Raw genomic sequence first — 55583 nt, 5'->3', positions numbered from 1 at the left:
GTACTGCAGCAGCACCTCACCGAGCAACCACAGCGCGACCACGCCGAACGCGATGTAGAGGACCGTCCAGCCCATGTACGCCCCTCTCCCAGTGGCCGTTACGCAGTGTGTCGTAAATATGTGCGGCCGGTCTAGGCCCGCGGTGGGTGGTGCAGGCCCAGGTTCTCGTAGATTTCCAGCGTCGCCGTGGAGTTGTTCAGCGTGATGAAGTGCAGTCCGGGGACGCCCTCGTCCAGCAGCCGCGCGCAGAACTCCGTGGCGAACTCGATGCCAATGGAGCGTACAGCCGCCGGATCGTCCTTGGCTGTGAGGATCCGCTCTTTCAGCTCCGGCGGGAACGAGGCGTTGCTGAGCTTCGGCAACCTCTCCAGCATCTTCACACTGGTCACCGGCATGACCTCGGGGATGACCGGGGTCTCGCAGCCCGCCGCGGCGACCCGGTCGCGCAGCCTCAGGTAGGACTCGGCCTGGAAGAACATCTGCGTGATCGCGTAGTCGGCGCCGGCCCGGCACTTGTCCACGAAGTGCTTCACGTCCGCATCCCAGTCGGCAGAGCGCGGATGCATCTCCGGGAAGGCCGCGACGCCGACGCAGAAGTCGCCCGACTCCTTGATGAGCCGGACCAGTTCGGCCGCGTAGGTCAGTCCCTCCGGGTGCGCGATCCAGTCGGCCGTCGGATCGCCGGGCGGGTCGCCGCGCACGGCCAGCATGTTGCGGATCCCGGCGTCGGCGTACTGGCCGATGATGTTCCGCAGCTCGGCGACGGAGTGGTCGACGGCGGTGAGGTGGGCCACGGGGGTCAGCGTGGTGTCGGCGACGATCTGCTGGGTCTCCCGGACCGTGCCCGCCCGTGTGGAACCGCCGGCGCCGTAGGTCACGGAGACGAAGTCCGGGGCCACCGCCTCCACGCGGCGCAGCGCGCTCCACAGGTTCTTCTCGCCCTTGGGCGTCTTCGGCGCCGAGAACTCGAACGAGTACGTCGTCTTGCCGGTGGCGAGGATGTCACGCACCGTGCGGGCGCGGTCAGTCCTCGTGCTTGCGGTTCCGAGGGCCATACGGGCAGGTTAGCCAGGGGGCGGCGGTCACCCAACCGGATGCGGGATATTTGTCCGCATTGTCGATTTGTTGTCCACCCCTTGGACACATGCCTCCGGCATCCGCCTACGGCTGCCGCAGCCGCTTCGCGAACTCGGCCGCGGCCGCGCCCGGATCCTCGGCGGCGGTGATCGCGCGGACGACGACGACCCGCCGGGCGCCCGCCTCCAGCACCTCGTCCAGGTTGCCGAGGTCGATGCCGCCGATGGCGAACCAGGGGCGGTCGGTGCCCAGCGACGCGGTGTGGCGGACCAGGCCGAGGCCGGGGGCGTGACGGCCGGGCTTGGTGGGGGTGGGCCAGCACGGGCCGGTGCAGAAGTAGTCCACGCCGTCCTGGACGGCCGCCGCGGAGGCCTCGGACTCGGCGTGCGTGGAGCGCCCGACGAGGACGTCGTCGCCGAGGATCGCGCGGGCGGCGGGCACCGGGAGGTCGCCCTGGCCGAGGTGCAGCACGTCGGCGCCGGCGGCGTGCGCGACGTCCGCGCGGTCGTTGACCGCGAGCAGCTTGCCGTGCCGGGCGCACGCGTCGGCGAGGACCGCCAGGTGCTCCAGCTCCTCGGCGGCCTCCATGCCCTTGTCGCGCAGCTGCACGATGTCGACGCCGCCGGCCAGTACGGCGTCCAGGAACTCGGGCAGGTCGCCCTGGCTCCGGCGGGCGTCCGTGCACAGGTAGAGCCGGGCGTCGGCGAGGCGGGCGCGGGCGGTTGTCGGAGCGGTGTCGGGCATGCGGGTGTCCCCCCGGGTCGGTGGATGGTGTGGACGGCGCGGGCCGCACGGCCTTGCGCGTACGGGCCGCGGACGGTGGCGGCCGCGCGGCCCGTACGCCGGGCGGTGGGTCGGGTCAGACGGCGAGCGCCTGGGCGCGGCGCTTCACCTCCGTGCCGCGATTCTCACTCAGCGCCTGTGCCGGGGTGCCCGGCAGGGTCGGGTCGGGGGTGAAGAGCCACTCCAGCATCTCCTCCGGCGTGAAGCCGTCGTCCCGCAGCAGCGTCAGGGTCCCGACCAGGCCCTTGACGACCTTGTCCTCGTCGATGAAGGCCGCCGGAATGTGCAGCGCGCGGTTCTCACCCCGGCGTACGGCGATGAGCTGGCCTTCCTTGATCAGCTGGCGTACGCGGGTCACCTCGACACCGAGCATCTCGGCGATGTCGGGAACGGTGAGCCAGGCAGGCACGAGAGCATCGGTCTTTGCGTCAATCTCGGTCACGTCTCCAGCCTGCCATCTGGCACTGACAGGAGGAAGCCGGACCCGTCCGGACCGGTGTCAGGCCGTCGCCCCCTTGAGCGGCCTCGCCGGGTCGGCCAACAGCACCGGGTCCATCGTCGTGCCCGCCCGGATCAGCCGCTTTCCCTGCGCCAGGTCGCGGGGGCGGCCCACCGCGAGCAGCGCCACCAGCCGGTTCTCGCGCAGCCAGCAGACCGTCCAGGCCGGGCCCGTGCGGTCCCCGCGCCACAGGACCGTGTCGGCGGCCGTGTGGTGACCGGCGTACTGGACGAAGCGGCCGAACTGCTCGGACCAGAAGTACGGCACCGGGTCGTACGCCGCCGGGGTCTCGCCCGCGGGGGCGCCGACGATGTCGGCGGCGACGGTGCGCGGGCCCTGGAGGGCGTTGTCCCAGTGGTGCACCAGCAGCCGCTCGCCATAGCGGGCTGAGGGGAAGGAGGCGCAGTCGCCGACCGCGTGCACGTCCGGCGCCGAGGTGCGCAGGAGGTCGTCGGCGAGGACCTCGCCGTGCGTGCCGAGGGCGATCCCGGAGCCGGCGAGCCACGCGGTGGAGGGGCGGGCGCCGATGCCGACGACGACCGCGTCGGCGGCCAGCCGGGCGCCGTCGTCGAGCAGGACCCGGAGGGGCTCCCCCGGGCCGCCGGGCTCGACGCGCTCCACGCGCGCGTGCGTGCGCAGCGCGGCGCCCGCTTCGACGTACCAGGCGGTCATCGGCGCGGCCACCTCGGCGGGCAGCGCGTCGGCGAGCGGCCGGTCGGCGGCCTCCACCACGGTCACCGCGCAGCCGGCCTCACGCGCGGCGGTGGCGAACTCGGCGCCGATCCAGCCGGCGCCGACGACGACGATGTCGTGGCGGCGGGCGAGCACGGGGCGCAGCCGTTCGGCGTCGTCCAGGGTGCGCAGCAGGTGCACGCCCGGCACGCCGTCGGTGCCGGGGAGCCGGACCGGTTCGGCGCCGGTCGCGAGGACGAGGGCGTCGTACGGCTCGGGGCCCTCGGAGGTGTCGAGGAGGTGCTGTTCGGGGCGGACGCCCAGGGCCTCGCAGCCGAGCCGCAGGGTGATGCCGAGCGCCTCGAAGTCGACGTCGAAGGCGGAGCCCTCGGCCGTGCCGAGCAGCACGGCCTTGGACAGCGGAGGCCGGTCGTAGGGCTGGTGGGGCTCGGCGCCGATCAGTGTCAGGGTGCCGGTGAAGCCCTGTTCCCGCAGGGCGACGGCGGTCTGCACGCCCGCCATGCCGGCACCCACCACGACCACGCGGCGCGCGTCGTCCGCCGCCGGTTCCGGTCCCCGCTCCCGCGTCTGCTCGCTCACCTGATCACCTTAGCCACCTGACAATTTGTCAGTCAGCGGTCGTGCGCCGTGACCTGCTCCACAACGCTCGTGCCGCGGCCGGGGCGCGACTCCCACTCCCAGCTCTCCTCCAGGCGCACCCGGCCGTCCGGCAGCTCCACCACGGTCGACACGCAGTGCCCGGACGCCGTGCTGCCGTCGGTCCTGAGCTGCACGTACCGGAAGTCGAGCCGGTCCCCCGCGCGGGTACCCACCAGGTGGCCGCGGACGACGTCGCCGCCCGCGTAGTCGGCCCAGACGGCGCCGTCCCGCTCGTGGTAGGTGAACCGGGTGCGGGTGCCCACCTGGCCGGGCGCCTGGTCGGCGACGGGGGCGAGGACGAGACCGTCGAGTGAACGGGGCACGGGCGGAGGCTCCCTTACGAGTGCGTGGCGCTGCGGGCTAGGCTGGCCAACGTAAAGCACTCGCGGGAGCCCGGACGCACCGGGCTGAGAGGGAGGCTGGCGGCCTCCGACCGTACGAACCTGATCCGGGTCATGCCGGCGAAGGGAGGGGCTGGACGCCCATGCCGTCCGCATCACACAGCTCGTCACGCACCGTGCCGTCGCACACCGTGTCGTCACCCGCCGTGTCCCGTACGCCCGACGTCCTCGTGGTGGGCGGTGGCGTCATCGGTCTGGTCACCGCCTGGCGGGCCGCCCAGCGCGGGCTCGTCACGGCCCTCGTCGACCCCGAGCCCGGTGGCGGGGCGGCGCAGGTGGCGGCCGGGATGCTGGCCGCCGTCACGGAGCTGCACTACGGCGAGCAGACGCTGCTCTCGCTGAACCTCGCCTCGGCCCGCCGCTACCCGGAGTTCGCGGCCGAGCTGACCGACGTCACCGGCCATGACCTGGGGTACCGCCGCTGCGGCACCCTCGCCGTGGCGCTGGACGCCGACGACCGGGCCCACCTGCGCGAACTGCACGCGCTCCAGCAGCGCTCCGGCCTGGAGTCCGAGTGGCTCTCGGGGCGTGAGTGCCGGCGCCTGGAGCCGATGCTCGCGCCGGGCGTGCGCGGGGGCCTGCGAGTGGACGGCGACCACCAGATCGATCCCCGGCGCCTCACCCACGCGCTCGTGGCCGCGTGTGAACGGGCGGGCGTGGTCTTCCACCGGGTGTGGGCCGACCGGCTCACCGTCGGGCCCGGGGAGCGGGCCACCGGGGTCGCCGCCGCCGACGGCACCGCGCTGGAGGCCGGGCAGGTGGTGCTGGCCGGGGGCAGCCTGAGCGGACGCCTCGCGGGCGTGCCGGACGCCGTGCTGCCGCCGGTGCGGCCGGTGAAGGGGCAGGTGCTGCGGCTGACGATGCCGCGGACGCACGGGCCGCTGCTGAACCGCACGGTGCGCGCGGTGGTGCGCGGCAACCACGTCTACCTGGTGCCACGGGAGAGCGGCGAGCTGGTCGTCGGCGCCACCAGCGAGGAGATGGGCTGGGACACCACGGTGACCGCGGGCGGCGTCTACGAGCTGCTGCGCGACGCCCACGAGCTGGTCCCCGGCATCACCGAGCTGCCCCTGACGGAGACCCGCGCGGGCCTGCGCCCCACCTCCCCCGACAACGCCCCGCTGCTCGGGCCGACCGGCCTGGACGGGCTGCTGCTGGCCACCGGCCACCACCGCAACGGCGTCCTGCTCACGCCCGTCACCGGCGACGCCATGGCGCACGCCCTGGCCACCGGGGAGCTGCCGGACGAGGCCCGCCCCTTCACCCCCCGGCGCTTCGACGCCGCCCCCGCACTCTCGGAGCAGTCCGCATGAACATCTCCGTCAACGGCGAGCCGCGCGAGGTGGCTCCCGGTACGGCCCTGGACGCCCTGGTGGGCACGCTCACCACCGCGCCGTCCGGAGTGGCCGCCGCCCTGAACGAGACCGTGGTCCCGCGCGCGCGGTGGTCCGCCACCACCCTGGCCGACGGCGACCGCGTCGAGATCCTCACCGCTGTGCAAGGAGGCTGAACCATGGCCGACGATCCCTTTGTCCTCGACGGCACGTCGTACGCGTCCCGTCTGATCATGGGTACCGGCGGGGCGCCCAGCCTGGACGTGCTGGAGCGCGCGCTGGTGGCCTCCGGGACGGAGCTGACCACGGTCGCGATGCGGCGCGTGAACGCGTCGGTGCACGGGTCCGTGCTGTCGGTGCTGGAGAAGCTCGGCATCCGCGTGCTGCCCAACACGGCCGGCTGCTACACCGCCGGGGAGGCGGTGCTCACCGCCCGGCTCGCGCGCGAGGCGCTGGGCACGGACCTGGTCAAGCTGGAGGTCATCGCCGACGAGCGCACGCTGCTGCCGGACCCGATCGAACTGCTGGAGGCGGCGGAGACGCTGGTCGACGACGGGTTCACGGTGCTGCCGTACACGAACGACGACCCCGTTCTCGCGCGGAAGCTGGAGGACGTGGGGTGCGCGGCGATCATGCCGCTCGGTTCGCCGATCGGGTCGGGGCTCGGGATCCGAAACCCGCACAACTTCGAGCTGATCGTGGAGCGCGCGGGGGTGCCGGTGATTCTGGACGCGGGGGCCGGTACGGCGTCGGACGTGGCGCTGGCGATGGAGCTGGGGTGCGCGGGTGTGATGCTGGCCTCAGCGGTCACGCGGGCGCAGGAGCCGGTGCTGATGGCGGCGGGGATGCGGGCCGCGGTGGAGGCGGGGCGGTTGGCCCGGCGGGCCGGGCGGATTCCTCGGCGGCACTTCGCTTCGGCGTCGTCTCCCGCGGAGGGCTTGGCGGTGCTGGATCCGGAGCGGCCCGCTTTTCAGTGAGCCCGCGCCGTAGGACCTTTCCCTCCCACGCACTCGTCCTCGGTTCACCCGGTGCGTGTCACGTCCGTCACAGGTGCGCTGCAGTACCGCCCCGGTGGCGGGCGGCGAGCGCGGGGTGGCGGTCGTGGCTCGTACACTCGCCTGCGTGGACACGACCCTTCAGGACCCTCTCGTCGGGCAGGTGCTCGACGGCCGGTACCGCGTCGAGGCGCGCATCGCGGTCGGCGGGATGGCCACGGTCTACCGGGCCGTGGACACCCGCCTGGACCGCGTGCTCGCGCTGAAGGTGATGCACCCGGCGCTCGCGACCGACGCCGGCTTCGTCGAGCGGTTCATCCGCGAGGCCAAGTCGGTGGCCCGCCTCGACCACCCCAATGTCGTCCAGGTCTTCGACCAGGGGACCGACGGGGCGTACGTCTACCTGGCCATGGAGTACGTCCCGGGCTGCACCGTGCGCGACGTGCTGCGCGAGCGCGGTGCGCTCCGGCCGCGTGCCGCGCTGGACATCCTGGAGCCGGTGCTGGCCGCGCTCGGCGCCGCGCACCGGGCGGGTTTCGTGCACCGGGACATGAAGCCGGAGAACGTGCTGATCGGGGACGACGGCCGGGTCAAGGTCGCCGACTTCGGCCTGGTCCGCTCCGTGGACACCGTCACCAGCACCACCGGCGCCGTCCTCGGCACCGTCTCCTACCTGGCGCCCGAGCAGGTCGAGCACGGCGCCGCCGACCCCAGGGTCGACGTGTACGCCTGCGGCGTGGTGCTCTACGAGATGCTGACCGGCGGCAAGCCGCACGAGGGGGACTCGGCCGCGGTGGTGCTCTACAAGCACCTCCACGAGGACGTGCCGCCGCCGTCCTCCGCGGTGCCGGGGATGGCGTACGAGCTGGACGAGCTGGTCGCCTCGGCCACCTCGCGCAACCCGGAGATCCGCCCGCACGACGCCGTCGCGCTGCTCGCGCGGGCCCGTGAGGCGCGGGCGGCGCTGACCGCCGGGCAGCTGGACGCGGTGCCGCCGCAGGCGCTCGGCACGGAACACGACAACGCCGAGGACCGCACGAGTGTCATTCCGCGCTCGCTCACCGTGCCCCGGCCGCTGCCGGTCAACGAGGACGAGTACGGCGCCGCCGACGACGGCGTGCAGCACACCAGCCGGCTGGCGTCTCCCCCGCCGGACCCGCCCCGGCGCCGCCGCCCGGGAGTGCGGCGCGGCCCGCTGGCGATCGTGCTGGCCGTGCTGCTGGTGCTCGGCCTGGGCACCGGCATCTGGTACATCAATTCCGGCCAGTTCACGAAGGTGCCGCCGCTGCTCTCGAAGACCGAGGCGGAGGCCCGCGACCGGCTGGAGGACACCGGACTGGACGTCGGCAAGGTGCGGCACGCGCACAGCGACACCGTGGACCGCGGCCGGATCATCAGCACCGACCCCGGCGTGGGCTCCCGGATCCGCAAGAACGACTCCGTGTCCTTCACGGTCTCCGACGGCCCCGACACCGTGAAGCTGCCGGACCTGGAGGGCTACAAGCTGGACCGGGCCCGCACCGTGCTGAAGGACGAGGGGCTGGAGCCGGGCATGGTGACCCGCGCGTTCAGCGACGAGGTGCCCAAGGGCTTCGTGATCTCCACCAAGCCCGCCTCGGGCACCACGGTGCGCGGCGGCTCGGCGGTCGCGCTCGTGGTCAGCAAGGGCAGCCCGGTGGACGTCCCGGACGTCGCGGGCGTCGGCCTGGAGGACGCGCGGAGCCAACTGACGGAGGCCGGCCTCAAGGTGAAGGTCGACGAGACGCGGGTGAACTCCGAGTACGACAGCGGCCAGGTCGCCCGGCAGACCCCGGAGCCGGGCAGCCGCGCCGCCGAGGGCGACACCGTGACGCTCACGGTGTCCAAGGGCCCCCGGCAGATCGAGGTCCCGGACGTGGTCGGCGACAGCGTGGACGACGCCAAGCGGAAGCTGACGGAGGCCGGCTTCCGGGTGGACGAGGACCGCGGGCTGCTCGGGCTGTTCGGCGACACGGTGAAGAAGCAGTCCGTGGACGCCGGGGACACGGCGGCCGAGGGCTCCACCGTCACGATCACCATCCGATGACCGAGGGCAGGAGCGGCACGCCCGCACTCCCCCGCAACCCGGTCGGCGGTCACGTCCCCGTGGCCGGCGGACTGCACTCCGTGGGGCTGTCCTACGCTCGCGAGCTGAAGGCGGAGACCGTGCAGGTCTTCGTCGCCAACCCGCGCGGCTGGGCCACGCCGGCCGGCAACCCGAAGCAGGACGAGGCGTTCCGGGAGACCTGCGCGGCCGAGTCGATCCCGGCGTACGTGCACGCCCCGTACCTGATCAACTTCGGCTCGCACACCGAGGCGACGGCGGAGCGGTCGGTGGAGTCCATGCGGCACTCGCTGCGGCGCGGGCGGGCCATCGGGGCGCTCGGCGTGGTCGTGCACACGGGCAGCGCGACGGGCGGACGGGACAGGTCGGTGGCACTCAAGCAGGTGCGGGAGTACCTGCTGCCGCTGCTCGACGAGCTGACCCACGACGACGATCCGTTCCTCCTGCTGGAGTCGACCGCCGGGCAGGGCGCCTCGCTGTGCTCGCGGACCTGGGACTTCGGCCCGTACTTCGAGGCGCTGGACTCCCATCCGAAGCTGGGCGTGTGCCTGGACACCTGCCACGTCTTCGCGGCGGGGCACGACCTGACCGGCCCGTCCGGCATGCACCAGACCCTGGACCTGCTGGTGGACACGGTCGGCGCGGGCCGGCTGAAGCTGATCCACGCCAACGACTCCAAGGACGTGGCGGGCGCCCACAAGGACCGGCACGAGAACATCGGCGCCGGGCACATCGGCGAGGACCCGTTCCGGGCGCTCATGACCCGCCCCGCGACCGAGGGCGTGCCGCTGATCATCGAGACGCCGGGCGGCAAGGAGGGGCACGCGGCGGACGTGGAGCGGCTGAAGAAGCTGCGCGACGGCTGATCCGCGTCCGGCGGCGGGCTCAGAGCTCGGGGCCGTCCCCGGGCTCCTCCTGATAGGAGTAGCGCTGCTCGCGCCACGGGTCGCCGATGTTGTGGTAACCGCGTTCCTCCCAGAAGCCGCGCCGGTCGGCTGTCATGTACTCGATGCCGCGGACCCACTTGGGGCCCTTCCAGGCGTACAGGTGGGGGACGATCAGCCGCAGCGGAAACCCGTGCTCGGCGGTGAGCAGCTCGCCGTCCTTGTGGGTGGCGAAGAGGGCGCGCCCGTCGGCGAAGTCGGCCAGCCGGAGGTTGGAGCTGAAGCCGTACTCGGCCCAGACCATCACGTGGGTGACGGCCGGGGCGGGCGGCGCGAGCTCCAGGATCGTGGCGGCGGGCACCCCGCCCCACTCGGCGCCGAGCATGCTGAACTTCGTGACGCAGTGCAGGTCGGCGACGACCGTGGTGTACGGCAGCGCGGTGAACTCCTCGTGGGTCCAGCCGCGCTTGTCACCGTCGGCGGTGGCGCCGAAGACCCGGAACTCCCAGCGCTCGGGACGGAACTTGGGGACCGGTCCGTAGTGCGTGACCGGCCAGCCGCGCTGGAGGCGCTGTCCTGGTGGGAGCTCGAACGAGGACGCCCCTTCCGAACCGTCTTCCCCCATTTCGTTTCCCACCGGCTGACCCATGTCTCCATCCTGACAGACCCGGACCGATGCCCTTGACCCACCCCACTTACATTCGGGCATAGAGGAAGAACGTTAACAAAATCGACTAAGCCTGTACTTACTTACTAAGTCAACACTTACTGGACGATCTTCGATGCCGGTGCAATCATGCGGCGCAACAGGCCAGTTCCCGTTTTAAGGAGCGTCAAGCGATGCAGGGCGACCCCGAGGTCATCGAGTTCCTGAATGAGCAGCTGACCGCCGAGCTCACGGCGATCAACCAGTACTTCCTGCACGCGAAGCTGCAGGACCACAAGGGCTGGACCAAGCTCGCGAAGTACACGCGCGCGGAGTCCTTCGACGAGATGCGCCACGCGGAGGTGCTCACCGACCGCATCCTGCTCCTGGACGGCCTGCCGAACTACCAGCGGCTCTTCCACGTGCGGGTCGGCCAGAGCGTGACCGAGATGTTCCAGGCCGACCGGGAGATCGAGATCGAGGCGATCGACCGGTTGCGCCGCGGCATCGAGGTGATGCGGGCCAAGCACGACGTGACGTCGGCCAACGTGTTCGAGGCGATCCTCGCCGACGAGGAGCACCACATCGACTACCTGGAGACCCAGCTCGACCTGATCGAGAAGCTGGGCGAGTCGCTGTACCTGTCGACGGTGATCGAGCAGTCCCAGCCCGACCCGTCCGGCCCCGGCTCGCTCTAGCAGCGCGGCCTACGGCCGGCTAGGCGGCTTCCGGCAGCTCGGCGAGTGCCGGTTCACCCTGGTCGGCCAGGCTCCGGCGGGGGCAGGCACCGCGCCCGAGCAGCGCCTGGATGCGCCGTACGCAGCCGCCGCAGTCGGTGCCGGCCTTGCAGGCGGACGCGATCTGCCGGGGCGTGCACGCACCGGCGCCCGCGTGGCTCTTCACCTGTTCCTCGGTGACACCGAAGCAGCTGCAGACGAACACGCGGTTCACCTCCCGGGCGGGGTACAAGGTCGTGCCGTACCGACGACCGGAGGGCCCGACTGATCGGTGAGGCAAACCTAACCTTACCCATCAGGCCAGGCCGGCAAAAGTGGAGGGGGCGCGGATCCCATGTGACCCGCGCCCCATTCCACCGCCCGTAAGGGGCGCAGCCTCACTGGTCCCGGTACATCTCCGCCACCAGGAACGCCAGGTCGAGCGACTGGCTGCGGTTGAGCCGGGGGTCGCAGGCCGTCTCGTAGCGCTGGTGCAGGTCGTCGACGAAGATCTCGTCGCCGCCGCCCACGCACTCGGTGACGTCGTCGCCGGTCAGCTCCACGTGGATACCGCCCGGGTGGGTGCCGAGCGCCTTGTGGACCTCGAAGAAGCCCTTGACCTCGTCGAGCACGTCGTCGAAGCGGCGCGTCTTGTGCCCGGAGGCCGCCTCGTAGGTGTTGCCGTGCATCGGGTCAGTGATCCAGGCCACGGTCGCGCCCGAGGCGGTGACCTTGTCCACCAGCTCGGGGAGCCGGTCGCGGATCTTGTCGGCGCCCATGCGGACGATGAAGGTCAGCCGGCCCGGCTCACGCTCCGGGTCGAGACGCTCGATGTACTGGAGCGCCTCCTCGGCCGTCGTCGTGGGGCCGAGCTTGATGCCGATCGGGTTGCGGATCCGCGAGGCGAACTCGATGTGCGCGTGGTCCAGCTGCCGGGTGCGCTCGCCGATCCACACCATGTGCCCGGAGACGTCGTACAGCTGCCCCGTGCGGGAGTCGACCCGGGTGAGGGCCGACTCGTAGTCGAGCAGCAGCGCCTCGTGCGAGGAGAAGAACTCGACGGTCTTGAACTCCTCCGGGTCGGTGCCGCAGGCCCGCATGAAGTTCAGCGCGCTGTCGATCTCCCGGGCCAGCTGCTCGTAGCGCTGCCCGGACGGGGAGGACTTCACGAAGTCCTGGTTCCAGGCGTGCACCTGGCGCAGGTCGGCGTAGCCGCCGGTGGTGAAGGCGCGCACCAGGTTCAGCGTGGAGGCCGAGGCCTGGTACATGCGCTTGAGGCGCTCGGGGTCCGGGATCCGGGCCTCTTCGGTGAAGTCGAAGCCGTTGACCGAGTCGCCGCGGTAGGTCGGCAGGGTCACGCCGTCGCGGGTCTCGGTCGGCTTGGAACGCGGCTTGGAGTACTGGCCGGCGATCCGGCCGACCTTCACCACGGGCACGGACGCGGCGTACGTGAGCACGGCGCCCATCTGGAGCAGTGTCTTCAGCTTGTTGCGGATGTGGTCCGCGGACACGCCGTCGAAGGCCTCGGCGCAGTCGCCGCCCTGGAGGAGGAACGCCTCTCCCTTGGCGACGGCCGCCATCCGGGCGCGCAGCTGGTCGCACTCGCCCGCGAAGACGAGCGGCGGATACGACTCGAGGTCCGCGATCACTGCGCGCAGAGCCTCGGCGTCGGGGTAGTCGGGCTGCTGCGCCGCGGGCAGGTCTCGCCAGGTGTTGCCAGCGCTCGGGCTGGTCTTAGCGTTCACGGTCACGGCGCCAAGACTACGGGGTCGAAGGGCGCTCCCGGCCCCATGCCCAGGGAGTGAGACACGCCGCACGCTCCGCGGACACCGGGCCATGGGGTACTCTTCCGCCCATGTTCACGCACTCGACCCAGAACTGGTGGTGGACCGCTCATCCGGCGGCCCGCTGACTGCGCGTGACGTAAGACTTCGCGAAGGCCGCCCGAGGGGCGGCCTTCGGTGTTTCCGCGACCGGGGTCCGTTCCTCTCTCCGACGAACCGAGAAGGACACGGACCCATGACACCGCTCGACGGCCTCCTGGCCGGCTCCCGCCCGTTCGCCCTGCTCCGCCGCCGCGCCCCGGGCCACGACCACGACACCGTGGAACTGCTGCTCGGCCCGGTGACCGAGCGCGACAGACTCGCCGACCTGCCCGACGAGGGGCTGGCGCTCGTCCCGTTCCGGCAGATCCGCGAGCGCGGCTTCGACGTCCGCGACGACGGCACACCGCTGCTCGTGCTGGCCCCCGAGGAGCGCTACGACATCCCGCTCGCCGAGGTCCTGGACCGGCTCCCCGCGCACGAGGTCCACGTCGAGGGCGGCGGTTTCGACGTCGGCGACGAGGAGTACGCGGAGATCGTCGGGCGTGTGCTGGAGGAGGAGATCGGGGCCGGCGAGGGCGCCAACTTCGTGATCCGGCGGACGTACGGGGGCCGGATCGCGGGGTTCGGGCGGGCCGACGCGCTGGCGCTGTTCCGGCGGCTGCTGGAGGGCGAGCGGGGCGCGTACTGGACGTTCGTCGTGCACACCGGGGACCGGACGCTGGTGGGTGCCAGCCCCGAAGTGCACGTGCGGATGTCCGGCGGCACGGTCGTCATGAACCCGATCAGCGGGACGTACCGCTACCCCGCCGGGGGACCGACACCCGAGCACCTGCTCCGCTTCCTCGCCGACGGCAAGGAGATCGAGGAGCTGTCGATGGTGGTCGACGAGGAGCTGAAGATGATGTGCACCGTCGGCGACATGGGCGGTGTGGTCGTCGGGCCGCGGCTGAAGGAGATGGCGCACCTCGCGCACACCGAGTACGAGCTGCGCGGCCGTTCCTCGCTGGACGCGCGGGAGGTGCTGAAGGAGACGATGTTCGCGGCGACGGTCACCGGCTCGCCGGTGCAGAACGCCTGCCGGGTGATCGAGCGGTACGAGTCCTTCGGGCGGGACGGTGTGGGGCGCGGCTACTACGCGGGGGCGCTGGCGCTGCTGGGGCGGGACTCCGGCGGCGCCCAGACCCTCGACTCCCCCATCCTGATCCGTACCGCCGACATCGACGCCGACGGGCGGCTGCGGGTGCCGGTCGGCGCCACGCTGGTGCGCGGCTCGGACCCGGCGGGCGAGGTCGCGGAGACCCACGCCAAGGCGGCCGGGGTCCTGGCGGCGCTCGGCGTACGCCCGTCCCGGCCGCGTGCTGAGGCGGGCGGGCCGAGGCTGGCCGACGACCCCCGGGTGCGGGCGGCGCTGGACGGGCGCCGGGCCTCGCTGGCCCCGTTCTGGCTGCGGATGCAGGAACCGGCCGACACGCTCACGGGGCACGCCCTGGTCGTCGACGGCGAGGACACCTTCACGGCGATGCTCGCCCACCTGCTCCGCTCCTCGGGGCTCGCGGTGAGCGTACGGCGGTACGACGAGCCGGGGCTGCGCGAGGCGGTGCTCGGGCACGAGGGGCCGGTGGTCCTGGGGCCGGGGCCCGGTGACCCGTCGGATGCCGACGATCCGAAGATGCGCTTCCTGCGCGCCCTGGCCGCCGAGGTGATCCGGGGCCACCGGCACGGTGTCCTCGGGGTCTGCCTCGGGCACGAGCTGATCGCGGCGGAGCTGGGTCTCGACATCGTCCGCAAGGAGGTGCCCTACCAGGGGGCGCAGACGGAGATCGACCTCTTCGGGCGGCGCGAGACGGTCGGCTTCTACAACAGCTTCACCGCGCACTGCGACGAAGCGACGGCCGCCGAGCTGGCCGCGCACGGCATCGAGGTGAGCCGCTCGGCGGGCGGTGAGGTGCACGCGCTGCGCGGGCCGGGCTTCGCCGGGGTCCAGTTCCACCCCGAGTCGGTGCTGACGCTGAACGGCGCCGCGATCGTGCGGGAGCTGGCCGGTCAGCTGCGCGGGACCAGCACGTTCTCCGAGCGGCGGCCCTCCCGGTAGTCGAGGACGTTGCGCGCCGTCGCGTCGACGATCTGGCCGACGGCGTCCTCGGTGTAGTACGCCTGGTGCGAGGTGACCAGGACGTTCGGGAAGGTGACGAGGCGGGCCAGGGTGTCGTCCTCGACGGGTTCCAGCGACTTGTCGAGGAAGAACAGGCCCGCCTCCGCCTCGTAGACGTCCAGGCCCACGCCCGCGAGGCGGCCCGCGCGCAGCTCGCCGACGAGCGCGGCGGTGTCGATCAGGCCGCCGCGGCTGGAGTTGACCAGGATGGCGTCGTCGCGCATCGCCTTGAGGGCGGCCGCGTCGATCAGGTGCCGGGTCTCGGCCATCAGCGGGACGTGCAGGGTGATCAGGTCGGACCGGGTGAGCAGCTCGTCCTTCGGGACGTAGCGCATGCCGAGTTCCGCGCAGGCGGGGTTCTCGGCGACGTCCCAGCCGAGCAGGCGCATGCCGAATCCGTGGGCGATCCGGGCGAAGGCCTCGCCGATCTTGCCGGTGCCGATGACACCGGCGGTGCGGCCGTGCATGTCCCGGCCCATCAGGCCGTGCAGGCGGAAGTCGAAGTCGCGGGTGCGGGTGGAGGCACGGACGATCCGGCGGTTGACGGCCATGGCCAGCGCCCAGGCGAATTCGGCGACCGAGTACGGCGAGTAGTACGACACCCTCGCCACGGTCAGGCCGAGCCGCTCGGCGGTGTCCAGGTCGATGTTGTTGAAGCCGGTGGAGCGCTGGGCCACCATCCGGGTGCCGCCGGCCGCGAGGATCTCCAGGACGCCCTCGCCGAGGTCGGCGTTGACGGAGGTCGAGATGATCTCGTGGCCGGCGGCGATGGGGGCGGTGTCCTCGTTGAGGAAGACGTCCAGGCAGCGGACCTCCTCGGCGTCGCGGAAGGCCCGCTCGATCAGGGGCTGCTCGTCGGCCTGGACGCCGAAGGCCAGGATCTCCATGACCGCTCCCCTTCCGGTGGACTCCGGGCCGAATATACGACTCGCTGCCCGGAGCCGCCGGTCGGCCGGTGGTCCCTCGGCCGGTCAGCCGAAGAAGACGCCCACCTCCTCGTACAGCTTCGGGTCGACGGTCTTCAGGCGGACCGTGGCGTCGGCGATCGGGACGCGGACGATGTCCGTGCCGCGCAGGGCGACCATCTTGCCGAAGTCGCCGTCGCGCACGCAGTCGATGGCGTGCAGGCCGAAACGGGTGGCGAGCCAGCGGTCGAAGGCGCTGGGCGTGCCGCCGCGCTGGACGTGGCCGAGGACGGTGGTGCGGGCCTCGTTGCCGGTGCGCTTCTCGATCTGCTTGGCCAGCCATTCGCCGACTCCGGACAGCCGGACGTGTCCGTAGGAGTCGAGCGACTCGTCCTTGAGCACCATGTCGCCGTCGCGCGGCATGGCGCCCTCGGCGACGACCACGATCGGCGCGTAGGACGCCCGGAACCGGGAGGTCACCCAGGCGCACACCTGCTCGACGTCGAAGCGCTGCTCGGGGATGAGGATGACGTTGGCGCCGCCGGCCAGGCCCGAGTGCAGGGCGATCCACCCCGCGTGCCGGCCCATGACCTCGACGACGAGAACGCGCATGTGCGACTCGGCGGTGGTGTGCAGCCGGTCGATGGCCTCGGTGGCGATGCCGACCGCGGTGTCGAAGCCGAAGGTGTAGTCGGTGGCGGACAGGTCGTTGTCGATGGTCTTGGGGACGCCGACGCAGGGCACGCCGTACTCGTCGGCGAGCCGGGTGGCGACGCCGAGGGTGTCCTCGCCGCCGATGGTGATGAGCGCGCCGACGTCGAGCTTGGCCAGGTTCTCCTTGATGCGCCGGATGCCCTGCTCCTGCTGGAGCGGATTGGTGCGCGAGGAGCCGAGGATGGTGCCGCCGCGGGGCAGGACGCCGCGGACGGCCGGGATGTCGAGGCGGACGGTGTCGCCCTCCAGGGGGCCGCGCCAGCCGTCCCGGAAGCCGGTGAACTCGTAGCCGTACTCCTGGACTCCCTTGCGGACGATGGCCCTGATGACGGCGTTGAGCCCGGGGCAGTCGCCGCCTCCGGTCAGTACTCCGACCTTCATCGCACAACCCCTTTGGGAGGGTGAGTGGTTGGGGCCACTGTCCCGCGTGGGGTCAGGCGTCGTCCAGACCGCGTTCTATCGCGTAGCGGACCAGCTCGACCCGGTTGTGCAGCTGGAGCTTGCCCAGGGTGTTCTGGACGTGGTTCTGCACGGTGCGGTGGGAGATCACGAGGCGCTCGGCGATCTGCTTGTAGCTCAGGCCCTTGGCGACCAGGCGCAGCACCTCGGTCTCCCGGTCGGTGAGCCGGGGCGCCCCGGGTTCGTCGGCGCCCGCGGCGGGGGCGGGTTCGGAGGCGAGGCGGCGGTACTCGCCGAGGACCAGGCCGGCCAGTCCCGGCGTGAACACCGGGTCGCCGACGGCCGTACGGCGCACCGCGTCCTGCAACTCCTCGGTGGACGCCGACTTCAGCAGGTAGCCGGTCGCGCCGGACTTCACCGCCTCCAGCACGTCGGCGTGCTCCCCGCTCGCCGAGAGGACGAGGACGCGCAGCCTCGGGTCGGCGCCGACGACCTCCTTGCAGACCTGGACGCCGGGCTTGCCGGGCAGGTTGAGGTCGAGGACGAGGACCTCGGGCGCGGTGGCCCGGGCGCGGCGCACCGCCTGCTCCCCGTCGCCCGCGGTGGCGACCACGTCGAAGCCGGACTCGGCCAGGTCCCGGGCGACCGCGTCGCGCCACATCGGGTGGTCGTCGACCACCATGACCTTGATCGGTTCCCGTCGTTCACTCACGGTCCGCTGCCTTCCCCCGGGCGGCGCCGCCGCCGGTTTCCTTCGGTGCCCTCAGTTCGACCTCCGTGCCCTGGCCGGGCACCGAGATCAGTTCTGCCGTGCCGCCGAGATCGCGCAGCCGGCCCCGGATCGACAGGGCCACCCCGAGCCGCCCCTCGCCCTCGGCCTCGGCGAGCCGCCCGTCCGGGATGCCCGGCCCCTCGTCGCGGACGGTGACGATCACCTCGCCGGGCTCGTCCTCGACCAGGATCCAGGCCCGCGCCCGCTCACCGACGTGCACGCGTACGTTGTCCAGGGCGGCTCCCACGGCCGCCGCCAGCTCCCGCGCCGCGGCCGGGGCCAGCGGGACGGGCGCGCCCGGCTCGGCGAGGTGCACGAGGGAACCGGCGTACGGGGCGAGCAGGGCCCGCAGGTCGACGGGGCCGTCCGGGTCCGCCGGTTCCGGTTCCTCGACCGCGCGGACGACCGCGCCCTCGGCGGTGTCCTCGGAGACGCGGGAGACCGGCACGAGGCCGCCGGAGACCAGGGTGCGCAGCGCCACCTCCTGCTCACCGGCCATCCGGCCCAGCTCGGCCGCCTCGCCGCCGATCACGGCGCCGCGCCGCTGCACCATGGCCAGCACCTGGAGGACGCTGTCGTGGATGTCCCGGGCGAGCCGTTCGCGTTCCCTGGTGGCCGCCTCGATCTCCAGGGCGCGGGCGAGGGTGCGCTCGGAGGCGCGGGCGACCTCGACGACGTAGCCGATGGCGATGGAGGCGACCCAGACGAGGATCACGTTGTGCACGGTGTCGCGGGCCGGGGTACCGCGTTCGACCAGGTTGGCGACGGCGACCAGGGTGGAGGCGGCGGCCGCCCAGCGCCAGCCGCCCTTGATGGCGAAGGCCAGGACGGAGCCGGCGGTCCATATCGACGGCAGGGTGGGGCCGCCGTCCATGACCCGCTCGTGGGCGTCGGCGAAGGGCGTGAGCAGGATGCCGGTGACCGCGATGGTGAGGTCGGCGGCGAGGAAGCGCTTGGTGCAGCTCGCGGCGCCCGCGACCTTCGGCAGGGTGGCCAGGGTCCAGACGAACAGGAGGGCGTAGTAGGCCACGGCGAGCCAGGGGCGGGTGAAGCCGGAGTAGGCGGTGGCGAAGAAGCCGATCGCGTACAGCATGGTCAGCACGCGGTAGCCGGCGAGCGCGCGCCACAGCGGCTGCTCGACCGACATCCGCATGACTCTCTCGCGCCTGGCCATGTCCCCCCTCCCCGGGCTGGCGGTCTCCCGGGCTAGGACCCGGCCGGGTTTTTCTCGGCCTTGTCGGCCTTCTCCGCCTTCTCCGCCTGGGCGAGTGCGGCCTTCGCCGCCTTGCCCGCCTCCTTCTCGGCCTTGGCCGCGTCCGCGATCTGCCGCTTCATCGCGGTCGCGTACATGTCGACGTACTCCTGGCCGGAGAGCTTCATGATCTCGTACATGACCTCGTCGGTCACCGCGCGGAGCACGAAACGGTCGTGCTCCATGCCCTGGTAGCGGGAGAAGTCCAGGGGCCGGCCGATGCGGATGCCGGGCCGCATCAGCTTCGGCATCACCTGGCCGGGCGGCTGGATCTTCTCGGTGTCGATCATGGCGACCGGGATCACGGGCGCGCCGGTGGCCAGCGCGACGCGCGCGAGCCCGCCCGGCTTGCCCCGGTAGAGACGGCCGTCGGGCGAGCGCGTGCCCTCGGGGTAGATGCCGAACAGCTCACCGCGCTCCAGGACCTCTATGCCGCTCCGGATGGCGGCCTCGCCGGCGCCGCGCACGCCCGAGCGGTCCACCGGGAGCTGGCCGACCCCCTTGAAGAACGCGGCGGTGAGCCGTCCCTTGACGCCGGGGGTGTTGAAGTACTCGGCCTTGGCGATGAAGGTCACTTTGCGGTCGAGGACGGCGGGCAGGAAGAACGAGTCGGAGAACGACAGGTGGTTGCTCGCCAGGATGGCGGGGCCGTCGGCCGGAATGTGCTCCAAGCCCTCCACCCAGGGCCGGAAGGCGAGCTTCAGCGAACCCCCGACGGTGACCTTCATCGCGCCGTACAACAACCGATTGCCTCCTGTGTCTGTGGGGCAGACCCTATCCCGGGGCACCGTCAATGGCCCCGACGGCCCTGGTCGGTGTCAGTACGGTCGCGTACGGTGAAGTACCCGCAAGCATCTGACGACAGGAGACCGAGACGTGTCGGTCCTGCCCGGAGCCGAGCCGTTCCGCCACGAGGGCGGGGAGACCGGCGTCCTCCTCTGTCACGGCTTCACCGGTTCCCCGCAGTCGCTGCGCCCCTGGGCGCGGTATCTCGCCGCCCGCGACCTGACCGTCGCGCTGCCCCTGCTGCCCGGGCACGGCACCCGCTGGCAGGACATGCAGGTCACCGGCTGGCAGGACTGGTACGCGGAGGTGGACCGCGAGCTGCGCGCCCTGCGCGAGCGCTGCGCGCGGGTCTTCGTGGCCGGTCTGTCGATGGGCGGCGCGCTGGCGCTGCGGCTCGCCGCCAAGCACGGGGACGCGGTCTGCGGCGTCATGGTCGTCAACCCGGCGAACCGGATGCACGGCGTGGCCCAGCACGCCCTGCCGGTCCTGCGCCATCTGCTGCCGGCGACGAAGGGCATCGCCAGCGACATCGCCAAGCCGCTCGGCTCGGAGCTGGGGTACGACAGGGTGCCGCTGCACGCGGCGCACTCGCTGCGCTCGTACTTCCGGCTCGCCGACGGCGACCTGCCGCAGGTGACGCAGCCGCTGCTGTTGCTGCGCAGCCCGCAGGACCACGTGGTGCCGCCGGCCGACTCGGCGCGGATCCTCGGCCGGGTGTCCTCCACGGACGTGACGGAGGTCCTGCTGGAACAGAGCTACCACGTGGCGACGTTGGACCACGATGCGGACCGGATCTTCGCGGAGAGCGTCGCGTTCATCGGCCGGCTCGCGCCCGGTTCCGTCAGGGAGCCGGAGCCCGGTCTCGGCAAGGAAGGGACGGCCGCAGGTGGCTGAGCACGACTCCGACCGCGAGGACCGCGAGGAGCGGGAGCGGGAGCACCCCGAGGGGCGGGAGCGCGCGGCGGACCGCGGGCCCGAGGAGCAGGGCGGCGTGCCCCTCGACGAGGACGCCGCCTGGGCCGCGATCGTCGCCGGGTACGGGGACGAGCCGCCGGACCCGCCGGGGGCGAAGCCGTTCAAGTCGGTCGAGGACCTGGCGCTCCTGGAGCCCGAGACGAACGACGAGAAGCCCGCGTCGGACCAGCCGTCCTCGGCCCGGCCGCTGGGCAGCTCCGTCGCGTTCGCGCCCGGCGTCGGTCCCCGCGACCACACGCCGGCCGAGCCGTCCGACGACGATCTCGACGAGGACGACGAGGGCCACTTCGTGCCGCCCGAGCCGCCGCCGCTGCCCGAGGCGGACCCCACCGCGAAGTTCGCCTGGCTGGGCGTGCTCGGCGGACCGGTGCTGCTTCTGCTGGCGGTGCTGTTCGGCTGGGACATGACCTGGTGGCTGACGACCCTCAGCATCGGCGGTTTCCTCGGCGGCTTCGCCACGCTGGTCATGCGGATGCGGACGGACGACGAGGACGACGACGATCCGGGGCGGGGCGCGGTGGTCTAGCCGACGCTCGGGCAGTGCCCGGGGTCAGGGCGTCGCGGGTACGCGGAGGGCGGTCAGGACCGGGAGATGGTCCGTGGCCGCCCTCAGGTCCGCCTCGGCCACCCCGGCGAGCCCCAGCGGCACCCCGCAGCCCAGCACCTCGACGCCCTCGGTGACGAAGACGGCGTCGATGCGGCGGTCGGGCGCCGTGGGTGTGAACGTGTACTCGCCGCCCCAGGGCGCGGCGGTCCAGCAGTCCCGCAACCCGTCGCCGAGGCGCCGGAAGGTGCGGCCGCCAGGGCGCTCGTTGAGGTCGCCGCCCGCGACCGCGTGCGGGACGTCCAGGGCGGCCAGCCGGTCGAGGAGCAGGCCCGCCTGCTCGTGGCGCTCCTCCGCCTCCAGGGACAGGTGGCAGCTCAGGACGGAGAGGCGGGCGCCGCCGAACCGGACCACGGCGGTGGCGAGGCCGCGCCGGTGCCGGCCGGGGGTGAGCGGGAGCAGTACGTCCTCGGTGCGCTCGACGGTGGCCCGCAGGGAGCACAGCAGCGCGGGGCCGGCCGCGGGGGCGCCGCCGGAGAGCAGCACCAGGCCGGAGGCGTCGGCGAGCCGGGTGAGCTTCTTGCGCCACCGGAAGAAGCGGGGGGCCTCCTGGAGGAGGACGAGGTCGGGGGCGCAGGCGGAGATGACGCGGGCGAGGGCGTCGGTGTCGTCGCGCATCGAGCGGATGTTGTAGCTGAGGACGCGGATGACGGCGGAACCGTCCGGTTCGGTGCGGGAGTTGGGGAGCGGGGGGAGGGATGTCGCCATGCGGTCAATTTACGGGACCGCGGATGGTGCGCCGGACAGCTCGGGGCGCGGGGTTCGTGGGCGACTGCCGGTTCGTCGTGGCTTGTCGCGCAGTTCCCCGCGCCCCTTGGGCGTACAGCAATCCTCGATCTACATGATCGGGTCGGGCTCCCGGGCCAGGTCGGCCGCGCCCACCAGGCCGGCCTTGTTGCCGAGTTGCGCGGCGACCACGTCGGCGACCGGGCGCCAGTTGCCGCCGACCAGCCAGCGCTTGTAGGACTTGCGGATCGGGTCGAGGACCAGGTCGCCCTCGTCGGAGAGGCCGCCGCCGACGATGAAGGCGGACGGGTCGAAGAGGGAGGCCAGGTCGGCGAGGCCGGCGCCGGCCCAGCGGGCCAGTTCCCGGTAGGAGTCGACGGCGACCGGGCAGCCCTGGCGGGCGGCCACGGAGATGTGCTTGCCCTCGATGCCCTCGGGGGTGCCGTCGCCGAGCGCGAGCAGCACCTCGGCGCGCTCGGGGGTGGCGTTGGCACGCTGCTTGGCGTACCTCACCAGGGCCCGCCCGGAGGCGTACTGCTCCCAGCAGCCCTGCGATCCGCAGCCGCACAGCAGGCCGTCCGGGACCATGCGGATGTGGCCGAACTCGGCGGCCACACCGAAGTGACCGCGGCGCAGCTTGTTGCCGATGATGATGCCGCCGCCGAGGCCGGTGCCGAGGGTGATGCAGATGACGTTGCGGTGGCCCTTGCCACCACCGAACTTGTACTCGCCCCAGGCGGCCGCGTTGGCGTCGTTCTCCACGACGACCGGGAGGCCGACGCGGGCCTCGACCTTCTCCTTGAGCGGTTCCTGGCGCCAGTCGATGTTGGGCGCGAAGTAGACCGTGGAGCGCTGGCGGTTGACGTATCCGGCGGCGCCGATGCCCACTCCGACGATCTCGTGCCCCACGCGTGCGCCCTCCACCGCGGAGGCGATGGCGTCCACGATGGCCTCGGGTGTGCTGGGGGTCGGCACCTTGTGGGTCGAGAGGATGTTGCCTTCCTCGTCGACCACGCCGGCCGCGATCTTCGTGCCGCCGATGTCGACGCCGATGGTGAGTCCCATGAATCCCTCAGTTCGGTCGAGCCCCGCTATGGGCAACCGTACCCGAGGCGGGGCTCAGTCCAGGTCGATGCGCTGGCCCGGACCGGTGCCCTCGTCGCCGTCGTCGCCGTCGCCGTCCCGGCGTTCGGCCTGGTCGCGGGGGTCGCGCGGGTCCTTGGCCGCGGCACTGCCGGTGGTCCAGCGGCGTTCCTGGTCCTGGACGGCGGAGCGGTAGGCGGCGAGGAGTTCGCCGCCTGCGGCCGCGAGGTGGTCGAAGACGTCCGGGTTGCGCTCGATGACCGGTTCGACGGCGGCCCTGGCCTGCTGGACGACCTGCCGGAACACCTGCTGGGCGGCGGGTCCGGCGACCTGGCCGAGCAGCGGGGACTGGAGGCCGGACAGCTTGTCCGCCACGGTGTCGACGAGCCGGCGCAGCTCCTCGGCGGCCGAGCCGGGAGGTACCCCGTACTCGGCACGGCGGCGGGCCTTCTCCGACTCCAGGTCCTCGGCGCACGCCGTCGCCCAGGCGTCGGCGTCGCCCGGTCGCGCGGCGTCGGCCCCGTCGGCCTCGTCGGGGCGGGGTGCCTCGGACGGGGGGAGCTTTTCGCTCATGACGGACTCCTGACTACGTTTCGTCCTTACGACGTTACCCGAACGGACTCGGGCCCCGTGGCGGGATCAGCGCCCCCGCGGCCACAGCTGCGGGTCCGGCGCGAACCGGACGGCGAGCGTGCCCTCCCGCAGCGCGGCCCCGTCGACGGTGCAGCGGCGCAGCGCGGACGGCAGCGCAACGATCCGGCGGAACGGCCCGGCGGCGACGACCAGTTCGTCCCCGCGGCGGACCAGGTCGAGTTCCTCGCGTACGGCGCCGGGCAGCGGGATGCGCCAGACCAGGACGCCGTCCTCGGCCAGCCGGTCGGTGACGGGCCACTCGACCGGGGCGACGGCCGGGCCGGCGCCCGGCGCGCCGAGCGCGGCGAGGTCGTCGGTGCCGCGCGGATCGCGGCCGAGGTGAGGGAGGGCCCGGACGTCGTACGTGCCCCGCCACTCCTCCAGCGTCTTGCGCTGCTGGGCGAGGGGGCCGGTGAGCCAGCTGTCGGCCGGGACCTCCTCGGGCAGCACGCGGTTGGCGACCAGCAGGTCGGTGCGCAGGCCGCGCAGGGCGAGGCCGAGGACGGTGGCGTGGACCGCGTCGGCGCCCGCCGGGCCCGGCTCGGCGACCAGCCGTACGACGGCGTTCCGGTCGGCGACGACGGCTTCGGCGGCGGCGAGTTCCAGGTCCCAGCGGGCCGCCGCCTCGTACAGCGCCTCGGCGGGCATGGGGACGCCCGCGAGCCTGCCGAGGACGGGGCGCAGGGCGCGGGCCGCCTGCCGCTCGGGGGGCAGCAGCCGGCGCAGGCAGCGGCGCAGCTCCTCGGGGGCGGCGAGCAGGGCGAGGGCGCGCGGGGCGGGCGGGAGGTCGACGACGAGGAGGTCGTGCCGCTCCGCGAGGGCGGCGTCGCGCAGGGCGCGCAGCAGGGCGAGTTCGTCGGCGCCGGGGAGGGGGGTGAGTTCCTCGGGGTCGAGGCGGGCGGCGCCGAGGAGGTCGAGGGCGGAGGAGGCGCGGTCCTGGAGCGCGGCGAGGCCGTCCCGGAACCCCTGGGCGGCGTCCGGCCGCCAGGCGGTGAGGTGGGGTTCGACGGACGTCGGCGCCGGGCCGGTGCGCACCCCGAGCGCGGCGCCGAGGGTGTCGTCGCGGTCGGTGCCGAGCAGCAGGGTGCGGGTGCCCTGCCGGGCGGCGGCGAGCGCGGTGGCGGCCGCGACGGTGGTACGGCCGCTGCCGCCGGGGCCTGTGATCAGGATGGTGCGCATGAGGCTGAACGGTACCCGCGCGGTCCGGCCCCGGGCCGCGTGACGCCGGGGTGGTTCGCGATTGCCCGCGGCTCGGCCGACGCTACTTCGCCGGGGTTTCCACTCGCTTCTTCAAGCCCGCCAGCGCGCGGTCGATGATGACCTTCTCGGCCTTGCGCTTGATCATGCCCAGCATCGGGATCTTGACGTCGACGGTGAGCCGGTAGGTGACCTCCGTGCCCGTGCCCGCCGGGCGGAGCAGGTAGGAGCCGTCGAGTGAACGCAGCATCTGCGACTTCACCAGCGTCCAGGACACCTCGTGCTCGCCGGTCCAGGTGTACGCCAGCGTCTGGTCGTCCTTGATCGCACCGGCGTCCATGACCAGCCGGACCTGTTCGGCGCGTCCCTGGGCGTCGCTGGCGAGGACCTCGGCCTCCTTCACCTCGCCGGTCCAGTCCGGGTAGCGGGCGAAGTCCGCGATCACCGACATGACGTCGGCGGGTGCCGCCTCGATGGTGATGCTCGAGCTGGTGTGTTCCGCCATCGCCGTGGCTCCTCCGGATGCGGGCCGGTACAGGTGTCGTGGTGAGTCGTCTTGTGGTCGCGTGCGCCCGTGGCGCACACGTGTGTGCCGCGTGAAGGCTATCGCGCACGGACGCCGCGACGGTCACCACCTGCCTGTGCGGCCCCGGTCGGAAAAATCACCACTCCAGCACCCACGGCCGCCCGGTCGAGGCGAAGTGGCCGACGTTCACGCACTCGGTGGCGCCGATGCGCATGCGGCGGGCCAGCGGCTGGTGCACGTGCCCGAACAGCGCGTACCGGGGCCGGGTCCGCCGGATCGCGTCCAGCAGCGCCCGGCTGCCCCGTTCGAAGCGCCGCGCCACCGTGTCGTAGACCAGGTCCGGCACCTGCGGCGGGATGTGGGTGCACAGCACGTCCACCTCGCCGACGGCCTCGATCTTCGCGGCGTACTCCTCGTCGCTGATCTCGTACGGCGTGCGCATCGGGCTGCGCAGGCCGCCGCCGACGAAGCCGAAGACCCGGCCGCCGATCTCCACCCGCTCCCCGTCGAGCACGGTCGTGCCGGGGCGGGCGTACTCGGGCCACAGCGGCGGCACGTCGACGTTGCCGTAGGTGGCGTACGTCGGGGTGGGGAAGGCGGCGAACAGCTCGGCGTACTGCTTGCGCACCGCCCCCTCGATCAGCTTCGAGCGGTCCCCGCCGACGCCCGCCCACAGCCCCGCCCCGAACTCCCGCGCCTCGGCGAAGCGGCGGGCGGTGCGCAGCTCGACGATGCGGTCGGCGTTCGCGACGCCGAACAGTTCGGGGAAGATGCCGCGCGAGTGGTCGGCGTAGTCGAGGAAGAGGACCAGGTCGCCGAGGCAGATCAGGGCGTCGGCGCCCTCGCCGGCCCTGGCCAGGTCGCGGGCGTTGCCGTGCACGTCGCTGACCACGTGGACGCGCGTGCTCGTGTTACGGGCCGGTGTGGGTGCCATGGTGATCAAGCGTAAGCAGCGCGCGCCTCTTGTGAACAGTGGCGGTCGGACCTGCGGTTACTGGCTGGTCGGTTGATCCGTCGACTACTGTGCGCAAAGGAAACCCCATCCGTGTGACGCGTCGAACATCTCGCGGGGACCCCCTGTCGGAGAACGCATACCGACGGGTAACGTCCGGGCAGTCCAGTCGTGCTCAGGATTTCAACCACCTCCCGAGCACCAGCCCGAGCCTTGGACCGCACCGTCGCATCACACAGTGTCGTGGCGCCGGCGCCCTATGAGGAGCAGCAGTCTTGCGCGAGTTCAGCCTTCCGGCCTTGTACGAGGTCCCCGCGGACGGAAACCTGACCGACATCGTCCGCAGAAACGCCGCGCAGCATCCCGACGTCGCCGTCATCTCCCGCAAGGCGGGCGGCGCCTGGCAGGACGTGACCGCCCGCGACTTCCTCGCCGAGGTGCACTCCGCCGCCAAGGGCCTGATCGCGTCCGGCGTGCAGCCGGGCGACCGGGTCGGCCTCATGTCCCGCACCCGCTACGAGTGGACGCTGCTGGACTTCGCCATCTGGAGCGCGGGCGCGATCACCGTGCCGGTGTACGAGACCAGCTCGCCGGAGCAGGTGCAGTGGATCCTGAGCGACTCGGGGGCCACCGCCTGCGTCGTGGAGTCGGCCGGGCACTCGGCCGTCGTCGAGTCGGTGCGCGAGGCGCTGCCCGCCCTCAAGAACGTCTGGCAGATCGACGCCGGCGCCGTGGAGGAACTGGGCCGCCTCGGCCAGGACGTCACCGACCGCGCCGTCGAGGAGCGCGGCTCGATCGCGAAGGCCGACGACCCCGCGACCATCGTCTACACCTCCGGCACCACCGGCCGCCCCAAGGGCTGCGTCCTCACCCACCGCAGCTTCTTCGCCGAGTGCGGGAACGTGGTCGAGCGCCTGCGCCCCCTGTTCCGCACCGGTGAGTGCTCCGTCCTCCTCTTCCTGCCCCTCGCGCACGTCTTCGGGCGGCTGGTGCAGGTCGCGCCGATGATCGCGCCGATCAAGCTGGGCTGCGTCCCCGACATCAAGAACCTCACCGACGAGCTGGCCGCCTTCCGGCCGACGCTGATCCTCGGTGTGCCGCGCGTCTTCGAGAAGGTCTACAACTCGGCGCGCGCCAAGGCGCAGGCCGACGGCAAGGGCAAGATCTTCGACAAGGCGGCGGACACCGCCATCGCGTACAGCCGGGCGCTGGACACGCCGTCGGGTCCGTCCGTCGGCCTGAAGATCAAGCACAAGGTCTTCGACCGGCTCGTCTACGGCAAGCTGCGCACGGTACTCGGCGGACGCGGCGAGTACGCCATCTCCGGCGGCGCGCCGCTCGGCGAGCGGCTCGGCCACTTCTTCCGCGGCATCGGCTTCACGGTCCTGGAGGGCTACGGCCTGACCGAGTCCTGCGCCGCCACCGCCTTCAACCCCTGGGACCGGCAGAAGATCGGCACGGTCGGTCAGCCGCTGCCGGGCTCCGTGGTGCGCATCGCGGACGACGGCGAGGTGCTGCTGCACGGCGAGCACCTGTTCAAGGAGTACTGGAACAATCCGGGCGCGACCGCCGAGGCGCTGGCCGACGGCTGGTTCCACACCGGTGACATCGGCACCCTCGACGAGGACGGGTACCTGCGGATCACCGGCCGCAAGAAGGAGATCATCGTCACCGCCGGCGGCAAGAACGTCGCCCCGGCCGTGATCGAGGACCGCATCCGCGCGCACGCGCTGGTCGCGGAGTGCATGGTGGTCGGCGACGGGCGGCCCTTCGTGGGCGCGCTGGTCACCCTCGACGAGGAGTTCCTCGGACGGTGGTGCGCGGAGCACGGCAAGCCGGCCGGCTCCACGGCGGCGTCGCTGCGGGACGACGCGGAACTGCTCGCCGAGATCCAGTCGGCGATCGACGACGGGAACTCGGCGGTCTCCAAGGCGGAGTCGGTGCGGAGGTTCCGGGTGCTGGGGGCTCAGTTCACCGAGGACTCCGGGCACTTGACGCCGTCGTTGAAGCTGAAGCGGAATGTTGTCGCCAAGGATTACGCGGGGGAGATCGAGGCGATCTACGCCAAGTGAGGGCGCCTGGTGGGGTGCCGCTTCGGCGCCGTGGGCGGGCGCGGGTTCGCTGTGGCTGGTCGCGCAGTTCCCCGCGCCCCTGAAGGGCGCGCAGTCATCCCGCGCTACAGCAGCGCCTTCAGGTGTTCCGCCAGCAGGTCCCAGCGCCACTTCTCCTCGACCCAGGCACGGCCCCGCTCCCCCATGCGCCGGCGGAGTTCGGGGTCGGCCAGCAGGGTGGTGACGCGGTCGGCCGTGTCGTCGTGCGAGCCGCCGCGGACCACCCAGCCCGTCTCCCCGTCGAGTACCGCGTCCGGGGCGCCGCCGGAGTCGCCGGCGACGACGGGGAGGCCGGTCGCGGAGGCTTCCAGGTAGACGATGCCGAGGCCCTCGACGTCGAGGCCGCCACGGCGGGTACGGCAGGGCATGGCGAAGACGTCGCCGGCACCGTAGTGCGCGGGCAGCTCGGACCACGGCACGGCGCCCGTGAAGTGCACGGAGGCGGCGACGCCGGTGTCCTCGGCGAGGCGGCGCAGGTCCTTCTCGTAGGGGCCGCCGCCGACGATCAGCAGGACGGCGTCCGGCTCGGCGGCGAGGATGCGGGGCATGGCCCGGATCAGGGTGTCCTGGCCCTTGCGCGGGACCAGGCGTGAGACGCAGACCACGACGGGGCGCTCGGTCAGCCCGAGGCGGGCGCGGACCTCGTCGCCGCCGCTGCCCGGGTGGAAGGTCTTCTCGTCGACGCCCGGCGGCAGCTGCGTCATCCGTGCGGCGGCCGCCGGGGTGAGCGCGTCCGCTATGCGTGAGCGCGTGTACTCGCCGAGGTAGGTGATGGTGTCGGTCGACTCCCCGATACGGCGCAGCAGCTGCCGGGCGGCGGGCAGCTGGGCCCAGCCCGCCTCGTGGCCGTGGGTGGTGGCGACGAGGCGCTCGGCGCCCGCCCGGCGCAGCGCCGGTGCCATCAGGCCGAGGGGTGCCGCCGCGCCGAACCACACCGACGTGCAGCCGTGCTCGCGGAGCAGTCCGGCCGCGCGCCGGGTCGCGCCCGGCGTCGGCAGCAGCATCGTCGTACGGTCCCGTACGACGGTGAAGGGCTGCTCGGCGTCGAAGGCGGCGGTGGCCTCGACGCCCTCGCGGCTCCGCTTCCAGGTGGAGGCGTAGACGACCAGCCGCTCGGGGTCCAGGCGCAGCGCCATGTTGTGCAGGAAGGCCTGGATGCCGCCCGGACGGGGCGGGAAGTCGTTCGTCACGATCAAGGTCTTGCGCACGCCGCCGACCCTACCGAACCCTCCGCGCGGGCCGGGGCCCGGCCGCGTCCTGTGGCAGACGCACAGGTGCCCGGGTCATCATGGCCGCACCGGCAGGGCGGACGCGGACGGGCAGGGAGCACGTGGAGACGAGGGACGAGGGGCGGTCACCGCGGTGGCTGCTGACGGCCTGGGGCGCCACACGGCTGTTGCTGCTGCTGTTCGTGCTCAAGGTGCTGGTCTTCCCCGGTCCGGACGTCACCAGCGACGTGTCCGTCATCTACCGGGGCTGGTGCGAGATCCTGCGCACCGGAACGTTTCCGCTGGACGACGTCACCTGGCAGTACCCGCCGGCGGCGGCCTTCGCGGTCCTCTCCCCCGGGCTGCTGCCCTTCCTGACGTACGCCACGGCCTTCTTCGTCCTGGCCTGTGCCGTGGACCTGACGGTGCTGGCGCTGCTGCGGCACGCGGGCCGGGGCGCGGGGCGCTCGCCGCGCGGGGCGTGGGTGTGGGTGGTGGGCGTGCCGCTGCTGGGCCCGCCGGTGTCCGCCCGCTACGACGTGATGGTCACCGCCGTCGCGGTGGCCGCACTGCTGGCCGCGGGGCGGCATCCGAGGGTGGCGGGGGCCCTGGCGGCGCTCGGGGCGCTGCTGAAGGTCTGGCCGGCGCTGGTGCTGCTCGGGATGCGGGGCCGTGGGCCGTGGGTCGCGGCCGCGGTGAGCGGGGCGGGGCTGGCCGCGCTGTTCGTGGTGACGATGCCGGGGGCGTTCGCGTTCCTGACGTTCCAGAGTGAGCGGGGCACCGAGGTGGAGTCGCTGGGGGCGCTGGTGTTCCACGTCGCCCGGCACTTCGGCTGGCGGGGCGAGGTGCTGCTGAACTACGGCTCGGTGGAGTTCCTCGGCCCGTACGTGGGCGCGGTGAGCACGGTGGCCCTGGTGCTGAGCGCGCTCGGCTTCGGCTGGCTGCTGCTGTGGCGGCTGCGCGCGGCCCGGTTCGCGGCGCACACGGCGGCGGACGCGGCCTTCGTGGCGGTGCTGGTCTTCACGGTCACGAGCCGGGTGATCAGCCCGCAGTACATGGTGTGGCTGGTCGGCCTCGCGGCGGTCTGCCGGTGCTACCGGGCGACCCGGATGCGGGTGCCGGCCGCGCTGGTGCTGGCGGCGACCCCGGTGACGGCGCTGGAGTTCCCGGTCCTGTTCGCCGACGTCGTGGCGAGCACGCCTGTCGGCATCGCGCTCCTGGCCGTGCGCAACGGCCTGCTGGTGGCCGCCGCCCTGATCGGGGCCCGTGCCCTGTGGCACGACACCCGGCGACGCACTCCCGCCGCCCGGAGCGAAGGGCTCACCACGACTCGCCCCACGGACACACCCGCCATCGCACCGTGACACCGCGCGGCACCCCCGCTCCCGTGTCCCGCCGCCCCCGGGGCCAGGACGCCTAGGCCCGCAATCGACCCGCAGACCCTTCCGCCATCGCACCGGGCCCGCGCGGCGTCCTCGACCACACCCACCACCCACCGAGCCGGGAGTCTCAGCCCAGCACGCTCCGCACGTACTCCCGCCAGCGTGCCGTGAAGTCCTCGGGTGTCGTCCCGAGGGTCTCGTCCATGGCCGCCTCCACCGCGCCCGCGCGCTCGTCGTGGGTGCCCACGGCGCGGTAGAACGCGTCCAGGCGGTCCTCGCCCCACTGATCGGCGATCATGCGGCAGGCCAGCCAGCCGCCCTCGTAGGCGCGGGCCAGTTCGTCGGCGTCGGCGGTGAAGCCGAAGTCCTCGTCCGTCGGCAGTGCGCCGGGCACCCGGCCCTCGGACACCTCGCCGCGCAGTTCGGGAGCGGCCTCGTCGGGGTCGCGGTCGGTGCCCCGGTAGCCGACCCAGTCGGCGTAGCCCTCGGAGAGCCACAGCGGGGTGGCGGCGGTGGTGTCGGCGCGGGTGGCGACGTGGGTGGTCTCGTGGGTGAGCACGACCTGCCTGCCGAGGCTGCCGAGCAGCCCGTACGCGTCGGGGTTGACGATGATCCGGTCCGCCGGGGCGTGCTCCCGGCCGCCCGTCTCCCCCGTGGTGACCGCGGCGATGCCCCGGTAGGAGGAGGCGGGCGAGCCCAGCAGGCCCGCCATGCCCTCCACGGACCGGGGGACGAGCACGACGACCCGGCGGGCCCAGTCGCCGTCCCAGGCGTCGGAGACGGCGGGCACCGCCCGGTCGGCGAGGCCGGCGAAGGCGCGCAGTGCGCCGGCGGACTGCCCGACGCCGAGCACCAGGCTGTGCGTGCCGCGCACCACCTGAACCGTGCCCTGGTCCCAGGGCTGCTGGCCGGACTCCTCGGCGGGCCGCTCGGAGTCGACGGCCCACTCCCCGTCCGCGCCGTCCCGGCTCAGCGCGACGGTGCGGTTCGCGGTGACGGCGCCCCGGTCGTAGCCGTCGACGCGGTAGCGCAGCTCGACCTCGGCGGTGGCGGTGTCGACGCCGCGGTCCACGTCGGTCACCCGGTACGACCAGTCGGCCAGCGGAATCGCGCTCAGGTTGCCGTAGCCGGTCCCGGTGCCCGTACGGGCGTAGGCGGCCCGGTCGTGGCCGAGGACGGCCGCCGCGCGCCGGTCCAGCACCTTCTGCACCTCGGCCCGCACCGGGTCGGCGGTGACCCTGCCGCCGCAGGCCACGAGGGCGACCAGCAGCAGGCACAGCGCCACCACCGAGGAACCCGACACCCGCGATCGACCAGCCACCTTCCCGATCGTACGGGCGCGTGGCGGTACGGGTGGCAGGGCTGCGTTGCGGATTGCGGTGCCGCGGCGGGTCAGACCCGGGTGATCGAGGAGACCGGCATCATGCCGACCGGGTCGTAGCGCACCGGCGCGCCGGGGTAGGGCGCGTGGATCACCTGGCCGTTTCCGGCGTACATGCCGATGTGGCTGGCGTCGTCGCGGTAGGCGACGAGGTCGCCGGGCCGGGCCTCGGACAGGGAGACCCGCTGACCGCTGCCGGACTGCGCCTGCGAGGTGCGCGGCAGGCCGACCCCGGCCTGGGCGTACGCCCACTGGGTCAGGCCGGAGCAGTCGAAGCCGGAGGGGCCGTTGGCGCCCCACACGTACGGCTTGCCGAGGGCGGCGCGGGCGGCGGCGAACGCGGCGCCCGCGCGGCCGGAGGCGGGGCCCTGGGCGCCGGTGAGGGCGGTCAGGTCCGGGCGGCCGGAGCGGGAGCCGCGCTCGTAGCCCGCGCGTTCGCCGTCCGGGAGGGAGTTGACCAGCGCGCGCGCCTTGGCGAGCTTGCGTTCCACGGTCTTCTTGTGGGCGGCGACGGCCTTGCGGCCCTTCTCCAGGAGGGCGAGCTTCTCGGCGGCCTCGGTGCGGTCCTGGGCGAGGTCGCGCATGGCCTGCTGGAGTTCCCGCAGCTCGCCCGCGTGGCGGCTGGAGATCCGGTCGAGGACGGAGGCCCGCTCCAGGTATTGGTCCGGGTTCGCGGAGAGCAGCAGGGCCAGCGAGGGATCGATGCCGCCGGAGCGGTACTGGGCGCCGGCCAGCGAACCGAGCGCGTCGCGCATGGAGTTGATCCGCTCCTGCTGCCGGGCGATCGAGTCCTGCGCGGTGCCGACCTCCTTCTGCAGGGCGTCGGTGCGCGCGTCGGCCTTGTTGTAGGCCTCGGTCGCCTGCTCCGCCTCGGTGTGCAGGCGGTCCACCTCCGCCCGCCGGTCGTCCTGCGGGGCGGCCGGGGCCGCGGGCGCGGCGGTGGCCGGTACGGCGCCCAGGACTGCGGCGGCGACGGAGAGCAGGCCGACGGCGGCGGCTGAGCCGCGGTCGAACCCGGACGGTGCAAGGCGGCGATGGGACCCCACGGGAAGCCGCACTCCTTCCGCTGGCGGACGGGGAAACGCGGCAGACAGTAACCCCGTGACGGGGTACCGGCCAACGACCTCCGGGCGCCGCGCACGGCGGCGCCCCGCCGCTGACGCAGGTCACCGGCGGGGCGGGGGGTCCACAGGCCGTGCCGTGATTCGCCCGAACGGGCGGCATGGCGAGGGCGGTTCAGGGGTGGCGCGTGCTCCGGGTCAGACCCGCACGCCGAACATGAACGGGCCGCCGATGGTGCTCATCGACTCGTAGCGCACGACCGTGCCGGTACGCGGCGCGTGCAGGACCTGGCCGTTGCCGGCGTAAAGGCCGACGTGGTGCAGGTCGTTGAAGAAGAAGACGAGGTCGCCGACCTGGAGCTGGCTCATCGAGGAGATCCGGGTACCCGCGCCGGTCTGTGCCTCGGAGGTGCGCGGGATGCCGACGCCGGCCTGGGCGTAGGCCCAGGAGGTCAGGCCCGAGCAGTCGAAGGAGGACGGGCCGGTGGCGCCGTAGACGTACGGCGTGCCTATCTTGCTCTGGGCGGCGGCGAAGGCGGCGGCGGCCCGGCCGGAGGCGGGGGTCCCGCTGCCGGAGAGGACCTCGCGCTCGCTGCTGCGGGTGGCGCGCTGCTCCTCGGCGGCGAGCGCGGCCTTCTCCTTCGCGGTGAGCGTGTTGAGCAGCTTCTGCGCGGAGGAGAGCTTGCCCTGGACTTCCTTCTTCTTGTTGCCCAGTTCGGTGCGGGTGGCGGAGAGGTCCTTGAGCTTCTCGGTCGCCTCGGAGCGCTGCTGGGCGAGGTCGCGCTGCTTGCCCTGGATCTTCTTCAGCGCCTCGACCTGCTGACCGCTGAGCTGGTCGAGGGTGGAGGCCTTGTCCAGGTAGTTGTCCGGGTCGGCGGAGAGGAAGAGCTGGAGGGAGGGGTCGATGCCGCCGGAGCGGTACTGGGCGCTGGCCATCGAACCGAGGCCGTCGCGCAGCTCGTTGAGCTCCTCCTGGCCGCGGGCGACGTTGTCCTGGATGGTGGAGATCTCCTTCTGGAGCTTCTCCTGCTTCTCCTTGGCGCCGTTGTACTTCTCGGTGGCCTTCTCGGCCTCCTCGTAGAGCTTGTCGACCTTGGCCTTGACCTCGTCCTTGCTCGGCTTCTCGCTCGGCGCGGCGTTGGCGGCCTGCGAGCTGAGAGCGACAGCGGCGGCGGCAGCGGTGGTGAGCACGGTCACGCGCGTGCGGCTCGGCTGCTTGGGACGACGGTGGGACGCCACGGAGACGAGCTCCTTCTTGAGAGGGATCACCCGTTCGAGGGTTCGAGGGCTGACCCTAGTGACCCACTCGTGATCAGTTCAAATCCTCCGCCGAAAAATCCTGGCTACGCACCGCGTTCTTCGTCACAACTCACCTGCAGTGACGCCCGCCTGACACTACGTTGCGTGACAGTTCCGTCAATTCAGGCATAGGGCGCCTACGTTGCGGTTGGTGCGGATGTGAATGAGCGGCTAGGAAAGCCGCTTGAGGAGCACCACGGACGCCACCGGGCGTGCGCCGGCGCGCGCGACGCCGTCGGCCACCTCGCGGTCGGTCGAGACGACGATGACGGGCCGTCCCGGCGGCTCGGCGCGCACGAGTTGGCGGATCAGCTCGTCGGCGGTGACGCCGGGCTTGGAGAAGAGCACCCGCACGCCGCGCGGCGGCGCGAGCAGCACCGGCGCCGCCAGTTCGGCCCCGTCGAAGACGCAGGTCATCTCGGCGCCGGTCTGGGCGGCGAGCTGGGAGAGCTGGCCGAGCAGCCTGAGCCGCTGCTTCTCCAGCGGCATCTGCGGATAGCCGGTCTTGGTGACGTTGTAGCCGTCGACGACCAGGTGGGCCTGGGGCAGGGCGAGCAACTGGTCGAGGATGGCGGGGTCGTTCTCGGACAGGGCGCGCGCGGCGATGTCCTTCGGCGTCATCCGTCCGGGTTCGACCGCGTCCACCGTCTCGGCGGGCCGCACGGACACCGGAGGCAGCGCCAGCTCCCTGCGCAGCCCCTGGGTGGCGTCCAGCAGGGTGTCAAGGAGCAGCCGGACGCGCATGTCCTCGACGCTGCGCCCCTCGCGGGCGGCCTTGCGGGTGGCCTCCAGGGCCGCCTCCGCCTCCGCGAGGCGGGTCTTGAGCCGCCGGGACTCGCTCTCGGCGGCGGACACCTGGGTGTGGCCCTCGGTGCGGACGGTGTCCATCTCGGCCTGGACCTTGCGCAGCGCGGCCTCGCCGCGCTTGACGTCGCTGAGGGCCGAGCGCAGCTTGCGGTGGAGCGCCTCGGTCTCCTTCTTGGCCGACTCCAGCTCGGCGCGCAGCCGCTCGGTCTCCGTCCGGGTGTGCTCCCGGGCCCGGGCCAGCTCCTCGTGCAGCCGCTCCAGCTCGGCGCGGCTCTCCTCGTCGGCGCGCTCGGCGTCCGCGCGCTGCGCCTCCTCGCCGGCGGCGGTCACCAGCTTCACCCAGCCGTGCGGGCGCAGCACGTAGGCCGCGGCGGCCACGTCGAGCGGGTCGGCGGCGGGCGGCGGGGAGCCGGCGTCCAGGGCGCCGGCCAGCTCCGGCTGGGCGTCGCGGAACTTCTCGCCGATGCGCTGGCGGAACAGCGGGTCGCTCTCCACGGCGGCGGCCATGGCGTTGCCGGCGAACTTGGCCCTGCGGTTGGGGGCGAACCTGGCGTACTGCCTCAGCTGCGCGGGCAGCTCGGCGAGGGTGAGTCCGCCGAAGCCGTCGGACACGATCTGCACGACTCTGCGGCGCACGCCGTCGGGCAGCGGGCGGTCGAGCACCTCGGCGGCGCCGTCGCCCGGCTCCCCGTCGTGTGTCTCCACCATCCGTCATCCCCATGTCTCAGGGCGGTCCCGGCCGGGGACCGCCTCGTGCGGGAACCGCTCCGATCAGGAGGCGGCACCCGGCCTGTCCACGAGTTCCACCTGGTCCACGGCGTTGCACCAGCGGCACCGCACCGACTCGACGGTCTCGCTGAGCACCTCGCGCTCCTCGACCTTCGGCTCGCCGGCCAGGTCGAGGTGGACGTACTCGACGACCTTCGAGGCCCGGGTCACGTCGAATCGGGTCAGGTTGCCGCACAGGGTGCAGCGCCACCGTGTCGTGTCCGTCGGCAGGGGAACCGTCATCGTGGCTGTTCGCTCTCTTCCAGTGTCGGTGACGCGCCGGGCTCTCCCGGTGCGTGTGGCTCGTAACCCTACGGCCTGGCGGGTACCCGACGCCCGCGTGTCCACGGCGGCGAGGCGGTATGGGCGGTTGCGGTCCGTTACGTCATGCTCTGTGTCCATGATCGGTAACTGGAGCAGGACGGCCCTCGGGACGGCTCGAACGCTCGGCACGGCCCTGACGCCACGGGGCCGCACGGCGCCGGTGACGTACACGCTGATCACGCTCTGCTGCGTACTGTTCCTGGTCAGCCCGGCGGCGGGCCTCAATCCGGCGTACGGCACCGGGGAGGAGCTGCTGGCCGCGCAGCGCGCGTACTTCCGGCGCTGGGGCGTGATCCCCGCAGAACTGTTCGAGGGCTCCCCCGGTTCCGCGCTCACCCCCGCCACGGCGCTGTTCGTCCACGGCAGCTGGGTGCATCTGCTGGGCAACATGCTCTTCCTGTACGTCTTCGGCGCGATGACCGAGGAGCGCATGGGCCGCCTCCAGTTCGCCCTGTTCTACCTCGGCTGCGGCTACCTGGCGCTGCTCGGCTACGCGGGCGCGAACGCCCACTCCCCGCAGTCCCTGGTCGGCGCCTCCGGGGCGATCTCCGCGATCCTCGGCGCGTTCCTGTTCCTCTTCCCCCGCGCCCGGGTGACCAGCCTCCTGCCCTTCCTCTTCTTCCTGCCCCTGCGCTTCCCGGCCTGGCTGGTCCTCCCCTTCTGGGCGGCCCTCCAGTGGATGGCGGCGGGCCGCGCGGGCGACGGCCCGGGGGTGGCGTACCTCGCCCACCTGGTGGGCTTCGGCCTGGGCTTCACTTTCGCGTGGGTGCGGTTCGGGCGTACGGCTAGGGCCTGTCCGGCGGACCAGGCCGCGGGAGAGTGACGGCACCTGTTCCGTGCCGGTGAGCGGGGTCTGGTGCGTGCAGCTGCAAGGCGGAGGAGGGAGTCGACGCGATGGGGGTCCCCCCGCGCGAGCGAAGCCGAGCGTGGGGGAGTCGGCGAGTGACGACAACGCCGCAGATGTGCGCACCAGACCCCGCGTCCGCGGCATGGTCCGCCGGACAGGCCCTAGAGTGAAGAGCGTTCCAGTGGCGGCCCCCGAGGGAGAGAACCAGCCGTGATCAGCGCGATCGTGCTCATCAAGACCAGCGTGGACCGGATTCCCGAGATCGCGGAGCAGATCGCCGCGCTGGAGAGCGTCAGCGAGGTCTTCTCCGTCACCGGCACCTACGACCTGATCGCCATGGTGCGGGTGAGCCGGCACGAGGACCTGGCCGACGTCATCCCGGGCCGGATCAGCAAGATCCCGGGTGTGGAGGGCACCGACACCCACGTCGCGTTCCGGACGTACTCGCAGCACGACCTGGAGGCGGCGTTCGCGATCGGGCTCGACAGCTGAGCCGACGCTCAGCGGGGCCGTCGCGGATGAAGGGTTCTTCATGCGGGACTCATCGGAATCACCGGGTACCGGGCGCAGCATCGGACGCATGGTCTTCTCCCGCCGGATGGCGGCCCTCGCCGCCGTCGTCCTGATTCCGCTCGGTATCGCCGCGACCAGTTTCGCCCTCACCGACAGTCCCCAGGAGCCCAGGGTCCCGGCCAAGGTGGAGCTGGAGAGCGGCTCCCCCAGCCCGGCACCGGCCTCCTCCTCGCCCGACCCCACGCCCAGCGACCAGGTGGTGACCCGGCCGCCGGTGACGGACGGCCCTTCGGATGACGACGATGACGACGACCGAGGCCGGGACGGCGGGGACGACGGGGCCGGGGACGACGGGGCCGACGGCTGACCGTGAACGCCGACGGATCTCGGCCCGGGTCCGCATCCTGCTCTGGCTGCTGCTCGTGATGGCGGTCGCGCTGGCCTCGGTGGCGGCGACCACCCGCTCGATCCTGCTGCGCGACACCGACCAGCGGATCAACGGCCTGCTCGCGCAGGAGGCCGGCGAGTTCGCCAACTTCGAGGAGCAGGGGTTCGACCCGGAGACCGGCCGCCCCTTCACCGACCCCGGCCGGCTGCTGCGGGTCTTCCTGGAGCGGCAGTACGCCGACCTGGACGAGGAACTGGTCGGCCTGGTGGGCGAGGTGGGCAGCAGGCCCACCCAGATCATCCAGCAGCGGGAGATCCCGGTCGACCGCCCCCTGCACGAGGACGCCGACGCCCGGCGCCGCATCCACGCCTCGCCCGACTCCACCGGCACCCTGGAGCGCCCCGAGGGCGAGATCCGCTGGGCCAAGGTCACCGTGGCCCGCTACGGCGGCGAACCGGCGGCCGCGTTCGTGGTCGCCTTCCACCCGGGGCGCGAACAGGCCCGCGCGGACGAGGTGTTCCGCGTCCTGCTCGCCATCTCCGGGGTCGCCCTGCTGATGACGACCGGCATCGCCTGGGTGGTCGCCGGCCGCATCCTCAAACCGGTGCGGCTCGTGCGCACCACGGCCGCGCAGCTCACCGAGCAGGACCTGACCCGGCGCATCCCGGTGCACGGCCACGACGACGTCGCCGCCCTGGCCGAGACCTTCAACGCCATGCTGGACCGGCTGGAGCGCGCCTTCGCCACCCAGCGCCGGTTCGTCGACGACGCGGGCCACGAACTGCGCACCCCCATCACCATCGTGCGCGGTCACCTGGAACTGATGGGCGACGAGCCCGCCGAGCGCGAGGAGACCGTCCGGCTCGTCACCGACGAACTGGACCGGATGAGCCGCATCGTCGAGGACCTGCTGCTGCTCGCCAAGGCCGAACGCCCGGACTTCGTCACCCCCGGACCGGTGCAGCTGGCCGAACTCACCGCCGACGTCTACGTCAAGGCCCGCACCCTCGGGGACCGCGACTGGGTGCTGGCGGAGGTCGCCGACCGGGAGGCCCGGCTCGATCCCCAGCGGATCACCCAGGCCATGGTGCAGCTCGCGCAGAACGCGGTGCAGCACACCACCACCGGCCAGACCATCCGCATCGGCTCCCGCGCCGACGGCACCCGCGTCGAGCTGTACGTCGCCGACTCCGGCCCCGGGGTCCAGGCGCAGGACGCCGAGGTGATCTTCGAGCGGTTCCGGCGCGGCACGGCACGGCGCGGGGTGCGCGGCACGGGCGCCGGGCTCGGCCTGTCGATCGTCCGGGCGATCGCCGAGGGCCACGGCGGCCGGGTCGGCCTGCGCGCCACCGAGGGCGGCGGCGCCACCTTCGTACTGACACTGGACTGACTCCGGAAGAGGCACGCCCATGAACCGCATCCTCATCGTCGAGGACGAGGAGCGCATCGCCTCCTTCGTCGAGAAGGGCCTGCGCGCCAACGGCTTCACCACCACCGCCGTCGGCGACGGCGAAACCGCCTACGCATACGCCCTCACCGGCGGCTTCGACCTGGTCGTCCTGGACATCGGGCTGCCCGGCCGGGACGGCTTCACGGTCCTGCGCGAGCTGCGCGAGGCCCGGGTGACGACCCCGGTCATCGTGCTGACCGCCCGGGACTCGGTCCGGGACACGGTGGCCGGCCTGGAGGGCGGCGCCGACGACTGGATGACCAAACCGTTCCGCTTCGAGGAACTGCTCGCCCGGGTGCGGCTGCGGCTGCGCACGGCGGCCCGCGCGCCGGAGGTGACGGTGCTGAAGTCGGGGGCGCTCAGCCTCGACCTGCGCACCCGCAGGGCCCGCTCCCAGGGGCGCACGGTCGACCTGACGGCCCGTGAGTTCGTGCTCCTGGAGCTGTTCCTGCGCCATCCGGGGCAGGTACTCTCCCGCGAGCAGATCCTGTCGCACGTGTGGGGCTACGACTTCGACCCGGGCTCCAACATCGTGGACGTCTACGTGCGGGCGCTGCGCAAGAAGCTCGGTGCACAGCAGGTGGAGACCGTGCGCGGGATGGGGTACCGGCTGCCGGCCTGGTGAAGTTTCCTTCATGTGACGCTCATCGACGGCTCACCGCACCCGTGAACCCTCGATGACGTGACGCTGAACCTCCGCCTCGCGGCGGCCCTGTGCGTGGCGCTGTCCCTGTGCGCGCTGCTGGCGGTCCCCGCCAACTTCCCCGCCCTGGGCGGCGACGCGCGGCTCACCCTGGCCGTGTTCGCGCTGGCGACCTGTGCCTGGATCGGCACGCCGATCGACGACACGTACATCGCGCTGGGCGCCGGGCTCGCGCTGACCGCGACCGGAGTGATCAGCAGCGACACCCTCTTCGGCACCCTCGGGGACGCCACGGTGTGGCTGCTGATCTGCGCCTTCGTGCTGGCGGCGGCGGTGGCCCGGACCGGGCTCGCCGGGCGGGCGGCGGCGTTCCTGGTCGGCGGGGCGCGCACCGTACGGCAGTTGACGCACCTGACGACGGCCGCGCTGGTCGTGACCGCCTTCGCGGTGCCGGCCACGTCGGGCCGGGCGGCGCTCGCGCTGCCGGTGTTCCTGGCGCTCGCCAAGGCCCTCGCGGACCGGAAGCGGCTGGTGGTGATGCTGGCGCTGCTGTTCCCGACGGTGATCCTGCTGTCGGCGGTCGCCACCCTGATCGGCGCGGGCGCGCACCTGATCACGGTGTCGGTGCTGTGGGAGGCGACCGGGGACCGGATCGGGTTCACGCAATGGCTGCTCCTGGGGCTGCCGCTGGCGGTGGCGTCCTCCCACCTGGCCGCCGAGACCGTCCTTCTGACCACCACGCGCCGCGCGGACCGGCGGGGCCCGGTCCACATCACCGCCGAGGAGATACAGCGGCACAGCGAGAGCCCGGTCACCGGCCCCTGGACGCAGGCGGAGAAGCGCTGCGCCCTGCTGCTGGCCACGGTGGTGGCGCTGTGGTGCAGCGAGCCCCTGCACCATGTGTCGCCCGCCGTGGTGGCGCTGATCGGGGCGGTCGTCGCCTCCTCCCCCGCGCTGGGCACCGTGCGGCTCAAGGACGCGCTGAAGACGGTGCCCTGGTCGCTGCTGCTGTTCATGGCGGCGACCATGGCGATGGGCGTGGCGCTCGCGGACTCCGGGGCGGCGAAGTGGCTGGTGTCGGGGCTGCCCGCACACGTGGCGCCGGCCGTCTTCCTCGGGGTCGTGGTCGCGGTGAGCACGGCGGCCCACCTGGTCCTCCAGTCCCGTTCGGCGCGCTCGTCGGTGCTGGTCCCGCTGGTGATCGCCGCGGCCGTGGGAGCGGGCGTCAACCCGGTCGCGGCGGCGCTCGCGTCCACCGCCGCCGCCGGTTTCTGTCACACGCTGCCGGCCTCCGCCAAGCCGGTCACGCTCTTCTCCGACATCCCCGGCACCCCCACCTACACCCCGCGCGACCTGCTGCGGCTGTCCGCCGTCCTGGCCCCGCTGACCGCCCTGCTCGTGCTGTTCTTCGCCGCCGCCGTCTGGCCGCTGCTCGGCGTGCCCGTCACCCGATGAAGGAGTCCGCCATGTCCGCCATGTCCGCCCCGCCCTCCGTGCCCTCCGTGCCCTCCGTGCCCTCCGCGTCGTCCTCCAAGCTGCACCGTGTCGTCGTCGCCCCCAGCGGCTTCAAGGAGTCCCTGTCCGCGCAGGCCGCCGCCGACGCCATCGCGGCCGGTGTCCGCCGGGTGCTTCCGGCCGCCGAGATCGACCGGATCCCGCTGGTCGACGGCGGTGAGGGCACGGCCGTGGCGCTGGCCGCCGCGACCGGCGGGCGGCTGGTCGCGCTGGCCGCCACCGGCCCGGTCGGAGAACCCGTCGGCACCCACTTCGCGCTGCTCGGCGGCCGGGACACGGCGGTGGTGGAGATGGCCGCGGTCGCGGGTCTGTCCCTGGTCCCCCGCGCCCTGCGCGACCCCGGCGCGACGACCACGTACGGCGTCGGCGAGCTGATCGGTGCCGCGCTCGACACCGGGGTGCGGCGGATCCTGGTCGGCTGCGGCGACTCCGGTACGTCGGACGGGGGCGCGGGGGCGCTCCAGGCGCTCGGGGCGCGGCTGCTGGACGCGGACGGCTTCGAACTGCCGCCCGGCGGAGGCGAGCTGGTCCGCCTGGCCCACGTCGACCCGTCCGGCCTGGACACCCGCCTGAAGGACACCGAGCTGCTCGTCGCCTGCAATCCGTACAACGTGCTGTGCGGCGAACGGGGCGTGGCCCGGGTGTTCGGCCCGCAGAAGGGGGCGACGCCCGCGCAGGTGGAGCAGTTGTCGGCCGGTCTGGAGAACTGGGCGCGCGTCCTCACCCGCGACCTCGGGGTCATCGGCACGGACCTGCGGGGCGGCCCCGGCACCGGTGCCTCCGGCGGGCTCGGCGCCGGGCTGGCCGCGGTCGGCGCCCGGCTGCTGCCCCGTTTCGACGTGCTGCTCGACCACCTCGACCTGGACGCCCGCCTCGCCCGTGCCGACCTGGTGCTCACCGCCGAGGGCGCCCTGGACCACCAGACGCCGCGCGGCAAGGTACCGGCGGAGGTGGCCCGGCGCGCCAAGCTCCACGGCCGTCCGGTCCTCGCCCTGGCCGGCACGCTCGGCGAGGGTGCGCACGACGTGCCGGGGGTGGACGCCTGCCACGGGATCATGCCGGCCCCGATGGCGCTGGCGGACGCGCTGTCGCGGGCCGCCGAGCTGCTGACGGACGCCACGGAGCGGGCGCTGCGGATGGTCCTCCTGGGGTCGCGGCTGCCGGGCCGGCCGGCTCAGGCGGCGGAGCTGCCCGGGGCGGCGGAGGTGTCGGGCACGCAGCGGCCGTCCTCGGTGCGGTAGCTCCACCGGGCGCCGTCGCTGACCAGTTCCCTGACGGCCTGCACGAAGCGCTCGACGTGCTCGTCCGGGGTGCCGGCGCCGAAGCTCACGCGGATGGCGTTGAGGGACTTCTCCCCCGGCGCCGCCTCCGGGGCGCCGCACTCGCCCTGCGCCCCGGGCTCGCCGCCGAGCAGGGTGCGCACCAGCGGGTGGGCGCAGAACAGGCCGTCGCGCACCCCGATGCCGTACTCGGCGGAGAGCGCGGCCGCGAAGTGGGAGCTGTTCCAGCCGTCGACGACGAACGAGAGCACGCCCACGCGGGGCGCGTCGTCGCCGAAGAGGGAGAGGATCCGCACCTCGGGCACCTCGGCGAGGCCCTCCCGCACCTTGGCGATCAGGTACTCCTCGCGGGCGACCAGCGAGTCGAACCCGGCCTCGGTGAGCGCCTTGCAGGCGGAGGCGATCGAGTAGGCGCCGATGACGTTGGGCGAACCGGCCTCGTGCCGGGCCGCGCTCTCGTGCCAGCGCACGTCCACACCGCCGTCGGCGCGCCGGGTGACGCTGCGGCTGGCACCGCCGCCGGCGAGGTACGGCTCGGCCTCGCGCAGCCAGTCGGCCCGGCCGGCCAGCACGCCGGAGCCGAACGGGGCGTACAGCTTGTGCCCGGAGAAGGCGACCCAGTCGACGTCGAGGTCGCGGACGCTCACCGGGTGGTGCGGGGCGAGCTGGGCGGCGTCCAGCACGATCCGGGCGCCGTGCGCGTGCGCGGCGGCGGCCAGTTCACGCACCGGCCACAGCTCGCCGGTGACGTTGGAGGCTCCGGTGACGCAGACGAGGGCGGGCCCGTACGGCTCGCGGGCGGCGAGGGCGCGCTCCAGGGTCTCGACGGCCTCGGCGTGGGTGCGGGGGGCGTCGAGGTAGGTCACGTCCACGTCGCGCCAGGGCAGCAGCGAGGCGTGGTGCTCGGTCTCGAAGACGAAGACCCGGCAGCCGGCGGGCAGCGCGCCGGCGAGCAGGTTGAGGGAGTCCGTGGTGGACCGGGTGAACACGACCTGGTCGTCCTCGCGGCAGCCGAGGAACCCGGCGACGGTGTCGCGGGCGTTCTCGAACAGGTCGGTGGACAGCTGCGACAGGTACCCGGCCCCGCGGTGCACGCTGCCGTAGTACGGGGCGTAGGCCGCCACGTCGTCCCAGACCCGCTGGAGCGCGGGGGCGCTGGCGGCGTAGTCGAGCGCGGCGTAGGTGACCTCGCCGCCGGTGACGAGCGGGACGGTGACGTCGCGGCCCAGAACGGGCAGCGGGGTGGCGACAGCGGTGGGTACGGACATGGCGGACTCCCGTGAGGACCAGCGCGAAGGAGGGCGCTGTGAAGAGAAGAAGAGGGTGTGCGGAGGCGGGGCTCTGCGGCCCTATCGCATTCGCTGGTTCACGGGAGACTCCCTCGGACGACCCAGGACCCCTGGTTTCGCGAGGGGTCCGCGCTTGCCGTGAACCTTGCTGTCCACGACCTGGTCTTCACCCGGGGCACCCCGCCACGGACGGAGGGTTGCCGGACAGTCGGCCGGGGCCTCATGACTGTCACTCATGACCTGTCGAAAAACTTATGGGAAGTGATCGGCGTCCCGCAACCCGAGTCCGGATCGCGGGACGCACGTCACACGGTGGGGCCTACGCGTTGCTGGCGGCCACCCAGCGGTCCAGGGTGCGCTTGGCGGCGCCCGAGTCGATCGCCTCGGCCGCCCGGTCCATGCCGGCCCGGATGCGCTCCGGCAGGGGTCCCTCGCCGCCCTCCAGGGCGACCAGGGCGGCCGCCGAGTTCAGCAGCACGGCGTCCCGCACGGGGCCCGTCTCGCCGTTCAGCAGGCGCCGGGCGACGTCCGCGTTGTAGGAGGCGTCGGCGCCGCGCAGGGCCTCGACCGGCACCAGGTCGAGGCCGACGTCCCGCGGGTCGAAGGTCTCCTCGGTCACCCGGCCGTCGCGCACGGTCCAGACCCGGGAGGTGGCGGTCGTGGTCAGCTCGTCGAGGCCGTCGTCGCCCCGGAAGACCAGGGACGAGTGGCCGCGTTCGGCGAAGACACCGGCGATGATCGGGGCCATCCGGGCGTGGGCGACGCCGATCGCCTGGGCCTTGACCTTCGCGGGGTTGGTCAGCGGGCCCAGGAAGTTGAACACCGTGCGGATGCCGAGCTGGCCGCGCGCCGAGGCCACGTGGCGCAGCGCGGGGTGGAACTTCACGGCGAAGCAGAAGGTGATGCCGGCCTCGTCGGCGACCTCCGCCACCCGCTGCGGCGTCAGCTCCAGATTGACGCCGAGCTTCTCCAGGACGTCGGAGGCGCCGGACGCGGAGGAGGCGGCGCGGTTGCCGTGCTTGACGACCTTCGCGCCGGTGCCGGCCACGACGATCGCCGACATGGTGGAGATGTTGACCGTCTTGGCGCCGTCGCCGCCGGTGCCGACGATGTCGACGGTCTCGCCCGGCACCTCGATGACGTTGGCGTGCGCGTACATGGTGCGGACCAGACCGGAGATCTCCTCGACGGTCTCGCCCTTGAACCTGAGGCCCACCGCGAGGCCGGCGATCTGCGCGTCGGTCGCCTCGCCGCGCATGATCACGTCCAGCGCCCAGGCGGTGTCGTCCTGGGACAGGTCGTGGCCGTCCAGCAGCCGGTTCAGCAGGGCGGGCCAGGAGCGGCCGCCCGCGGTGTCGCCTCCAGCGGGGGTCACAGCGCTCATGGTCGCTCCTGATGGTCGTAGGTCGTGAGAAGGAGTGTGGTCCCACCCTATCCAGCCCCGGGCACGGCGAAGGGCCCCGTCCGCGGAACGGACGGGGCCCTTCGACCGTGGTGTGGCGACGCAGGAGGGTCAGTGGTGGCCGTGGCCGCTCGTGATCTCCTTGTACTCCTCGACGGTCGGCTTCGGAATCTGCGACTCCTCGCCGTAGTACGACTCGCTCAGCTTGGCGCGGAGCTTCTCGCCGCGGGAGACCTTGCGCTCGACGCCGTTCTCGTCGACCGTCGGGCCGATCTCGGCCGGCTTGTACTGCTCGTGCGCGGTGAGGGTGTGCAGCTGCTCCTGGCTGAGCGGCTCGTGCACCTCGATGAACTCACCGTGCGGCAGGCGCTTGATGATGCCCGACTCGCGGCCGTGCAGCACCTTCTCCTTGTCCCGGCGCTGGAGGCCGAGGCAGATCCGCTTGGTGGCGATGAACGCGAGGACCGGCCCGACGAAGAACGCGATGCGGACGAACCAGGTGATCGCGTTGATCGACAGGTGGAAGTGGGTGGCCCACAGGTCGTTGCCGCCACCGATCAGCAGCACGAAGTACACCGTCATCCAGGCGACGCCGAAGGCGGTGCGCGTCGGGGCGTTGCGCGGGCGGTCCAGGATGTGGTGCTCGCGCTTGTCCCCGGTGACCCAGGACTCGATGAACGGGTACACCGCGATCGCGACCAGTACCAGCGGGAAGATCAGCAGCGGGATGAACACGCCCAGGGCGAGTGTGTGACCCCAGAAGTTGATCTCCCAGCCCGGCATCACGCGGATCAGGCCCTCGGAGAAGCCCATGTACCAGTCGGGCTGTGCGCCGGTGGAGACCTGGTCCGGCCGGTAGGGGCCGATGGCCCAGATCGGGTTGATCGTGGCGATGGCCGAGACGGCGGCGATCACACCGAAGACCAGGAAGAAGAAGCCTCCGGCCTTCGCCATGTACACCGGCAGCAGCGGCATGCCGACGACGTTCTTGTTGGTCTTGCCGGGACCCGCGAACTGCGTGTGCTTGTGGTAGAAGACCAGGATCAGGTGGCCGACCACCAGGCCGAGCATGATGCCCGGCAGCAGCAGGATGTGGATCGAGTAGAACCGGGCCACGAAGTCGTGTCCGGGGAACTCCCCGCCGAACAGGAAGAACGAGATGTACGTGCCGACGATCGGCACGGACAGGATCGCGCCCTCCATGAAGCGGATACCGGTGCCGGAGAGCAGGTCGTCCGGGAGCGAGTAACCGGTGAAGCCGGTGAACATGCCGAGGACGAGCAGCAGGAAGCCGAACAGCCAGTTGATCTCACGCGGCTTGCGGAACGCGCCGGTGAAGAAGACGCGCATCATGTGCACGAACATGCCGGCCAGGAAGATCAGCGCCGCCCAGTGGTGGATCTGCCGGATGAGCAGACCGCCGCGGACGTCGAAGCTGATGTCCAGCGTGGAGGCGTACGCCTCACTCATCAGCTGGCCCTGGAGGGGCACGTACGAGCCGTGGTACGTGACCTCGTTCATCGACGGGTGGAAGAACAGCGTCAGGTACACACCCGTGAGGATGATGATGATGAAGCTGTAGAGGCAGATCTCACCCAGCATGAACGACCAGTGGTCGGGGAAGATCTTGCGCATGTTGGCCTTGGCCAGGGAGTAGATCCCCAGCCGGCCGTCGGCCCAGTCGGCGACGCGCTCGCCGGCCGGTGCCTTCCCGCGAGAGCGCGGGGCTTCGTTGGGTGTAGTACTCATCCGCGCTCCCAGAAGGAAGGACCGACGGGCTCGTCGAAGTCGCCGAGCGCTTCGAGGTACCCCTCGTCGTTCACGCCGATGCGCAGCTGCGGCAGGGCGTGACCCGCGGGACCGAAGATCACCCGGGCACCGTCGGCAAGGTCGAAGGTGGACTGGTGGCAGGGGCAGAGCGCGTGGTGCGTCTGCTGCTCGTACAGGGAGATCGGGCAACCGACGTGGGTGCAGATCTTCGAGTACGCCACGATGCCCTCGTGCGACCACTCGAGCTCGCGCTTGTCCTTGATGGCGTCCGGCTCCAGCCGGATGATCATCAGGGCCGCCTTGGCGATCTCGTTCATGAACCCCTCGTCGTGCTCCTCCAGGCCCTCGGGCTTGGCGAAGGTGAGGGAGCCCACCGCGACGTCGGCGGGACGCAGCGGCTCGTTGGTGTTCATGTTGACGAGCAGCTTGCCCTTGGACCACATGGTGTGGCGGAGGCTGGTGCCGGGCAGCGGGCCGAGGTCGCGCAGCAGGACGACGCCGGAGAGCGGCACCAGGGTGAGCGCGCCCAGCATCGTGTTGCGGATCAGCTTGCGGCGCCCGATCACGGACTCCTTGGCGCCCTGCTTGAAGTCCGCGTGGACCTTGGCACGGGTCTCGGTGTCGGCCTCGATCGCGTGCCGCTCGTCGGCGACCTCCTCGTCGGACATCAGGGTGCGGGCCCAGTGGACCGCGCCCGCGCCGATGGCGAACAGCGCGACGCCGAGCGTCATGCCGAGCGCGAAGTTCAGCGCGCTGATGTGACCGAGCGGCCAGATGTAGACCGACTTGTCGACCGGGATCGCCACGAACGAGGCGATGAAGCCGATGGTGGCCAGCATCGACACCGTGAACAGCAGGGCGACCGTGCGCTCGGACCGCTTGGCGGCCCGCTCGTCGATGTCCTGGATCCGGTGCTCGTGGGGCGGCAGCCCCGGGTCGGCGAACGGGTTCTCCTCGTCCGCGACCTTCACCGCGCCGTGCGCGTGGCCCTGCTCAGCGGGCAGGTTCTCTTCTGGAATGTCTTGGCTACTCATGACTTCTTGGCCTTTGCGGTCCGAGCGGCGACCCAGACGGCGACCGCGATCAGCGCGCCCAGTCCGAAGACCCACGCGAACAGACCCTCACTGACCGGACCCAGTCCGCCGAGGCTGAGACCACCGGGCTCGACGGTGTCGTCACCGTTGACCGCGTCCAGGTAGGCGATGATGTCCTTCTTGTTCTGCTCCGACAGCGTGGTGTCGGGGAAGGAGGGCATGTTCTGCGGGCCGGTCTGCATGGCCTCGTAGATGTGCTTGGGGTCGACACCCTCGAGGGTCGGCGCGTACTTGCCGTGCGTCAGGGCGCCGCCCTTGCCGGTGAAGTTGTGGCACTGCGCGCAGTTGGTGCGGAACAGCTCGCCGCCCTTGGCGATGTCCGCGCCCTCCGGGCCGTACTTCTCCTCCGAGGGGACGGCGGGACCGGCACCCAGCGAGGCGATGTAGGCCGCGAGCTGGTCGATCTCCGCCTGGGAGTAGATGACCTTCTTCTTCGGGACCTGCGCGCCGGGCTGCTGGGCCGGCATGCGGCCGGTGCCGACCTGGAAGTCGACGGCGGCGGCGCCCACGCCCACCAGGCTCGGGCCGTCGGTGGTGCCCTGCCCTCCGGTGCCGTGGCAACTGGCACAGCCGACGGCGTAGAGCTTCTTGCCCTCGTCGATGGCGAGGGACTGGGCGGTTTCATCGGCCTGCGCCTTGCTCGCGGGTGCGAACGCGGCGTACAGCCCCCCTGTGCATGCCAGCGCGAGGAGTAGGACGACGAGCGCCGCCAGCGGATGGCGTCGTCGTGCGGAGAGCTTTTTCACGGATTACCCCGGTGTCAGGATCTTCTGCGTCGATGCTTCTGGTATTGCGCGGGTGCGTGCCGCGACTACTTGATCATGTAGATCGTGGCGAAGAGGCCGATCCAGACGACATCGACGAAGTGCCAGTAATAGGACACGACGATGGCCGCGGTCGCCTGCTCGTGGGTGAACCTCCGGGCCGCGTAGGTGCGGCCGAGGACCAGCAGGAAGGCGATGAGGCCGCCCGTCACGTGCAGTCCGTGGAAGCCGGTGGTCAGGTAGAACGCCGAGCCGTACGGGTCGGACGAGAGCGAGAGGCCCTCGTGCTTGACCAGCTCGGTGTACTCGAACACCTGACCGCCGATGAAGATCGCACCCATCACGAAGGTGACGATGAACCACATCCGGAGCTTCTTCACGTCACCGCGCTCGGCCGCGAACACGCCGAGCTGGCAGGTGAGGGAGGAGAGCACCAGGATCGTGGTGTTCGTCGCGGAGAACGGGAAGTTCAGCGCGTCGGCCTTCTCGGACCAGAAGTCCGGGCCGGTCACCGATCGCAGGGTGAAGTACATCGCGAAGAGGGCCGCGAAGAACATCAGCTCGGAACTCAACCAGATGATGGTTCCGACGCTGGTGAGGTTCGGCCGGTTGACCGACGGGTGCGCGTGCCCGGTTTCTACTGTCGTTGCTGTCGCCACGACCGACATTATGTCGGTCGCTTATCCCGCCCTCACCCCGGGGGGTGCCGTTCGGAGTGTCCGCCCCGTCTGTACTGCCCGTATGGCCCATCGAACGGCCCGTCGAAGCCGTGTCCCAACCGGTGTTGACGAGGTGTTCAAGGGAGTAGCATCCGGCTCAACGGGCTACGACAGCCACGACAGCCTTACCGGTCTTCACCGCGTATCGGAGGAAGCATGCAGGCGACCGCCACGGTGCTGGTCTACAGCGACGACTCCAACACCCGCGAACAGGTGCGGCTCGCGACCGGCCGCCGGCCGGCTCCGGACGTCCCGGTGGTCGAGTTCGTGGAGTGCGCCACCCCGGCCGCCGTGATCAAGGAGCTGGACAAGGGCGGGATCGACGTCTGCGTGCTGGACGGGGAGGCCGTTCCCATGGGCGGCATGGGGGTCTGCCGCCAGATCAAGGACGAGGTCTTCATGTGCCCGCCGGTGCTGCTGCTGATCGCGCGGCCGCAGGACGCGTGGCTGGCCACGTGGAGCCGGGCGGAGGCCGCGGTGACGCTGCCGGTGGAGCCGGTGGAGTTCGCGGGTGCGCTGGCCGCGCTGCTGCGGGAGAAGAGGCTGCAGGGCGTGTAGGGCGCCTGAGGGGCGCGGGTGCGGGGTACGCCCGCGGGTGCGGCGCCGTTGTGGCTTGTCGCGCAGTTCCCCGCGCCCCTTTGGGGCGCTACACGACCGTAGGCCGCAGCCGTGCCGTCTCCTGGTTGTTCGAGGCGCTGCCCCCGCCGCCCGTCAGGGCGCTGCCGGTGCGCCACTTGTTCCAGTCCAGGTTCCAGTCGCCGAAGCCGTTGCCGAACGGCTCCATCATCTCGCCGCCGGAGTTGACCACCTCGACGAGGTCGCCCTCCTGGACGGCCTTGAAGAACCACTCCGCGTTGGCGGTGCTCATGCCGACGCAGCCGTGACTGACGTTGGCCGAGCCCTGGGAGCCCACCGACCAGGGGGCGGCGTGCACGTACTCGCCGCTCCAGGTGACGCGGGTGGCGAAGTGGACGGGCAGGTCGTACGACTCCGAGGAGCCCTCTGCGATGCCCACGGTGGTGCTGCGCATGCGTACGAAGGGTTCCTTGCCGAGGACGACCTTGACGCCGTTGCGGGTGTCGAAGCCGGGCTTGCCGGTGGTGACCGGGATCTGCTTGATCTCCTTGCCGTCCTGGAAGACGGTCAGCGTGTGTGCGGCGGCGTCGGTGACGGCCACCACCCGGTCGTCCGTGGTGATCCTCAGGGGCTTGGCGGCGCCGCCCCACATCCGGTCGCCGACCTTGATGCCGTCGAGGGTGCTGCGGACCTCGACGGTCGCGTGCGCGGGCCAGAACTCCTTCGGGCGGTAGTGGAGCTTCTTGTCGTCCACCCAGTGCCAGGCGCCCTCCACCGCGGGCGTGGAGTCCACCTTCAGCGCACGCTCCACTATGGCTCGCTGCGCCTTGTCCCGGACCGGCTGGCTCAGCTCCGCGGTGACGGGCTGGCCCACCCCGTACGCGCCCGCCTTGGGCCCGAAGGTGATGCCCAGGGTCTTCTTGGCGCCGGGCTTGCCCGTCTCGAAGGTGAGCACCTTGCGGCCGGGCGCGCCGTCGTCGTCCTCGGTGCTGACCCGCACCGTGTAGCTGGCGTTGGCGGCCAGGGGTGAGGTGCTGTGCCAGCGGGCGCCGTCGGCGGACAGCTCGCCGGCGACGTAGCGGCCGGACGCGTCCATGGCCGTGACGTCCGTGATGCGCCCGTCGGCGCCCTCGGCGACGACCTCCAGGGGTTTGTCCGGGTCGGCCTTCTTCCCGGCGTCCTTGGGGCCGTTGAAGGAGATCTGGCCGGCCGCGTCGTAGGGCGAGGCCGACAGCGGGTTGTCGTCGTCCGTACAGGCGGTGACGCCCGCGCCGAGGGCCATCACCAGCAGGGTGCAGCCGACGACCGTACGCCCCCGCGCCTGGAAGTGAACCGTGTCGCTCATGGCCTCACGCTAGGGAGCCACGTCAAGGACGGCACGGCGGGTAATCCGGACGAGTGAAAGGCGTACGGCATACGAAGGGCCCGGACGCTCCTGACGGAGTGTCCGGGCCCTTCTGTGCTCAGCGCGTGCTACTGGGTGCGGTTCTCACCGCGGTAGTACTCGAAGACCCAGCCGAACAGGCCGACCAGGATCACCGGTGCCGAGAAGTACATGATCCACCAGCCGACGGCCACGCCCAGGAAGGCGAGCGCACCGCCGAGACCGAGCGCGAGCGGCTGCCAGCTGTGCGGGCTGAAGAACCCGACCTCGCCGGCGTCGTCCGCGACGTCCGCCTCCTTGTTGTCCTGCGCACCGACGTCGACCCGCTTGGCCGTGAAGGCCAGGTAGAAGCCGATCATGATGGACAGGCCGAAGGCCAGGAAGAGCGCCGTGGTGCCGGCCGGCTCCTTGGACCAGTAGCCGTAGACCACCGCCACGACGAGGATGAAGACGCTCAACCAGATGAACATCTTGCCCTGGATCTTCACTTCCCGGCCTCCTTGCCGCCGGCGAGGGTCTTCTCCCCGTGACCGACGTTCTCCAGCTGGTCGATCGCCGAGATCTCGGGGTGGTGCAGGTCGAACGCCGGGGATTCGCTGCGGATGCGCGGCAGGGTGAGGAAGTTGTGCCGCGGCGGCGGGCAGGAGGTCGCCCACTCCAGCGAACGCCCGTAGCCCCACGGGTCGTCCACCTCGACCGGCTTGCCGTACTTGGCCGTCTTCCAGATGTTGTAGAAGAACGGCAGGATCGACGCGCCGAGCAGGAACGAGCTGATCGTCGAGATCGTGTTCAGGGCGGTGAACCCGTCGGCCGCCAGGTAGTCGGCGTACCGGCGCGGCATGCCCTCGGCGCCCAGCCAGTGCTGGACCAGGAACGTGCCGTGGAAGCCGACGAAGAGCGTCCAGAACGTGATCTTGCCCAGGCGCTCGTCCAGCAGCTTGCCGGTGAACTTCGGCCACCAGAAGTGGAAGCCCGCGAACATCGCGAACACCACCGTGCCGAACACCACGTAGTGGAAGTGCGCCACCACGAAGTACGAGTCCGAGACGTGGAAGTCCAGCGGCGGCGAGGCCAGGATGACACCGGTCAGACCACCGAAGAGGAAGGTGATCAGGAAGCCGGTGGACCACAGCATCGGTGTCTCGAAGGACAGCGACCCCTTCCACATGGTGCCGATCCAGTTGAAGAACTTCACACCGGTCGGGACCGCGATCAGGAAGGTCATGAAGGAGAAGAACGGCAACAGCACGCCGCCCGTGACGTACATGTGGTGCGCCCACACCGTCACCGACAGACCCGCGATCGCGATGGTCGCCGCGACCAGACCCGTGTAACCGAAGATCGGCTTGCGGGAGAAGACCGGGATGATCTCACTGACGATGCCGAAGAACGGCAGCGCGATGATGTACACCTCGGGATGGCCGAAGAACCAGAACAGGTGCTGCCACAGCAGCGCCCCGCCGTTGGCCGAGTCGAAGATGTGCGCACCGAACTTGCGGTCCGCCTCCAGCGCGAACAGGGCCGCGGCCAGCACCGGGAAGGCCAGCAGGACCAGCACCGCGGTCAGCAGCACGTTCCAGGTGAAGATCGGCATCCGGAACATCGTCATGCCGGGCGCGCGCATGCAGATGATCGTGGTGATGAAGTTGACCGCGCCGAGGATGGTGCCGAAGCCGGAGAAGGCCAGACCCATGATCCACAGGTCGCCGCCGATGCCGGGCGAGTGCACCGCGTCGGACAGCGGGGAGTAGGCGAACCAGCCGAAGTCGGCCGCACCCTGCGGGGTCAGGAACCCGCCCACCGCGATGGTCGAGCCGAACAGGTACAGCCAGTAGGCGAACATGTTCAGCCGCGGGAACGCCACGTCCGGCGCGCCGATCTGCAGCGGCATGATCCAGTTCGTGAAGCCCGCGAACAGCGGCGTCGCGAACATCAGCAGCATGATCGTGCCGTGCATCGTGAACGCCTGGTTGAACTGCTCGTTCGACATGATCTGCAGACCCGGCCGGGCCAGCTCGGCGCGCATGAAGAGCGCCATCACGCCGCCGATGCAGAAGAAGGCGAACGACGTCACCAGATACAGCGTGCCGATCGTCTTGTGGTCAGTGGTCGTCAGCCACTTGATCACGACGTTGCCGGGCTGCTTGCGCCGTACCGGCAGCTCGTTCTCGTACGAGTCCTCCGCTGCCGAGGCACCCTGGGGTTCGTTGAGGATGCTCACAGGTTGTTCGTCTCCCGGTTCTTCTCGTGGCTCGTCTGCGCGATGCCTGCGGGAACGTAACCGGTCTGCCCCTTCTTCACGAGGTCCTGGAGGTGCTGCTCGTAGCGCTCCGGGGAGACGACCTTCACGTTGAACAGCATCCGGGAGTGGTCCACGCCGCACAGCTCGGCGCACTTGCCGAGGAAGGTGCCCTCCTTGTTGGGGGTCACCTCGAAGGCGTTGGTGTGGCCCGGAATGACGTCCTGCTTCATGAGGAACGGCACCACCCAGAAGGAGTGGATGACGTCACGCGAGGTCAGGACGAAGCGAACCGTCTTGCCCTTGGGGAGCCAGAGGGTCGGACCGGGGTTGTCGGTCTGCGGGTTCCGCGTGCTCGGGGTACCGCAGTCGTAGGTGCCGCCGGCGTTCGCCGGGAAGTCCTCCTTGAACCGGTCCGGGATGGCGGACAGTTCCTCGGAGGTCTTGGCGTCACCGGAGGAACCGTTGACGCTCTCGACGTAGTTGAAGCACCAGCTCCACTGGAAGCCGACCACGTTGACCGTGACGTCGGGCTTCTTCTTGAGGCTCAGGAGCTCGGACTCGTCACGCGCGGTGAAGTAGAACAGCACCGAGACGATGACGAGCGGAACCATGGTGTACAGCGCCTCGATGGGCAGGTTGTACCTGGTCTGTGGAGGGACCTCGACCTTGGTGCGGCTGCGCCGGTGGAAGAACACACTCCACAGGATCAGGCCCCACACCAGCACGCCGGTGGCCAGCGCGGCAGCCCAGGATCCCTGCCAGAGGGAGAGGATCCGCGGAGCCTCTTCCGTGGTTGGGGTGGGCAAGCCGAGGCGGGGGAAGTCCTCGTATGTGCAACCTGTGGCGGTCGCCAGGACCAGGCCCGCGGTCAGTGCCTGCAGCAGCTTCCGCCGCATCGGGCGCCGCGGCGAGCGGTCGGAGCCGTTGGGACTCACGTAGCGCCTTCCCGAGAGTCTCGCCCGCGCTGTTCGGCTGCGGCCTTCTCGCTGGTCGGTCGCCGCCCTGCGTCGGGCAGGGGTTTGATGTTTATGCGGACCAAACCCTAGCCGACGCCCTCCGGGGGGTCGCGGGGAGGGTGGCATACGCGCCGGGGGTCACTCTTTAAGGGTGGGAT

Annotated in this window: 56 protein-coding genes and 2 riboswitches (1 of these 58 running past the window's edge); of the genes, 20 read left to right on the top strand and 36 right to left on the bottom strand. The window is 72.0% G+C overall.

The features are described 5' to 3' along the window. The 6 genes from DMH12_RS11765 to DMH12_RS11740 all read right to left on the bottom strand — a co-directional run. On the bottom strand, positions 1 to 75 hold the beginning of the coding sequence (locus DMH12_RS11765; RefSeq protein WP_125491509.1) for a hypothetical protein. It extends 918 nt beyond the left edge of the window; the window shows 75 of its 993 coding nt (coding positions 1–75); its start codon is at positions 73 to 75; the stop codon falls past the left edge of the window. A 56-nt stretch (positions 76 to 131) separates the two neighbouring features. Beyond that, positions 132 to 1055, bottom strand: coding sequence for a methylenetetrahydrofolate reductase [NAD(P)H] (gene metF, locus DMH12_RS11760; protein WP_125491508.1), 924 nt, complete (start codon positions 1053 to 1055; stop codon positions 132 to 134). Positions 1056 to 1161: 106 nt separating this feature from the next. Then, entirely contained in the window at positions 1162 to 1821 is a 660-nt protein-coding gene (gene thiE, locus DMH12_RS11755) for a thiamine phosphate synthase (protein WP_125491507.1), read from the bottom strand. A gap of 115 nt (positions 1822 to 1936) precedes the next feature. After that, the gene (locus tag DMH12_RS11750; protein WP_122614951.1) at positions 1937 to 2302 is read right to left on the bottom strand and encodes an Rv2175c family DNA-binding protein; all 366 of its coding nucleotides are present in this window, start codon (positions 2300 to 2302) and stop codon (positions 1937 to 1939) included. A 57-nt stretch (positions 2303 to 2359) separates the two neighbouring features. Beyond that, positions 2360 to 3631 carry an NAD(P)/FAD-dependent oxidoreductase gene (locus tag DMH12_RS11745; protein ID WP_185832267.1) on the bottom strand — a complete coding sequence of 424 codons (1272 nt, stop codon included), beginning with the start codon at positions 3629 to 3631 and terminating at the stop codon, positions 2360 to 2362. A gap of 32 nt (positions 3632 to 3663) precedes the next feature. Continuing rightward, positions 3664 to 4014 (bottom strand): hypothetical protein, encoded by a 351-nt coding sequence (locus DMH12_RS11740; RefSeq protein WP_122614952.1) that lies wholly within the window; start codon positions 4012 to 4014, stop codon positions 3664 to 3666. 52 nt (positions 4015 to 4066) lie between these two features. Then, positions 4067 to 4178: riboswitch (TPP riboswitch) on the top strand. Between DMH12_RS11740 and thiO the strand changes: the two genes are divergently transcribed. The 5 genes from thiO to DMH12_RS11715 all read left to right on the top strand — a co-directional run bounded on the left by thiO (position 4176) and on the right by DMH12_RS11715 (position 9370). Then, a complete protein-coding gene (gene thiO / locus DMH12_RS11735; RefSeq protein WP_260474187.1) occupies positions 4176 to 5405 on the top strand; it encodes a glycine oxidase ThiO in 1230 nt (409 codons plus the stop codon). (Overlaps the previous riboswitch by 3 nt.) Further along, entirely contained in the window at positions 5402 to 5602 is a 201-nt protein-coding gene (thiS, locus tag DMH12_RS11730; RefSeq protein WP_125491505.1) for a sulfur carrier protein ThiS, read from the top strand. The genes thiO and thiS overlap by 4 nt, the downstream gene beginning before the upstream one ends. A 3-nt stretch (positions 5603 to 5605) precedes the next feature. Further along, on the top strand, positions 5606 to 6403 hold the full coding sequence (locus tag DMH12_RS11725) for a thiazole synthase (protein ID WP_125491504.1): 798 nt from the start codon (positions 5606 to 5608) through the stop codon (positions 6401 to 6403). Between the two features lie 145 nt (positions 6404 to 6548). Beyond that, positions 6549 to 8486, top strand: a complete 1938-nt coding sequence (gene pknB, locus DMH12_RS11720) for a Stk1 family PASTA domain-containing Ser/Thr kinase (RefSeq protein ID WP_185832266.1) — start codon at positions 6549 to 6551, stop codon at positions 8484 to 8486. After that, the gene (locus DMH12_RS11715) at positions 8483 to 9370 is read left to right on the top strand and encodes a deoxyribonuclease IV (RefSeq protein WP_125491503.1); all 888 of its coding nucleotides are present in this window, start codon (positions 8483 to 8485) and stop codon (positions 9368 to 9370) included. Before pknB ends, DMH12_RS11715 begins: the two co-directional genes overlap by 4 nt. A gap of 19 nt (positions 9371 to 9389) precedes the next feature. On the opposite strand, the gene DMH12_RS11710 is transcribed toward DMH12_RS11715, so the two are convergent. Then, complete coding sequence (locus tag DMH12_RS11710) at positions 9390 to 10037, bottom strand: sulfite oxidase-like oxidoreductase (RefSeq protein ID WP_122614956.1); 648 nt, start codon at positions 10035 to 10037, stop codon at positions 9390 to 9392. Between the two features lie 191 nt (positions 10038 to 10228). On the opposite strand from DMH12_RS11710, the gene bfr reads away from it, so the two are divergent. Further along, complete coding sequence (gene bfr / locus DMH12_RS11705) at positions 10229 to 10732, top strand: bacterioferritin (protein WP_125491502.1); 504 nt, start codon at positions 10229 to 10231, stop codon at positions 10730 to 10732. Positions 10733 to 10751: 19 nt separating this feature from the next. On the opposite strand, the gene DMH12_RS11700 is transcribed toward bfr, so the two are convergent. Further along, the gene (locus tag DMH12_RS11700; RefSeq protein WP_185832270.1) at positions 10752 to 10985 is read right to left on the bottom strand and encodes a bacterioferritin-associated ferredoxin; all 234 of its coding nucleotides are present in this window, start codon (positions 10983 to 10985) and stop codon (positions 10752 to 10754) included. A 163-nt stretch (positions 10986 to 11148) separates the two neighbouring features. Then, positions 11149 to 12501 (bottom strand): class II 3-deoxy-7-phosphoheptulonate synthase, encoded by a 1353-nt coding sequence (locus DMH12_RS11695; protein WP_125491500.1) that lies wholly within the window; start codon positions 12499 to 12501, stop codon positions 11149 to 11151. A 104-nt stretch (positions 12502 to 12605) separates the two neighbouring features. On the opposite strand from DMH12_RS11695, the gene DMH12_RS40465 reads away from it, so the two are divergent. Both DMH12_RS40465 and DMH12_RS11685 read left to right on the top strand, forming a co-directional pair. Continuing rightward, positions 12606 to 12662 (top strand): trp operon leader peptide, encoded by a 57-nt coding sequence (locus DMH12_RS40465; protein WP_365642079.1) that lies wholly within the window; start codon positions 12606 to 12608, stop codon positions 12660 to 12662. Positions 12663 to 12769: 107 nt separating this feature from the next. Then, entirely contained in the window at positions 12770 to 14668 is a 1899-nt protein-coding gene (locus DMH12_RS11685) for an anthranilate synthase family protein (RefSeq protein WP_125491498.1), read from the top strand. On the opposite strand, the gene DMH12_RS11680 is transcribed toward DMH12_RS11685, so the two are convergent. The 5 genes from DMH12_RS11680 to DMH12_RS11660 form a co-directional block, all read right to left on the bottom strand. Continuing rightward, complete coding sequence (locus DMH12_RS11680) at positions 14620 to 15615, bottom strand: 2-hydroxyacid dehydrogenase (RefSeq protein WP_125491497.1); 996 nt, start codon at positions 15613 to 15615, stop codon at positions 14620 to 14622. The genes DMH12_RS11685 and DMH12_RS11680 overlap by 49 nt on opposite strands. Before the next feature lie 84 nt (positions 15616 to 15699). Beyond that, complete coding sequence (locus DMH12_RS11675) at positions 15700 to 16728, bottom strand: 6-phosphofructokinase (RefSeq protein ID WP_125491496.1); 1029 nt, start codon at positions 16726 to 16728, stop codon at positions 15700 to 15702. 52 nt (positions 16729 to 16780) lie between these two features. Continuing rightward, a complete protein-coding gene (locus DMH12_RS11670) occupies positions 16781 to 17428 on the bottom strand; it encodes a response regulator transcription factor (RefSeq protein WP_125491516.1) in 648 nt (215 codons plus the stop codon). A 22-nt stretch (positions 17429 to 17450) separates the two neighbouring features. Beyond that, positions 17451 to 18692: a MacS family sensor histidine kinase gene (macS, locus tag DMH12_RS11665; protein WP_125491495.1), complete on the bottom strand. Its 1242-nt coding sequence runs from the start codon at positions 18690 to 18692 to the stop codon at positions 17451 to 17453. 32 nt (positions 18693 to 18724) lie between these two features. Next, positions 18725 to 19498 (bottom strand): 1-acyl-sn-glycerol-3-phosphate acyltransferase, encoded by a 774-nt coding sequence (locus tag DMH12_RS11660; RefSeq protein WP_185832269.1) that lies wholly within the window; start codon positions 19496 to 19498, stop codon positions 18725 to 18727. Between the two features lie 148 nt (positions 19499 to 19646). On the opposite strand from DMH12_RS11660, the gene DMH12_RS11655 reads away from it, so the two are divergent. Both DMH12_RS11655 and DMH12_RS11650 read left to right on the top strand, forming a co-directional pair. After that, the gene (locus DMH12_RS11655) at positions 19647 to 20450 is read left to right on the top strand and encodes a carboxylesterase (protein ID WP_125491493.1); all 804 of its coding nucleotides are present in this window, start codon (positions 19647 to 19649) and stop codon (positions 20448 to 20450) included. Beyond that, complete coding sequence (locus DMH12_RS11650; RefSeq protein WP_125491492.1) at positions 20443 to 21057, top strand: hypothetical protein; 615 nt, start codon at positions 20443 to 20445, stop codon at positions 21055 to 21057. Before DMH12_RS11655 ends, DMH12_RS11650 begins: the two co-directional genes overlap by 8 nt. Positions 21058 to 21081: 24 nt before the next feature. Here DMH12_RS11650 and DMH12_RS11645 read toward each other — a convergent pair whose 3' ends face one another. From DMH12_RS11645 to DMH12_RS11620, 6 genes are all read right to left on the bottom strand, one after another. Further along, a complete protein-coding gene (locus tag DMH12_RS11645) occupies positions 21082 to 21843 on the bottom strand; it encodes an endonuclease/exonuclease/phosphatase family protein (RefSeq protein ID WP_125491491.1) in 762 nt (253 codons plus the stop codon). A gap of 129 nt (positions 21844 to 21972) precedes the next feature. Next, on the bottom strand, positions 21973 to 22926 hold the full coding sequence (locus tag DMH12_RS11640; protein ID WP_122614970.1) for an ROK family glucokinase: 954 nt from the start codon (positions 22924 to 22926) through the stop codon (positions 21973 to 21975). A 54-nt stretch (positions 22927 to 22980) separates the two neighbouring features. Then, on the bottom strand, positions 22981 to 23517 hold the full coding sequence (locus tag DMH12_RS11635; RefSeq protein WP_125491490.1) for a DUF5304 domain-containing protein: 537 nt from the start codon (positions 23515 to 23517) through the stop codon (positions 22981 to 22983). A 66-nt stretch (positions 23518 to 23583) separates the two neighbouring features. Further along, complete coding sequence (locus tag DMH12_RS11630; RefSeq protein ID WP_125491489.1) at positions 23584 to 24756, bottom strand: ArsA family ATPase; 1173 nt, start codon at positions 24754 to 24756, stop codon at positions 23584 to 23586. 82 nt (positions 24757 to 24838) lie between these two features. Further along, positions 24839 to 25279, bottom strand: a complete 441-nt coding sequence (locus DMH12_RS11625) for an SRPBCC family protein (protein ID WP_122614973.1) — start codon at positions 25277 to 25279, stop codon at positions 24839 to 24841. Between the two features lie 157 nt (positions 25280 to 25436). Continuing rightward, positions 25437 to 26234: a metallophosphoesterase gene (locus DMH12_RS11620; RefSeq protein WP_122614974.1), complete on the bottom strand. Its 798-nt coding sequence runs from the start codon at positions 26232 to 26234 to the stop codon at positions 25437 to 25439. Between the two features lie 293 nt (positions 26235 to 26527). On the opposite strand from DMH12_RS11620, the gene DMH12_RS11615 reads away from it, so the two are divergent. Then, on the top strand, positions 26528 to 28324 hold the full coding sequence (locus DMH12_RS11615; RefSeq protein ID WP_125491488.1) for a long-chain fatty acid--CoA ligase: 1797 nt from the start codon (positions 26528 to 26530) through the stop codon (positions 28322 to 28324). Between the two features lie 104 nt (positions 28325 to 28428). Here the strand turns inward: DMH12_RS11615 and DMH12_RS11610 are convergent, their stop codons facing one another. Beyond that, on the bottom strand, positions 28429 to 29571 hold the full coding sequence (locus tag DMH12_RS11610) for a glycosyltransferase family 4 protein (protein ID WP_125491487.1): 1143 nt from the start codon (positions 29569 to 29571) through the stop codon (positions 28429 to 28431). Between the two features lie 122 nt (positions 29572 to 29693). Here DMH12_RS11610 and DMH12_RS11605 point away from each other — a divergent pair, with 122 nt between their 5' ends. Further along, positions 29694 to 30935, top strand: coding sequence for a glycosyltransferase 87 family protein (locus tag DMH12_RS11605; RefSeq protein WP_125491515.1), 1242 nt, complete (start codon positions 29694 to 29696; stop codon positions 30933 to 30935). A 145-nt stretch (positions 30936 to 31080) separates the two neighbouring features. On the opposite strand, the gene DMH12_RS11600 is transcribed toward DMH12_RS11605, so the two are convergent. The 5 genes from DMH12_RS11600 to DMH12_RS11580 all read right to left on the bottom strand — a co-directional run bounded on the left by DMH12_RS11600 (position 31081) and on the right by DMH12_RS11580 (position 36512). Continuing rightward, positions 31081 to 32274 (bottom strand): hypothetical protein, encoded by a 1194-nt coding sequence (locus tag DMH12_RS11600; protein ID WP_185832263.1) that lies wholly within the window; start codon positions 32272 to 32274, stop codon positions 31081 to 31083. A gap of 71 nt (positions 32275 to 32345) precedes the next feature. Next, positions 32346 to 33380, bottom strand: coding sequence for a C40 family peptidase (locus DMH12_RS11595; protein WP_125491486.1), 1035 nt, complete (start codon positions 33378 to 33380; stop codon positions 32346 to 32348). 213 nt (positions 33381 to 33593) lie between these two features. Continuing rightward, positions 33594 to 34634 carry an NlpC/P60 family protein gene (locus DMH12_RS11590; RefSeq protein WP_125491485.1) on the bottom strand — a complete coding sequence of 347 codons (1041 nt, stop codon included), beginning with the start codon at positions 34632 to 34634 and terminating at the stop codon, positions 33594 to 33596. 231 nt (positions 34635 to 34865) lie between these two features. Continuing rightward, positions 34866 to 36209: an NYN domain-containing protein gene (locus DMH12_RS11585; RefSeq protein WP_125491484.1), complete on the bottom strand. Its 1344-nt coding sequence runs from the start codon at positions 36207 to 36209 to the stop codon at positions 34866 to 34868. Between the two features lie 63 nt (positions 36210 to 36272). Continuing rightward, positions 36273 to 36512: a hypothetical protein gene (locus tag DMH12_RS11580; RefSeq protein ID WP_064727475.1), complete on the bottom strand. Its 240-nt coding sequence runs from the start codon at positions 36510 to 36512 to the stop codon at positions 36273 to 36275. A 157-nt stretch (positions 36513 to 36669) separates the two neighbouring features. On the opposite strand from DMH12_RS11580, the gene DMH12_RS11575 reads away from it, so the two are divergent. The 7 genes from DMH12_RS11575 (at position 36670) to DMH12_RS11545 (ending at position 43190) form a co-directional block, all read left to right on the top strand. Continuing rightward, positions 36670 to 37416: a rhomboid family intramembrane serine protease gene (locus DMH12_RS11575; protein WP_125491483.1), complete on the top strand. Its 747-nt coding sequence runs from the start codon at positions 36670 to 36672 to the stop codon at positions 37414 to 37416. A gap of 234 nt (positions 37417 to 37650) precedes the next feature. After that, positions 37651 to 37932 (top strand): Lrp/AsnC family transcriptional regulator, encoded by a 282-nt coding sequence (locus DMH12_RS11570; RefSeq protein WP_122614980.1) that lies wholly within the window; start codon positions 37651 to 37653, stop codon positions 37930 to 37932. Positions 37933 to 38020: 88 nt separating this feature from the next. Continuing rightward, the gene (locus DMH12_RS11565; RefSeq protein WP_125491482.1) at positions 38021 to 38320 is read left to right on the top strand and encodes a small secreted hydrophilic protein; all 300 of its coding nucleotides are present in this window, start codon (positions 38021 to 38023) and stop codon (positions 38318 to 38320) included. After that, entirely contained in the window at positions 38256 to 39731 is a 1476-nt protein-coding gene (locus DMH12_RS11560) for an ATP-binding protein (protein WP_185832262.1), read from the top strand. The genes DMH12_RS11565 and DMH12_RS11560 overlap by 65 nt, the downstream gene beginning before the upstream one ends. A gap of 19 nt (positions 39732 to 39750) precedes the next feature. Next, positions 39751 to 40416 (top strand): response regulator transcription factor, encoded by a 666-nt coding sequence (locus tag DMH12_RS11555; RefSeq protein WP_125491481.1) that lies wholly within the window; start codon positions 39751 to 39753, stop codon positions 40414 to 40416. A gap of 57 nt (positions 40417 to 40473) precedes the next feature. Then, positions 40474 to 41889, top strand: a complete 1416-nt coding sequence (locus DMH12_RS11550) for an SLC13 family permease (RefSeq protein ID WP_185832261.1) — start codon at positions 40474 to 40476, stop codon at positions 41887 to 41889. Positions 41890 to 41909: 20 nt separating this feature from the next. Beyond that, positions 41910 to 43190, top strand: coding sequence for a glycerate kinase (locus tag DMH12_RS11545; protein WP_125491511.1), 1281 nt, complete (start codon positions 41910 to 41912; stop codon positions 43188 to 43190). On the opposite strand, the gene DMH12_RS11540 is transcribed toward DMH12_RS11545, so the two are convergent. From DMH12_RS11540 to DMH12_RS11515, 6 genes are all read right to left on the bottom strand, one after another. Continuing rightward, complete coding sequence (locus DMH12_RS11540) at positions 43124 to 44497, bottom strand: aminotransferase class V-fold PLP-dependent enzyme (protein ID WP_125491480.1); 1374 nt, start codon at positions 44495 to 44497, stop codon at positions 43124 to 43126. The genes DMH12_RS11545 and DMH12_RS11540 overlap by 67 nt on opposite strands. 145 nt (positions 44498 to 44642) lie before the next feature. Beyond that, a riboswitch (SAM riboswitch) is annotated at positions 44643 to 44759 on the bottom strand. 78 nt (positions 44760 to 44837) lie between these two features. Continuing rightward, positions 44838 to 45902, bottom strand: coding sequence for an anthranilate phosphoribosyltransferase (gene trpD, locus DMH12_RS11535; protein ID WP_125491479.1), 1065 nt, complete (start codon positions 45900 to 45902; stop codon positions 44838 to 44840). A gap of 129 nt (positions 45903 to 46031) precedes the next feature. Next, entirely contained in the window at positions 46032 to 47669 is a 1638-nt protein-coding gene (locus DMH12_RS11530; protein ID WP_122614986.1) for a cytochrome bc complex cytochrome b subunit, read from the bottom strand. After that, entirely contained in the window at positions 47666 to 48724 is a 1059-nt protein-coding gene (locus DMH12_RS11525) for a ubiquinol-cytochrome c reductase iron-sulfur subunit (protein WP_125491478.1), read from the bottom strand. The genes DMH12_RS11530 and DMH12_RS11525 overlap by 4 nt, the downstream gene beginning before the upstream one ends. Further along, on the bottom strand, positions 48721 to 49530 hold the full coding sequence (locus DMH12_RS11520; RefSeq protein WP_064727485.1) for a c-type cytochrome: 810 nt from the start codon (positions 49528 to 49530) through the stop codon (positions 48721 to 48723). Before DMH12_RS11520 ends, DMH12_RS11525 begins: the two co-directional genes overlap by 4 nt. A gap of 65 nt (positions 49531 to 49595) precedes the next feature. Then, positions 49596 to 50216 (bottom strand): heme-copper oxidase subunit III, encoded by a 621-nt coding sequence (locus tag DMH12_RS11515; protein ID WP_064727486.1) that lies wholly within the window; start codon positions 50214 to 50216, stop codon positions 49596 to 49598. Positions 50217 to 50423: 207 nt separating this feature from the next. Between DMH12_RS11515 and DMH12_RS11510 the strand changes: the two genes are divergently transcribed. Beyond that, positions 50424 to 50825 (top strand): response regulator transcription factor, encoded by a 402-nt coding sequence (locus DMH12_RS11510; RefSeq protein WP_122614988.1) that lies wholly within the window; start codon positions 50424 to 50426, stop codon positions 50823 to 50825. A gap of 88 nt (positions 50826 to 50913) precedes the next feature. Here DMH12_RS11510 and DMH12_RS11505 read toward each other — a convergent pair whose 3' ends face one another. The 4 genes from DMH12_RS11505 to coxB all read right to left on the bottom strand — a co-directional run bounded on the left by DMH12_RS11505 (position 50914) and on the right by coxB (position 55404). After that, the gene (locus DMH12_RS11505; RefSeq protein ID WP_125491477.1) at positions 50914 to 52188 is read right to left on the bottom strand and encodes an Ig-like domain-containing protein; all 1275 of its coding nucleotides are present in this window, start codon (positions 52186 to 52188) and stop codon (positions 50914 to 50916) included. 128 nt (positions 52189 to 52316) lie between these two features. Beyond that, positions 52317 to 52715, bottom strand: coding sequence for a cytochrome c oxidase subunit 4 (locus tag DMH12_RS11500; RefSeq protein WP_064727489.1), 399 nt, complete (start codon positions 52713 to 52715; stop codon positions 52317 to 52319). Next, positions 52712 to 54448 carry a cytochrome c oxidase subunit I gene (gene ctaD / locus DMH12_RS11495; protein ID WP_125491476.1) on the bottom strand — a complete coding sequence of 579 codons (1737 nt, stop codon included), beginning with the start codon at positions 54446 to 54448 and terminating at the stop codon, positions 52712 to 52714. Before ctaD ends, DMH12_RS11500 begins: the two co-directional genes overlap by 4 nt. Further along, positions 54445 to 55404, bottom strand: a complete 960-nt coding sequence (coxB, locus tag DMH12_RS11490) for a cytochrome c oxidase subunit II (RefSeq protein WP_125491475.1) — start codon at positions 55402 to 55404, stop codon at positions 54445 to 54447. Before coxB ends, ctaD begins: the two co-directional genes overlap by 4 nt. Positions 55405 to 55583: the final 179 nt, after the last annotated feature.

The organism is Streptomyces sp. WAC 04229, from assembly GCF_003947455.1.
Classification (GTDB): Bacteria; Actinomycetota; Actinomycetes; order Streptomycetales; family Streptomycetaceae; genus Streptomyces.
This window is presented reverse-complemented; position numbering and strand designations above follow the sequence as displayed.

Coding starts and splice junctions, on each gene's coding strand:
- DMH12_RS11510 (WP_122614988.1), top strand. CDS start 50,424: ATGCAGGCGACCGCCACGGTGCTGGTCTACAGCGACGACTCCAACACC.
- DMH12_RS11640 (WP_122614970.1), bottom strand. CDS start 22,926: ATGGGACTCACCATCGGCGTCGACATCGGCGGCACGAAGATCGCGGCC.
- DMH12_RS11540 (WP_125491480.1), bottom strand. CDS start 44,497: ATGTCCGTACCCACCGCTGTCGCCACCCCGCTGCCCGTTCTGGGCCGC.
- DMH12_RS11630 (WP_125491489.1), bottom strand. CDS start 24,756: ATGCGCACCATCCTGATCACAGGCCCCGGCGGCAGCGGCCGTACCACC.
- DMH12_RS11645 (WP_125491491.1), bottom strand. CDS start 21,843: ATGGCGACATCCCTCCCCCCGCTCCCCAACTCCCGCACCGAACCGGAC.
- DMH12_RS11675 (WP_125491496.1), bottom strand. CDS start 16,728: ATGAAGGTCGGAGTACTGACCGGAGGCGGCGACTGCCCCGGGCTCAAC.
- DMH12_RS11560 (WP_185832262.1), top strand. CDS start 38,256: ATGACGACGACCGAGGCCGGGACGGCGGGGACGACGGGGCCGGGGACG.
- macS (WP_125491495.1), bottom strand. CDS start 18,692: ATGGCCAGGCGCGAGAGAGTCATGCGGATGTCGGTCGAGCAGCCGCTG.
- DMH12_RS11525 (WP_125491478.1), bottom strand. CDS start 48,724: ATGAGTAGCCAAGACATTCCAGAAGAGAACCTGCCCGCTGAGCAGGGC.
- DMH12_RS11555 (WP_125491481.1), top strand. CDS start 39,751: ATGAACCGCATCCTCATCGTCGAGGACGAGGAGCGCATCGCCTCCTTC.
- DMH12_RS11565 (WP_125491482.1), top strand. CDS start 38,021: ATGGTCTTCTCCCGCCGGATGGCGGCCCTCGCCGCCGTCGTCCTGATT.
- DMH12_RS11660 (WP_185832269.1), bottom strand. CDS start 19,498: ATGAAGGTCACCGTCGGGGGTTCGCTGAAGCTCGCCTTCCGGCCCTGG.
- DMH12_RS11710 (WP_122614956.1), bottom strand. CDS start 10,037: ATGGGTCAGCCGGTGGGAAACGAAATGGGGGAAGACGGTTCGGAAGGG.
- DMH12_RS11530 (WP_122614986.1), bottom strand. CDS start 47,669: ATGAGTACTACACCCAACGAAGCCCCGCGCTCTCGCGGGAAGGCACCG.
- bfr (WP_125491502.1), top strand. CDS start 10,229: ATGCAGGGCGACCCCGAGGTCATCGAGTTCCTGAATGAGCAGCTGACC.
- DMH12_RS11725 (WP_125491504.1), top strand. CDS start 5,606: ATGGCCGACGATCCCTTTGTCCTCGACGGCACGTCGTACGCGTCCCGT.
- DMH12_RS11515 (WP_064727486.1), bottom strand. CDS start 50,216: ATGTCGGTCGTGGCGACAGCAACGACAGTAGAAACCGGGCACGCGCAC.
- metF (WP_125491508.1), bottom strand. CDS start 1,055: ATGGCCCTCGGAACCGCAAGCACGAGGACTGACCGCGCCCGCACGGTG.
- thiO (WP_260474187.1), top strand. CDS start 4,176: ATGCCGTCCGCATCACACAGCTCGTCACGCACCGTGCCGTCGCACACC.
- thiE (WP_125491507.1), bottom strand. CDS start 1,821: ATGCCCGACACCGCTCCGACAACCGCCCGCGCCCGCCTCGCCGACGCC.
- DMH12_RS11585 (WP_125491484.1), bottom strand. CDS start 36,209: ATGGTGGAGACACACGACGGGGAGCCGGGCGACGGCGCCGCCGAGGTG.
- DMH12_RS11635 (WP_125491490.1), bottom strand. CDS start 23,517: ATGAGCGAAAAGCTCCCCCCGTCCGAGGCACCCCGCCCCGACGAGGCC.
- thiS (WP_125491505.1), top strand. CDS start 5,402: ATGAACATCTCCGTCAACGGCGAGCCGCGCGAGGTGGCTCCCGGTACG.
- DMH12_RS11670 (WP_125491516.1), bottom strand. CDS start 17,428: ATGGTGGTCGACGACCACCCGATGTGGCGCGACGCGGTCGCCCGGGAC.
- DMH12_RS11575 (WP_125491483.1), top strand. CDS start 36,670: ATGATCGGTAACTGGAGCAGGACGGCCCTCGGGACGGCTCGAACGCTC.
- DMH12_RS11580 (WP_064727475.1), bottom strand. CDS start 36,512: ATGACGGTTCCCCTGCCGACGGACACGACACGGTGGCGCTGCACCCTG.
- DMH12_RS11620 (WP_122614974.1), bottom strand. CDS start 26,234: ATGGCACCCACACCGGCCCGTAACACGAGCACGCGCGTCCACGTGGTC.
- trpD (WP_125491479.1), bottom strand. CDS start 45,902: ATGAGCGCTGTGACCCCCGCTGGAGGCGACACCGCGGGCGGCCGCTCC.
- DMH12_RS11505 (WP_125491477.1), bottom strand. CDS start 52,188: ATGAGCGACACGGTTCACTTCCAGGCGCGGGGGCGTACGGTCGTCGGC.
- DMH12_RS11685 (WP_125491498.1), top strand. CDS start 12,770: ATGACACCGCTCGACGGCCTCCTGGCCGGCTCCCGCCCGTTCGCCCTG.
- DMH12_RS11545 (WP_125491511.1), top strand. CDS start 41,910: ATGTCCGCCCCGCCCTCCGTGCCCTCCGTGCCCTCCGTGCCCTCCGCG.
- DMH12_RS11715 (WP_125491503.1), top strand. CDS start 8,483: ATGACCGAGGGCAGGAGCGGCACGCCCGCACTCCCCCGCAACCCGGTC.
- DMH12_RS11680 (WP_125491497.1), bottom strand. CDS start 15,615: ATGGAGATCCTGGCCTTCGGCGTCCAGGCCGACGAGCAGCCCCTGATC.
- DMH12_RS11625 (WP_122614973.1), bottom strand. CDS start 25,279: ATGGCGGAACACACCAGCTCGAGCATCACCATCGAGGCGGCACCCGCC.